This is a genomic window from Croceitalea sp. MTPC5, assembly GCF_036985505.1.
GTDB lineage: Bacteria > Bacteroidota > Bacteroidia > Flavobacteriales > Flavobacteriaceae > Croceitalea.
This window is the reverse complement of record NZ_BTGQ01000003.1, coordinates 517685-575355: the sequence shown is the minus strand read 5'-3', so window position 1 is coordinate 575355 and position 57671 is coordinate 517685. Positions and strand designations below refer to the sequence as shown.

The 57671-nt window shown below is 41.3% G+C and carries 42 protein-coding genes and 1 tRNA gene (2 of these 43 running past the window's edge); 19 read left to right on the top strand and 24 right to left on the bottom strand.

The genetic code is table 11. The features are described 5' to 3' along the window. Positions 1 to 272, bottom strand: the 5' portion of a protein-coding gene (locus AACM45_RS12455; RefSeq protein WP_339143065.1) for an Lrp/AsnC family transcriptional regulator. 196 nt of this gene lie to the left of the window's left edge; only the first 272 of its 468 coding nucleotides appear in the window; the start codon lies at positions 270 to 272; its stop codon lies beyond the left edge, outside the window. Positions 273 to 418: 146 nt separating this feature from the next. Between AACM45_RS12455 and AACM45_RS12450 the strand changes: the two genes are divergently transcribed. Together AACM45_RS12450 and AACM45_RS12445 are read left to right on the top strand one after the other, a co-directional pair. Further along, the gene (locus AACM45_RS12450) at positions 419 to 886 is read left to right on the top strand and encodes a DUF3291 domain-containing protein (protein ID WP_339143064.1); all 468 of its coding nucleotides are present in this window, start codon (positions 419 to 421) and stop codon (positions 884 to 886) included. 2 nt (positions 887 to 888) lie between these two features. Next, the gene (locus AACM45_RS12445) at positions 889 to 2655 is read left to right on the top strand and encodes an aromatic amino acid hydroxylase (protein WP_339143063.1); all 1767 of its coding nucleotides are present in this window, start codon (positions 889 to 891) and stop codon (positions 2653 to 2655) included. Here the strand turns inward: AACM45_RS12445 and AACM45_RS12440 are convergent. The 4 genes from AACM45_RS12440 to alaS form a co-directional block, all read right to left on the bottom strand. Beyond that, positions 2623 to 3246: a DUF4230 domain-containing protein gene (locus AACM45_RS12440; RefSeq protein ID WP_339143061.1), complete on the bottom strand. Its 624-nt coding sequence runs from the start codon at positions 3244 to 3246 to the stop codon at positions 2623 to 2625. The genes AACM45_RS12445 and AACM45_RS12440 overlap by 33 nt on opposite strands. A 52-nt stretch (positions 3247 to 3298) precedes the next feature. Continuing rightward, positions 3299 to 6445, bottom strand: a complete 3147-nt coding sequence (locus tag AACM45_RS12435) for a T9SS type B sorting domain-containing protein (protein WP_339143060.1) — start codon at positions 6443 to 6445, stop codon at positions 3299 to 3301. A 466-nt stretch (positions 6446 to 6911) separates the two neighbouring features. After that, a complete protein-coding gene (locus AACM45_RS12430) occupies positions 6912 to 7409 on the bottom strand; it encodes a DUF6252 family protein (RefSeq protein WP_339143059.1) in 498 nt (165 codons plus the stop codon). Positions 7410 to 7552: 143 nt separating this feature from the next. Next, on the bottom strand, positions 7553 to 10171 hold the full coding sequence (gene alaS / locus AACM45_RS12425; RefSeq protein ID WP_339143058.1) for an alanine--tRNA ligase: 2619 nt from the start codon (positions 10169 to 10171) through the stop codon (positions 7553 to 7555). Positions 10172 to 10275: 104 nt separating this feature from the next. On the opposite strand from alaS, the gene AACM45_RS12420 reads away from it, so the two are divergent. The 8 genes from AACM45_RS12420 to pbpC all read left to right on the top strand — a co-directional run bounded on the left by AACM45_RS12420 (position 10276) and on the right by pbpC (position 22253). After that, a complete protein-coding gene (locus AACM45_RS12420) occupies positions 10276 to 11253 on the top strand; it encodes a M23 family metallopeptidase (protein ID WP_339143057.1) in 978 nt (325 codons plus the stop codon). Beyond that, a complete protein-coding gene (locus AACM45_RS12415) occupies positions 11253 to 11582 on the top strand; it encodes a MerR family transcriptional regulator (protein ID WP_339143056.1) in 330 nt (109 codons plus the stop codon). The genes AACM45_RS12420 and AACM45_RS12415 overlap by 1 nt, the downstream gene beginning before the upstream one ends. Before the next feature lie 139 nt (positions 11583 to 11721). Beyond that, positions 11722 to 12321, top strand: a complete 600-nt coding sequence (locus AACM45_RS12410) for a LemA family protein (RefSeq protein ID WP_339143055.1) — start codon at positions 11722 to 11724, stop codon at positions 12319 to 12321. 7 nt (positions 12322 to 12328) lie between these two features. Beyond that, positions 12329 to 12766: a TPM domain-containing protein gene (locus AACM45_RS12405; protein ID WP_339143054.1), complete on the top strand. Its 438-nt coding sequence runs from the start codon at positions 12329 to 12331 to the stop codon at positions 12764 to 12766. A gap of 37 nt (positions 12767 to 12803) precedes the next feature. After that, on the top strand, positions 12804 to 13613 hold the full coding sequence (locus tag AACM45_RS12400) for a TPM domain-containing protein (RefSeq protein WP_339143126.1): 810 nt from the start codon (positions 12804 to 12806) through the stop codon (positions 13611 to 13613). A gap of 51 nt (positions 13614 to 13664) precedes the next feature. Then, positions 13665 to 14114, top strand: coding sequence for a hypothetical protein (locus tag AACM45_RS12395; protein WP_339143052.1), 450 nt, complete (start codon positions 13665 to 13667; stop codon positions 14112 to 14114). Positions 14115 to 14292: 178 nt separating this feature from the next. Next, positions 14293 to 19842 (top strand): alpha-2-macroglobulin family protein, encoded by a 5550-nt coding sequence (locus AACM45_RS12390; RefSeq protein ID WP_339143051.1) that lies wholly within the window; start codon positions 14293 to 14295, stop codon positions 19840 to 19842. Positions 19843 to 19898: 56 nt separating this feature from the next. Beyond that, on the top strand, positions 19899 to 22253 hold the full coding sequence (gene pbpC, locus AACM45_RS12385) for a penicillin-binding protein 1C (RefSeq protein WP_339143050.1): 2355 nt from the start codon (positions 19899 to 19901) through the stop codon (positions 22251 to 22253). 5 nt (positions 22254 to 22258) lie between these two features. Here pbpC and AACM45_RS12380 read toward each other — a convergent pair whose 3' ends face one another. The 4 genes from AACM45_RS12380 to AACM45_RS12365 form a co-directional block, all read right to left on the bottom strand. Continuing rightward, a complete protein-coding gene (locus AACM45_RS12380) occupies positions 22259 to 24550 on the bottom strand; it encodes a hypothetical protein (protein WP_339143049.1) in 2292 nt (763 codons plus the stop codon). A gap of 47 nt (positions 24551 to 24597) precedes the next feature. Continuing rightward, a complete protein-coding gene (gene der / locus AACM45_RS12375; protein WP_339143048.1) occupies positions 24598 to 25899 on the bottom strand; it encodes a ribosome biogenesis GTPase Der in 1302 nt (433 codons plus the stop codon). Between the two features lie 148 nt (positions 25900 to 26047). Further along, on the bottom strand, positions 26048 to 26932 hold the full coding sequence (gene era / locus AACM45_RS12370) for a GTPase Era (protein ID WP_339143047.1): 885 nt from the start codon (positions 26930 to 26932) through the stop codon (positions 26048 to 26050). A 91-nt stretch (positions 26933 to 27023) separates the two neighbouring features. After that, a complete protein-coding gene (locus tag AACM45_RS12365) occupies positions 27024 to 28418 on the bottom strand; it encodes an alanine/glycine:cation symporter family protein (RefSeq protein WP_339143124.1) in 1395 nt (464 codons plus the stop codon). 256 nt (positions 28419 to 28674) lie between these two features. On the opposite strand from AACM45_RS12365, the gene AACM45_RS12360 reads away from it, so the two are divergent. The 7 genes from AACM45_RS12360 (at position 28675) to AACM45_RS12330 (ending at position 36440) form a co-directional block, all read left to right on the top strand. Further along, entirely contained in the window at positions 28675 to 29967 is a 1293-nt protein-coding gene (locus AACM45_RS12360) for a tetratricopeptide repeat protein (RefSeq protein ID WP_339143046.1), read from the top strand. Between the two features lie 5 nt (positions 29968 to 29972). Further along, positions 29973 to 30788, top strand: coding sequence for a LytR/AlgR family response regulator transcription factor (locus AACM45_RS12355; RefSeq protein ID WP_339143045.1), 816 nt, complete (start codon positions 29973 to 29975; stop codon positions 30786 to 30788). A 193-nt stretch (positions 30789 to 30981) separates the two neighbouring features. Then, positions 30982 to 31956, top strand: a complete 975-nt coding sequence (locus tag AACM45_RS12350; protein WP_339143044.1) for a hypothetical protein — start codon at positions 30982 to 30984, stop codon at positions 31954 to 31956. Positions 31957 to 32009: 53 nt separating this feature from the next. Further along, complete coding sequence (locus tag AACM45_RS12345) at positions 32010 to 32459, top strand: T9SS type A sorting domain-containing protein (RefSeq protein ID WP_339143043.1); 450 nt, start codon at positions 32010 to 32012, stop codon at positions 32457 to 32459. Positions 32460 to 32462: 3 nt separating this feature from the next. Further along, entirely contained in the window at positions 32463 to 35822 is a 3360-nt protein-coding gene (locus AACM45_RS12340; protein ID WP_339143042.1) for a hypothetical protein, read from the top strand. Continuing rightward, positions 35822 to 35959, top strand: coding sequence for a hypothetical protein (locus tag AACM45_RS12335; RefSeq protein ID WP_339143041.1), 138 nt, complete (start codon positions 35822 to 35824; stop codon positions 35957 to 35959). Before AACM45_RS12340 ends, AACM45_RS12335 begins: the two co-directional genes overlap by 1 nt. Positions 35960 to 36367: 408 nt before the next feature. After that, positions 36368 to 36440: transfer RNA gene (locus AACM45_RS12330), tRNA-Met, on the top strand. Between the two features lie 411 nt (positions 36441 to 36851). Here the strand turns inward: AACM45_RS12330 and AACM45_RS12325 are convergent. The 12 genes from AACM45_RS12325 to AACM45_RS12270 all read right to left on the bottom strand — a co-directional run bounded on the left by AACM45_RS12325 (position 36852) and on the right by AACM45_RS12270 (position 52872). Then, the gene (locus tag AACM45_RS12325; RefSeq protein WP_339143040.1) at positions 36852 to 38402 is read right to left on the bottom strand and encodes an aryl-sulfate sulfotransferase; all 1551 of its coding nucleotides are present in this window, start codon (positions 38400 to 38402) and stop codon (positions 36852 to 36854) included. 184 nt (positions 38403 to 38586) lie between these two features. After that, positions 38587 to 39411: a DUF4249 family protein gene (locus AACM45_RS12320; RefSeq protein WP_339143039.1), complete on the bottom strand. Its 825-nt coding sequence runs from the start codon at positions 39409 to 39411 to the stop codon at positions 38587 to 38589. Between the two features lie 4 nt (positions 39412 to 39415). Beyond that, the gene (locus tag AACM45_RS12315) at positions 39416 to 41800 is read right to left on the bottom strand and encodes a TonB-dependent receptor (RefSeq protein ID WP_339143038.1); all 2385 of its coding nucleotides are present in this window, start codon (positions 41798 to 41800) and stop codon (positions 39416 to 39418) included. Between the two features lie 267 nt (positions 41801 to 42067). Beyond that, positions 42068 to 43378 carry a TolC family protein gene (locus AACM45_RS12310; protein WP_339143037.1) on the bottom strand — a complete coding sequence of 437 codons (1311 nt, stop codon included), beginning with the start codon at positions 43376 to 43378 and terminating at the stop codon, positions 42068 to 42070. After that, complete coding sequence (locus tag AACM45_RS12305) at positions 43365 to 46511, bottom strand: efflux RND transporter permease subunit (protein ID WP_339143035.1); 3147 nt, start codon at positions 46509 to 46511, stop codon at positions 43365 to 43367. Before AACM45_RS12305 ends, AACM45_RS12310 begins: the two co-directional genes overlap by 14 nt. An 88-nt stretch (positions 46512 to 46599) precedes the next feature. Then, positions 46600 to 47715, bottom strand: coding sequence for an efflux RND transporter periplasmic adaptor subunit (locus AACM45_RS12300; protein ID WP_339143033.1), 1116 nt, complete (start codon positions 47713 to 47715; stop codon positions 46600 to 46602). Positions 47716 to 47718: 3 nt separating this feature from the next. Next, the gene (locus AACM45_RS12295) at positions 47719 to 48087 is read right to left on the bottom strand and encodes a hypothetical protein (RefSeq protein WP_339143031.1); all 369 of its coding nucleotides are present in this window, start codon (positions 48085 to 48087) and stop codon (positions 47719 to 47721) included. Positions 48088 to 48729: 642 nt separating this feature from the next. Further along, positions 48730 to 49461, bottom strand: a complete 732-nt coding sequence (locus AACM45_RS12290) for a LytR/AlgR family response regulator transcription factor (protein ID WP_339143030.1) — start codon at positions 49459 to 49461, stop codon at positions 48730 to 48732. Positions 49462 to 49525: 64 nt separating this feature from the next. Beyond that, entirely contained in the window at positions 49526 to 50539 is a 1014-nt protein-coding gene (locus AACM45_RS12285; RefSeq protein WP_339143028.1) for a sensor histidine kinase, read from the bottom strand. A gap of 46 nt (positions 50540 to 50585) precedes the next feature. After that, the gene (locus AACM45_RS12280) at positions 50586 to 50939 is read right to left on the bottom strand and encodes a DUF4907 domain-containing protein (RefSeq protein ID WP_339143026.1); all 354 of its coding nucleotides are present in this window, start codon (positions 50937 to 50939) and stop codon (positions 50586 to 50588) included. A gap of 18 nt (positions 50940 to 50957) precedes the next feature. Continuing rightward, positions 50958 to 51959, bottom strand: a complete 1002-nt coding sequence (locus tag AACM45_RS12275; protein WP_339143024.1) for a Kelch repeat-containing protein — start codon at positions 51957 to 51959, stop codon at positions 50958 to 50960. Between the two features lie 25 nt (positions 51960 to 51984). Further along, positions 51985 to 52872, bottom strand: coding sequence for a hypothetical protein (locus AACM45_RS12270; protein ID WP_339143023.1), 888 nt, complete (start codon positions 52870 to 52872; stop codon positions 51985 to 51987). Positions 52873 to 53092: 220 nt separating this feature from the next. Here AACM45_RS12270 and AACM45_RS12265 point away from each other — a divergent pair, with 220 nt between their 5' ends. Then, positions 53093 to 54406, top strand: coding sequence for a DUF4270 family protein (locus AACM45_RS12265; protein WP_339143021.1), 1314 nt, complete (start codon positions 53093 to 53095; stop codon positions 54404 to 54406). Next, entirely contained in the window at positions 54396 to 55643 is a 1248-nt protein-coding gene (locus AACM45_RS12260; protein ID WP_339143019.1) for an OmpP1/FadL family transporter, read from the top strand. The genes AACM45_RS12265 and AACM45_RS12260 overlap by 11 nt, the downstream gene beginning before the upstream one ends. 36 nt (positions 55644 to 55679) lie before the next feature. Here the strand turns inward: AACM45_RS12260 and AACM45_RS12255 are convergent, their stop codons facing one another. The 3 genes in view from AACM45_RS12255 to AACM45_RS12245 are tightly spaced (at most 2 nt apart) and all read right to left on the bottom strand, a layout consistent with a single transcriptional unit that may run on beyond the window. Then, entirely contained in the window at positions 55680 to 55862 is a 183-nt protein-coding gene (locus AACM45_RS12255) for a CPXCG motif-containing cysteine-rich protein (RefSeq protein WP_339143017.1), read from the bottom strand. Positions 55863 to 55864: 2 nt separating this feature from the next. Beyond that, positions 55865 to 57259, bottom strand: a complete 1395-nt coding sequence (locus tag AACM45_RS12250) for a TolC family protein (protein WP_339143015.1) — start codon at positions 57257 to 57259, stop codon at positions 55865 to 55867. Next, positions 57259 to 57671 carry the end of an efflux RND transporter permease subunit gene (locus AACM45_RS12245; RefSeq protein ID WP_339143013.1) on the bottom strand. Its footprint extends 2875 nt past the window's final position, so only the last 413 of its 3288 coding nucleotides appear in the window; the start codon falls outside the window, past its right edge — the gene reads right to left on this strand; it ends in the stop codon at positions 57259 to 57261. Before AACM45_RS12245 ends, AACM45_RS12250 begins: the two co-directional genes overlap by 1 nt.

Below are 57671 nucleotides of genomic sequence, written 5' to 3'. Positions count from 1 at the left end.
TTTACCAGTGCCAAAAAATCATCCATCAAATGCCCTTTTTGTGCCTCAAGGGAAACAAAGCTGAAAACGGTTATGCTGCTTTCTATTTGCTCTTTATTGACTACAGCCGAATAATGCTTAATAAACCCTTCTTTCTCCAATCTTTTAATGCGCTCATAAACCGGGGTCTTGGTCAAGTTCAATTGTTCTGCAATGTTCTTGGCGACCGTTTTGGCATCCTTTTCCAAAATTTTGAGAATGGCCCTATCTATGGCATCCAATTTTAGTTCCATAATATTTTCCTTTTCGAAGTAGCTAGAATCCCTTTTAAATTATCTAATTCCTAAATTAATTAAATATATTAGGAAAAAACACCTATTAAGTATAAAAAATAGATTAATAATTCGTTATTGCATACTTTTATAAGAAAAATAGTCTAGTGGAATACCACCTTGCCCAAGCCAATATTTCAAAGTTCAAGGCGCCGTTGGAAAATGCTTCCATGAAAGAATTCGTTGACTTTTTAGAACCGGTAAATCGATTTGCCGAAGAGAGCCCGGGTTTTATCTGGCGATTGAAAGATGGGCAGGGTCGATCGGCTTCGTACATTGAAACCCCTTTTAAAGAAGAGCTATTGGCCATTAACATTAGCGTTTGGGAAGATATCCCCTCTTTTAAGGATTTTGTCTACGGTACGGTACACAGCTATTTTTTGAGAAACAAAAAGAAATGGTTTGATCTAAAGGGGCCATCGGCCTTTGTCATGTGGTGGATACCGCAAGGCGAATTGCCAACTTTAGCCATGGCAAAGGATAAGATCGACCTTTTAGAAAAACAAGGGGAAACCCCTGAAGCCTTCAGCATGAAATCACTTTATGATGCCTCAGGAAAGCGTATAAAACTATAAGTATGGCAAATTTGGAATACGAGAGCAATCCTATTTTAGAAAAGCTTCCCAAACACTTGAAGCAATATATCAAACCTCAAAATTATGAGGATTATACCGTTATCGACCAAGCGGTCTGGCGTTATGTGATGCGCAAAAATGTGGATTATCTCAGTAAGGTGGCGCATCAATCGTATTTGGAAGGCCTACAAAAAACAGGGATTTCCATTGATAATATTCCGAATATGTATGGCATGAACCGAATTTTAAAAGAGATTGGATGGGCAGCCGTTGCGGTCGATGGTTTCATCCCTCCTTCGGCCTTTATGGAGTTTCAGGCCTATAACGTTTTGGTCATCGCATCCGATATCAGGCAATTGGAGAATATAGAATATACCCCAGCACCCGATATTATACACGAAGGCGCCGGGCATGCCCCTATCATAGCGAATCCTGAATATGCCGAATATTTGCGACGTTTTGGTGAGATCGGCTGTAAGGCGATCTCAAGCGCAAAAGACTATGAACTCTACGAAGCGGTAAGACATCTCTCTATTATTAAAGAGGCCGAGGGCACCCCAAAGAAGGACATTGAAAAAGCCGAAAAGCATATTGAATACTTGCAAGAGCATATGGGGGAGCCCAGTGAAATGGCCTTGATTCGAAACCTTCACTGGTGGACCGTTGAATACGGTCTTATAGGAACCGTCGATAATCCTAAAATATACGGTGCGGGTCTGCTATCATCCATTGGTGAAAGCGCCTGGTGTATGACCGATGATGTCAAAAAAATAGCATACGGCCTTGAGGCCGCAAAAACGGCTTTTGATATCACAAAGCCCCAACCACAACTTTTTGTAACCCCCAATTTCGCCCATCTAAGCCAAGTTTTGGAAGATTTTGCCAATACGATGGCCCTAAGAACAGGTGGATTGAAAGGAGTACGAAAGTTGGTAAAATCAAAAGCCCTGGGTACCATCGAACTTAGTACTGGATTACAGATATCCGGGGTCTTTGACAATATCATTGCACACGATGGCAAACCACTTTACCTAAGAACCTTTGGCCCCACTGCACTTTCGTACAGAGAAAAAGAATTGGTAGGGCATAGCACTGACCATCATAAAGAGGGGTTTGGTTCTCCCGTAGGCAAGTTGAAAGGCATCAACTTGGCCATTGAGGATATGGGCCCTCGAGACCTGAAAGCCTATAAGATATTTGAAGGGGAACGCGTGGACCTGGAATTTGAGGGCGGCGTCAAGGTATCTGGGGAAATCATTACGGGTACTCGCAATCTTAAGGGGGAAATCGTATTGATAACCCTTAAGGATTGTAGGGTCACCCATGACGATACCATTTTATTTTTACCCGAATGGGGCTTGTATCATATGGCAGTCGGGGAAAAGGTAACTTCCGCATTTAACGGTCCGGCGGACCTCAACAGTTTTGACCTGATTGGCCACGAACTCACTGAAACCACCACAAAATCAAAAAAGAATCAAGAACGAAGGTTGTTGGAACAGTACTATCAACAAGTTCGGGATTATCGAGAAACTACCAACACTACTATTTCAAGAACAAAAGTCTTTCAAGAAATCAGTGAAAAATTTCCTGATGATTGGCTCTTATCCATAGAGCTTTATGAACTGGCAAGGGCAACTAATGAGGCTAATCTATCAGAGGCCATCTTGAAACATTTAGAGGCCGTAAAACAGCGCAAACCAAAACTGGGGCATTTGATTGATGATGGACTGCAACTAGTCAACGATAGTCCTGTTGTCAAGAGTTAAATCTTGAACTTTTTCAATGGGTCTTTCATTGTGGACCAATTTCCAGCCCAAGGTATTGGTAAGCATCAAAATATTTGAAAGTTCGCTGAGCAGACGATTCTGGGCGTTTGATTTGAGTGGGGAGGCTTCTAATTTCTTTCGTAATAAAGCTTTGACATCTTCTTTAATGGTATTGTAATCAGCAGCTTCAAAAGGGTTGAAATAATCGGCGGAAACATCGTAATACTCAAAATCAGGATTGATCTTTATTTCGGGCTCGGGTATTTTTTTAAGGAATACCGTTTTTTGCACCTCATCCAATTCAAACTCCAGCCCCTTTAAATCATAGGCGATGGTCACCTCGGCATTTACAACGACCAAAGCCCGTTTTTCAGCGGCAAGCAGGGAGCCAAATAGTGCTTTGGAATCCTCATAATTGTAGACTTCTGCAAAATGACCTTCGGTGACGATCAATTTTGATACGTTTTTGATTTGCCGTTCAATGAGCATGGAATTGCTTTTAAGCACCGACACTTCGTTATCCTCTAAACACGAACGATAAACAAATACGACCGTTAAGGCTATCAAGGCACCTGCAACTACTCTTTTCATGGTTCTCTAATTCCAATATCCCATCAAAAGTTACGAAACGAAAAAGATTAATCTATCTTTTTAGACTAAAATGTCCTGTAAACATCCGACCGGTATCTTGATTGACGTATTGAAACCAATAGTCTGAAGATGGCATCGGGTTTCCATTGAACAAACCATCCCATGAAGACTCAGAGTTAGGATCCAACTTTTTTAAAAGCCTACCGTACCGGTCAAAAATATATATGGTGGTAGTACCGGTTCCCGCCAAGTTAGAGACATCCCACACATCATTTCTATCATCATTGTTTGGGGTGAAAAATTTTGGAAGGGCAAAAGCATCATCATCTTGACAGCCCATAGAGGTTATAGTAATGGTAAAGCTCGATTCAGCAGTGCATCCACCGGATTGTGAAAAAATATAAAGTGTTTGTGAATCGGTCACCTCATCGCCTGCGTTTAGTAATACACCTGACCCGTCAGGTCCTGTATAATAATTTTCCCCGGCAGGTAGGGATGGCAATGTAAAACCCGTGCATTCCACCACGTCTTCAAGCGCTGTAACAGCCAAATCGATTATGGCGATATCGAAACTACTTTCATCGAAACAATCTGGTTCAGTTGCCCGCGCGACATAAATGTAAAGCGTTTGTGATGTCACTATTTCGTCACCCGCGAGCAATAAATCCCCACCTTGATTCGGTGCCGTATAATAATTGTTTTCCTCACTCAGCAAAGGCAACACATAATTATTACAAGCGGTTATATCCTCAAAAACATCCGCTGTAGGATTCCCTAATACCTCCACCATGAAACTTGATTCATCACTGCACACACCATCTGTATAGATATAGACTAACTGGGTCGTCGTAATCATATCACCGGCATTTAGCAACATACCCCCGCCATTGGGTGCCGTAAAGTATTGATTACTGGCTTCTAAGGTGGGTAATGTATAGGATTCACAAACCTCAACATCTTGCATAACGGCTACCGGTGTCCCAGAAATGGTCACCTCAAAACTACTTTCGTCCGTACAGGAATTTCCTGCTGAACCTGTTTCAGCAAACACATATACCGTTTGGGTAGTGTTCAGAACAGTGCCTGTATTCAATGGCGTTCCCGTTGCATTCGGCCCCGTGTAAAAAGTATTGTTCGCATTTAGTGCAGGTAAGGTGTAACCCTCACTTATGCATGCTTCTACATCTGCAAATACCTCGGCCACCGCAGCGGGCTCTACAATAAGGCTAAAAATGGTTTCATCAAAGCAGTTAGGCGAGGCTTCCACCCTAACCGTTATATCTTGTTGACCGGCGGTTGTATTGGTAAACAGCGGTGTTAAGGTAATGGGGACACCCATGGCATCAAAATAAGAAATTGACAACCCTGTTTGACCGCCCAGCACCTGCATCTCGATTGCGGCCAAATCTAAAGCGAATGCTGCAAAACCATCCATGTTGTCGTCACAGGTTGATATATCTGAAATGGTGTTGGCAACAGGGCCGGTATCGGTCACCGTTAGGGTAATGGGATTTCTTTCTAAAACCAAATCAGTAACAATCGTACTGCTGATCAGACACGTATATATCCCAGAGTCAGCTGGCAAAAGACCGGTAAGCACAAGATTTGGCGTATTTGAAGCAGGAATGGCTACACCATCCTTAAACCATTCATATACATTGGCACTTCCGCTAACGGTAGTCTGCAAGGTGATCGAACCACTCGTGCAAACCGTAAGGCTTTCCACATTATTGACCCTAGCCTGCGGATTATCATCAAAAAAGGGAAATCCTTGATAGTAGTTGAATTCATCTTCAAAATCGCCGAACTGAAAGCGGTTATCGTTAAAATTGAATATCGAGGTACCGCTTGCGCTAAAAATAAAACTGGGGATATCGCCCTCTAAATTATTATTTGAGATATTTAAATTCGAAATATTGGTCCATGCGATCAAACCCGGTGGTAAAACTCCCTCTATGGTGTTATTCGCAATGGTAAAACTTGCAAGGTTGACCAAATTGCCAAAAGAATCGGGAATGACACCCGTAAAAAGATTGTCTGCCAGACCAAGGTTAAAAACCATGGTCAAGTTGCCCAATTCAACAGGTAGGTTACCCGATAGTTGATTATCGGACAATAGTAGGATTTCCAAAGATGTTAAATCCCCTATCCTAGCAGAAACCGCACCTTCCAATTGATTATTGTTCAAAAACAATCTTGTCAAGTTGACCAAATCATATAAAGTATCTGGAATAGGACCTGTAAATTGGTTCGAGTTCAGTAATAAAACCTGCAAATCTGCCATCAAGCCCATTTCTTCGGGAATCCCTCCTGATAATTGGTTTCTGCTGAGCCATAGGGTCATCAAATTGTTAAGATTTCCAAATTCCGTCGGAATAGTGCCCGTCAATTGATTATCTGAAAGCAATAAAGACTCTAGATCAGTCAAGTTTCCCAGTGAAACCGGAATGGTGCCCACCAACATATTTTGGGACAACCATAATGTGGTGAGATTACCCAAACCACCCAGTACATCTGGTATGGCCCCTGAAAGCTGATTATCGTTAAGCAATAATACCTCTAAATTCACAAGCGAGCCAAAGCTATCTGGTATGGTGCCTGAAAGGCCTCCTTGATCGGACAGATCTAAATCTATCAGTTCGGTTAAATTACCAAGTTCAGCGGGTATCGTGCCCACTAAATTATTTCCGGTATTAGTAGGAGTATCCAATATGAGCTGTGTAACACATCCATTGGCGTCAGTGGTCACTCCATGCCATTGGTCAATGGGCAATGCAGAGCCCCAATTTGTGTTTACCGTCCAATTTGGACCATTGGTGGCATCATACAAAGCCATCAACGCAGCCCTGTTGGTCACATCACAATTGGCCACAACCTTCAAAGTAATCGGGTTTCTTTCAATAACAGGTCTTGCGGTATTGGGGCCACTAACCTTACAAGTGTACACACCGGTATCGGTATTGTTCAATAAAGATATCGTTAAAGAAGCGCTTTGCGACCCCAATATCCTGCCATCGTCAAATAAGGCAGCCCCATCTTTAAACCATTGATAGGTATTTTGTGTTCTACCCACATTAACCATCATGGTAGTGGACTGGCCTGTACTTAAATCTCTTTTTTCAACCGTACCAAGATCTGTTTGTGAAAAAGAAATAAAGCAAAAAGCAACCAATACAACTAAAAGTACACCTCTTTTCATAAGGGAATGGCACTACAACACCGCGCCAAAATACTAAAAATAGTATGGTGACTTTTTAATCACGTTCACCAATTCGACGAAATACCCCAATACCGATGATAGTACATCTTAATTTGCGGGTATTCTTCTCGTCGCGCATTATTTTTAAGCTTCTTTCGAGTCGCGTACGGGAACCTTTAAGGACCAAACTTGTATTTCTTATACCAAATAAATGGTTGGAAAATAATCGTTTAAAGTACAGGAAATAATCAGCAATCATCTGCGACTTCACGAATTTTCTGAATCAGTGATACGGGAACCTACATTACCAATCTTACATACGCAGCATAATTTTTCGATGTTTTTGTTGATGCCCTAACGTTATGCTTTGCAAAGCTGCTAAAATCACAACCCGAAGTAACCATGCTCGTTTCGACCCAGTTGATTGTTGACATAACGACCCAAGTGCTCTAAATTCAAGAACAGCCTACTCGAACTTTGCCCTGAAGGTACCGTTGGTCACGGTTCGGGTCGACGTTCCACCATCCCCCTCAATACCAACGAATTCAAATGTACCTGAAGTTTCTTGATCGTCATCAACCTGAACCGTAATCGTACCCGAACCACCATCGCCAGATGAAAACCAAGCGGTTTCTTGGGTAACATACGCTGCCGCAGTACCCGTCGGTTCATTTTCAATAAATAAATCGTAAGTACCCACTCCGCTATATTCGACAATGGAAAGTATCATAGCATTACCTGACCCATCAACACCTTGAACCAAAAAAGTAGTAAAATCACTGCCCTCTATTTTTGCGGCAGTCACGGCACTAGGGTCCGCCAAGGTTTCAAATGAAATCGTTTCAACATTCGCCCTTATAAATTCATCAACATTTGGGCCTGAGGCATCATCAGAACCACAGCCAACAAAAAGCAAGGCGATCACAAATAGAATGCATCCACTACCAAGGTTTATTTTTTTCATATTGTTTTGGATTATAGTCTAAGTTAAATTAGCTGATTACAATTTTTATCCTATGCCAACACGATAGTTGCCATTCACTGGTTTTTACCATGATACTTACAAACCTACCATGTGTGCCAGACATTTGAAAGGTTTAAAACCACTTATTTGTCGAGAAACTCCTTGGCCTTTTCCAATGCTTCGTCTATACCTTTAGGATTTCTACCCCCAGCGGTCGCGTAGAAGGGTTGGCCACCACCACCACCTTGAATATACTTACCCAGCTCACGAACGATGGCACCTGCGTTCCATTGTTTTTCCGCTACCAGTTCTTTGGAAATATAGCATGAAATGACTGCCTTGCCTTCTTTCTCAGAAGCCAGCAACAAGAATAGGTTTGTATTGTTTTGCCCCAATTCAAAGGACAGATCCTTAATTCCACCAGCATCCAAATCAACCTTCTTGGCCAAAAATTGAATCCCATTGATTTCAGTAAGTTCTTTCCGCAAGGTCTCCTTAAGGTTTTTAGCTTTGTCTTTCAAAAGCATATCCAACTGCTTTCGCAATTTGGCGTTTTCCTCTTGTAATGCTGCTACGGCCTTTACAGGCTCTTTCGTGTTGTTAAGCAGATCCTTGATTTCAAAAAGGGCCCTATTATTCTTAAAATAAAAGTTTTTAACGGCGTCACAGGTAATAGCCTCAATTCTACGAATGCCCGCAGCGACCGTACTTTCAGAAGTAATTTTAAAATGCCAAAGATCGGCGGTATTCTTTACGTGGGTACCACCACACAATTCAATGGACTGCCCAAACCGGACCGTTCTTACCGTATCTCCATATTTTTCGCCAAAAAGTGCCATAGCGCCTTGGGCCATGGCCTCTTTTAGAGGGATACTCCGATTTTCCTCAAAAGGCAAATGCCCTTCTATTCTGGCATTAACGAAATTCTCTACACTTCGCAATTCCTCAATGGTCAGCTTTGAAAAGTGTGAGAAATCGAATCGCAGGTATTTAGAATGCACTGCAGAGCCTTTTTGCTCTACATGGGTCCCTAAAACTTCACGAAGCGCTTGATGTAACAAGTGGGTAGCGGTATGGTTGCTGGCCGTACGCTGACGTTGTTTTTTATCGACAGAGGCCTTGAAGGTACCTTTGCTGTTTTTTGGAAAGGTCTCTGAAAAATGAACGATTTCATTGTTCTCCCTTTTGGTATCTATGATATAAGTGATATCGCCATTTGATGCCTCTAGGTATCCCTTATCCCCTACTTGGCCACCACCTTCGGCATAGAAGGGGGTATGATTAAAAACCAACTGATATTGCTCGCCATTTTTTTTACTGGTTACTTTTCGATACTTCACCAATTTCACATCAGCCTCTAAGCTATCATAACCTATGAACTCTTGTTCCTTATCATCTAAAAGAATGGTCCAATCTTCTTTTGAGGTTTCTGAAGCTGCACGAGACCGCTCTTTCTGGGCTTTCAATGCTTTTTCAAATCCATCGACATCAAGGGTATATCCTTTTTCCTCAAGTATCAGCGCGGTCAAGTCTATGGGAAAACCAAAGGTGTCATATAGTTCAAAAGCCTTTTCCCCAGCAATGATTTTATTCTTGGATGCTGTCATGACAGCATCTAAGAGTACCAAACCTTGTTCTAAGGTACTTAAGAAAGAATTTTCTTCTTCCTTAACCACATTTTCAATCAATTGATACTGTTGTTTTAGTTCAGGAAAGGCTTTCCCCATATGTTCGCCCAATACCTTGACCAATCGATAAATAAAGGGTTTTCTAATATTTAGAAAAGTAAATCCGTAGCGCACGGCCCTTCTTAATATCCTTCTAATCACATAACCCGCCCCAGTATTGCTTGGTAACTGACCATCGGCAATTGAGAAGGCAACGGCCCTTATATGATCGGCAATGACCCGAATGGCAATATCCGTTGCCCCGTCCTTACCATATTTTTGATGGGTAATGGCTTCGATCTCACGGATCAAAGGCGTAAAGACATCGGTATCATAATTTGATTTTACCCCTTGCAAGACCATGCATAGGCGTTCAAACCCCATTCCGGTGTCTACATGTTTTTCGGGTAGGTTTTCGAGTGCCCCGTTGGCCTTACGATTATATTGCATAAAGACCAGGTTCCATATCTCAACGACTTGGGGGTGATCTTGATTGACCAATGTCGCCCCGGGTATTTTCGCCTTTTCCTCAGACGACCGAATATCCACATGTATTTCTGAACAAGGCCCGCAAGGCCCTTGCTCACCCATTTCCCAGAAGTTATCTTTTTTATCGCCCATGATAATACGATCCTCGGGCAGAATCATACGCCATAAATCGAAGGCTTCCTTATCCATTTCCAAACTATCAGGCCCTTCGCAGCCCTCGAAAACGGAAACGTACAAATCGTTCTTGGCAATACCATAAACCTCGGTAAGCAATTCCCAAGCCCATTCAATGGCCTCTTTTTTAAAGTAGTCACCAAAACTCCAATTACCGAGCATTTCGAACATGGTATGGTGATAGGTGTCTTTGCCCACTTCTTCCAAATCATTGTGCTTACCGCTGACCCGAAGGCATTTTTGGGTATCTGAGACCCTAACCGAGCTAGGAATGGAATTCCCTAAAAAATACTCTTTAAACTGGTTCATACCAGCATTGGTAAACATTAAAGTGGGGTCATCTTTGATGACCATCGGTGCCGAGGGAACGATTTTGTGCCCTTTAGATTCAAAAAAGTTTAAAAACTGTTCTCTAACCTTTTGCGATGTCATCTTGGGAGTTAAGCTTTAATTAATTTTAACAGAATAAACGAAACAATTTCTATATTTGTTTGTTACCATAAAATGAATGACCAAAAATAGGATAATTTCACTTCATGTCTAAAGTAAAATACTATTACGATCCCGATACGCTTTCGTATCGAAAGATCGAACCTAAAAAATCAAAAAGATACCGAAACGTTTTCCTTTTCTTATTGGGTTCGGCCCTTTTTGGTTTCATTACCCTCATCCTATTACTGAATACCAACCTTGTCAATACCCCTCGGGAACTTTCTTTACAACGCGAAGTTCAAAATTATGAGCTCCAGTTTGAAATCTTGGATAAGAAAATGGAACAGATGGAGCAGGTATTGGCGAATATTGAAGACCGTGACAATAATATCTATAGACTTTATTTCGAGGCAAACCCTATTCCAGAAGAACAAAGGAGGGCTGGTTTCGGAGGGGTAAACCGTTACAAGTCTTTGGAAGGCTTCAACAATTCAGAGATTATTATCGACGCTACCAAACGATTGGATATCATTCAAAAACAGATGGTCATCCAATCCAAGTCCTTAGATGAGATTGCCAAACTTGCCGGGGAAAAGGAAAAACTACTGGCGGCCATTCCTGCCATACAACCTGTTCGAAATAAAGATTTGAAACGTATGGCATCAGGTTTTGGTTGGCGAACCGACCCTTTTACAAAAGCCCGTAAAAAACATTGGGGAATGGATTTTACCGCTCCAAGAGGGACACCGATTTTTGCTTCTGGTGACGGCAAGGTCATACGGGCCGACAACAATTCATCCGGTTTCGGAAAACACATCCGCATTGATCATGGGTACGGATATGTGAGCCTATATGCACATTTAAGTAAATACAACGTGACCAAAGGACAAAAAGTGAAACGTGGTGATTTGATAGGCTTTGTAGGTAATACGGGCAGGTCAGAAGCACCGCACCTTCACTATGAGGTCAGAAAGGATAAGGAACGTATCAATCCCATTAATTTCTATTACGGCAGTTTGTCACCTCAAGAATTTGAGAACATGCTCAAATATGCCACACAAGAAAACCAATCACTGGATTAATGCATATAGACCTTCCTGAAAAACGATATTATGGTATTGGCGAAGTAGCGAAAGCCTTTGGGGTGAACACCTCGCTCATACGCTTTTGGGAAAAAGAGTTCGACGCCCTTAAACCAAAAAAAAATGCCAAGGGAAACCGAAAATTCACTCCTGAGGATATTAAAAACCTCAAACTCATCTATCATTTGGTCAAAGAACGAGGCTTTACCCTAGAGGGTGCCAAAATTCACTTAAAGGAAGAAAAACACAAAACGCTCAACAACTTTGACATCATAGAAAAATTACAAAAGGTAAAAGCGGAACTGATTAAGATCAAAGAACAGCTTTAGTCATAGCATAGTCACAATATCTTTATTGAAATTCATGTTAGTTCAAGGTTCTTTCAAATAAGTCGAATTGTAACAAAAATCGATTTCAGCACACTAATTCGTATAACTATAGCAAAGGATAAACACTAAAATCTCAAAAATGAAAAAACTATTAATACCCTTGGTAATCTTAGGTGTCCTTATTTTTATTTTGGGCAGCTGGTATGTGAACACCAATAACACTTTGGTCGATATGAAAGGCCAAGCCACAAAGCAATGGGCCAATGTTGAAAGCTCTTATCAAAGAAGAAGTGATTTAATCGGCAACTTGGTGAAAACCGTTCAAGGTGCTGCCGATTTTGAAAGGGGCACCCTTAAAGATGTGATAGAGGCGAGATCAAAGGCAACTTCTACAACAGTGGATATCAATAATCTCACACCTGAAAAGCTTGCCGCTTTTCAACAAGCGCAAACTGGTTTATCATCAGCCCTGTCACGTCTTTTGGTGACCGTCGAACGTTATCCTGACCTCAAGGCCAATCAAAACTTTTTAGAACTACAGTCACAGTTGGAAGGTACTGAAAACCGTATCAATGTAGAACGTAATCGCTTCAATGACCTAGCTGGGGAGTATAATATCAAAATTGAAAAAATACCTACTAATATCATCGCCAACATTGCAGGTTTTGATGCCATGGCATTGTTTAGTTCGAATACCGGTGCCGAGAATGCCCCTGATGTCAATTTTGATTTTGAATAGCAAAACCATGTCCAAAGTCGAAGAATTTCTTACTACCGATGAGGAACAAGAGATTGTAGATGCCATTTTGATGGCTGAACGGCATACCTCAGGCGAAATTCGGGTTCATATCGAAGCCACCGCCCAAATAGACCATTTTAGTCGAGCCCAACAAGTGTTCCATTTTTTAAAGATGGATAATACCAAAGACGAAAATGGCGTGTTGCTCTATGTTGCGGTAGCCGATAAAAAATTTGTCATTTATGGGGATCGGGGTATCGACAAAGCGGTGCCTAGGGGTTTTTGGGAAACCACAAAGGAAGTAATCGCCCTCCATTTCAAAAAAGGCCAATTCAAACAAGGTATTATTGAAGGCGTTTTGAAAGCAGGCAAAGAGTTGGAAAAACATTTTCCATGGCACCATAATGATACAAATGAACTGGACGATGCAATTTCAAAAGGATAAGCCCCTCCCAACCTTTCTAAAGGGGAAGAATAACCCTATGCAATACCCAACAAAGGAGGGGAGTCTTAAATGTACCTTACTGATTGCATTTGCATTTTTAATTTCCAATTTAGGTTGGGGTCAGTTCACGATACCGGGGATTCCGAAAGAACAGACCAGCGTATATGACTACATCGACTTGCTGTCAGCTCCGCAAAAAACAGCATTGGAGCAGAAGTTAGTACGATATGCGGATAGCACCTCGACCCAAATCGTTATTGCCATCATAAGTTCCACCAAAGGGGAAGACATCAATTACCTAGGGGCCAAATGGGGTCAAAAATGGGGAATAGGTCAAGCTGATGAAGATAATGGTATACTGATCTTGCTGGCAAAAGACGATCGCAAAATAGCTATTAGTACCGGATATGGCGTAGAAGAATACCTTACCGACCTCATGAGTAAGCGTATCATTGAATCCGTCATCATTCCTGAATTTAAATCGGGCAACTATTATCAAGGACTCCAGAAAGGTTCTGAGGCAGTATTTCAAGTATTGACCGGCCAGTTTAAAGAAGACCGGGATTTCAATAGGGATGCTGTTGGATTTGAGCGATTTTTACCTTTTATCATCTTTTTGGTCATTTGGATCATTTTAGCCAGCAGAAAAAGAAGGGGCGGTGGCAAAAACAATCGAGGTGGCCGCGGTAGAAGCGGTATGGACATTTGGGATATGATCATTTTAAGCAACATGGGCCGAGGTGGCTATGGGGGGCGTTCTTCTGGCGGTGGCTTTGGCGGTGGAGGTTTTGGTGGCGGCTTCGGCGGCGGCGGCTTTGGGGGCGGTGGTGCTTCCGGAGGATGGTAAGCTTGAAGTTTTACGCAACCTTTGCTAACCTCAACCTCTTAAAAGAAAACAATGATTCTAAAACATGGTATCGCAAGCCTACTGGTTTTATGTGCAACCTGCTGCCCTGAAGATGATTGTGCGACCGTTTTATGTGAAGGACCGCCAACCCTGGCTTTTGATTTGGAATTGGATAATGCCAATGTCTTTCAGAACGAAATTTATGCCCTTGAAGATATAAGGATTAGTGGGGACAACGCCGACGATTTTACGCTTGAACTAGCAACTTTCGACGCAGAAAAACCTGAATCAATCCTGGTATTGCAAAATTTTGATTGGTCCATCGGCACCTCTGAAAATAGTCTCATCATAGCAGACACTATTGTAATACCACTTACCATTGAAATAGTGCTTTCAGAATCGGATGGGTGCTGTGGCGGAATTGCAAGATTGAAAAGTCTTGTAATTCATGGTGCCACCCAAGAAGACCTTAATGGCTTTTACACCATTAGCCTAGACTAGGTCAAAACCCTTTTACCGCATATCACAAATTATTCTTAATAGAAAATCCGCCCTGAAATTACTTGCGTAACTAAATAGAGTTCAATACTCGAAAACCCCATTTTCAGTGAACCTCTTGCTTTCTTTTTAGGCTATCTTGCAAGCGCAGAAAAAAGTTTCATCTTAAATTACCGCACTAATGGGTCGTTTTCTTAAAGTATTCCTGGCAGTTTCCATACTTATCATTTCATGCAAAAATAAAGGGGAAGACGTTGCCACGGACAACCTTTTTAAGTTCAAGGATTATATCAGTTCACATACCAGCGGACAACAAAGTATTGCAAATCCCATTAAAATACTTTTGGCCGAACAAGCAACCCAATTCGAACTCAATCAAGAACTGTCGAACGAGTATCTTAAAATCAACCCTAAAGTCGACGGAAAACTGGTCATTGAAAACGGCAGGGAGCTTGTTTTTGTGCCCTTGGAATTTCTAAAGCCAAATACCGAGTATTCGGTCACCCTACAGCTGGGAAAACTGCTGGAGGCAGTTCCACCTGAATTCAAAAAATATAGTTTTTCATTCAAGACCCTCGCACCTAACTTTAAAATCGATCTTGGTGATTTACAATCTTATAGCAAAGACTGGCAGTACCTCGAAGGTACCGTAGAAACCTCCGATCTGGTCGAAATGGAAAAGGTAAAGCGTATTTTATCGGCCAAAAAGCAAGGGAGGGAACTTTCCATCAAATGGCAAGATACCGAGGCAAATTCTACCTATTTCAACTTTAAGATCGATAGCATTCGAAGAACGGTTGATGATGGTGTGTTGGATATCAGTTGGTCTGGAAAAGCATTGGGGCTAACCCATCAAGGTTCTGAAAGCTATACCATACCTGGTTTGAACAAATTTATCGTACTGAATGCCAGAACCGCGGTTGCCCCAAATGCCTCCCTGACCATCAACTTTTCTGAACCATTAAAGGCTGATCAAGAGCTCAATGGCCTGGTTTCCATTGAAAATGCGGAAAACCTACGCTATGAAATTGATGGTAACGTGCTAAAAGTATACCCAACCAACCGTATTCTTGGCCAGGTACGCGTGACTATTTTTGAGGGTATCAAAAGTGTCTACGGATTTTCATTAAAATCCAATTTTTCTGAACTGGTCTCCTTTGAACAATTAAAACCCAGTGTACGACTCATTTCAAAAGGAACGGTTTTGCCCAACGCCGCGGCCACACCCCTTTATTTTGAGACCGTCAACCTTGCCGCCGTTGAAGTTAGGGTCATTCAGGTTTTTGAGGACAATATGCTTCAATTTCTTCAAAACAACGAACTCACCCAAACCTACAATTCAGACCTTCGCCCTGTTGGCAGAAGGGTGGCGTATAAGGTGATTCCCTTAACCGAAAACAATCCGGGAAACAGCAGTTATTGGAAAGCCCATGCCCTTGATTTGTCCGAGCTTATAAAAGTAAACCCAGGCTCCCTCTACCGCGTGGAGCTAAGCTTTAAAAAAGAACATATTATGTACGACTGTGGGGATTCGGTTGATGAAACCGAAGGCACCAATGCCATTGCGTTCGAACAAAGTGAGGGTGAGAACGATCTAGAGGAACGGTACTGGGATAACCAAATCTACTATTGGAGAAATTACAATTACGATTGGGAAGAGCAGGATAACCCCTGCCATGAGGCCTATTACAATCCTGATCGGGTGGTCTTTACCAATCTTCTGGGTAGTGACCTTGGGCTTATTGTAAAAAAAGGGAACAACCGTAGTTACCATTTCGCAGCGACGAACCTGCTCACTTCCAATCCGGAACCCGGAGCCCGAATAAAGCTCTATAACTACCAACAACAACTATTGGGCGAGGTGGTAACCGATGCTTCAGGATTTGCCATTTATGATGGCGATGCGACCATTACCTTTGCCGTGGCTCAAAAGGAAAATAATTTTGCCTACACAAAATTGGCCGATGGCAATGCACTTTCACTAAGTAAGTTCGATGTTGCGGGGGAACAACTCCAAAGTGGTCTACAGGGCTTTCTTTATACGGAAAGAGGGGTTCATCGACCTGGGGATACCGCCCACTTGACCTTTGTTCTTGATGACAAGGCCAACCCACTACCCCAAAACCACCCCGTTACGCTAGAGGTATCCGATGCCAGGGGAAAACTCGTTCAACGAACGGTTCTCAAAAATGGCAGTGTTAAGGTCGATGAAGGTGTTTTTGCGAGAAAAGAGAATGGCTTCTACTACTTTCCAATCCCCACAAAGACCACTGCCCCAACAGGCACGTGGAATGTAAAAGTGCTTGTTGGCGGTGCACAGTTCAACAAAAGCTTAAAAATAGCCACGGTCAAACCCAATCGATTAAAGGTGGATTTTACATTTGATGAAGCCGTGCTTAGTGCCAAAGAAAGTAATCGTGGTAAAATTAATGTCAAATGGCTACACGGGGCACCGGCAAGAAATCTAAAAATAGACATCAACACCAAACTGCAAGCTACCGCCACTGCTTTTCCGAAGTACGCAGCGTATGTATTTCAAGATCCCGTAAGGACATTTAACGAGACAGAACTCCAGTTTTTGAATTCGACCCTCAATGAAGAAGGGGAACTTGGCATCAACAAAAAAATACCCGTTACCAATAATGCACCAGGTATGCTACAGGCTACTTTTACTACAAAGGTTTTTGAAGGTGGCGGCGACTTTTCAATAGATGTCTTCTCTAAAAAAATTGCTCCTTTTTCCCACTTTGTAGGTTTAAAATCTCCAAAAGCGCGCCAATATGGTTCTTATCTGACTGACGAAAACACTGCTTTTGACGTGATTTCCGTGGATGAAAAAGGAGACCCCGCCCCGAACCGAAAACTCGATATCCAAATTTTTAAAATTGAATGGCGTTGGTGGTGGAACCGGGGTTACGACAACCTATCGCGTTATGAAAATGCCACCGTACACCGTCCTTTCAAAACATTGAAGGTTACCACTGGAGCCGATGGCAAGGGCAATTTCAAAATCAATATTCCCGATAATGAAGGAGGGCGATTTTTAATTCGGGTATTGGACAAGGCCAGTGGTCACGCCACTGGACGAACGGCTTACTTCTATAGAAATTGGTGGAAAAGACCTGCCAGCGGTGATGCCGAAAGTTCTAAGATTTTGATTTTCGCCGCGAACAAAGAAAGCTATACTATCGGGGAAGAAGCCTTGGTGACCTTTCCTTCTGATATAGGCGGTCGTGCCTTACTAAGTATTGAAAATGGCTCGGAAGTGCTTTCACAACAGTGGGTGGAGACCACGGCCAAGGAAACAAAAGCCGTTATACCCATAACGGCGGAAATGGCCCCCAATGTTTATGTCAACATTTCGTTGCTGCAACCCCACGGTCAGGCAAGCAATGACCTTCCTATTCGGTTATATGGGGTCGTACCACTTTTGGTGACCAATAAGGCCACTATCCTAGAACCGCTATTGGATATGCCGAAGATATTGGAACCCGAACGATCATTTACGGTCAAGGTATCGGAAGCCAATAGAAAGCCCATGACCTATTCCCTTGCCGTAGTTGATGAAGGCTTACTCGATTTGACCCGCTATAAAACCCCTGATATTCATGGTTCTTTCTATGCCAGACAGGCGCTCGGGGTCAAAACCTTCGATATTTTCGACGATGTGATGGGGGCTTATTCCGTAAGTGTTGATAATATTTACGCCATAGGTGGTGGTGGAATCGCAGAAGGGGCAAAGAACCGCAAGGCACAACGTTTCAAACCTGTGGTCACCTATCTAGGGCCTTTTACCTTAGAAGCCGGTGAAAAAGCCACTCACGAGATTCAAATGCCCAATTATGTGGGTTCGGTTCGCACCATGTTAATAGCCGGTAACCAAAAAAGTGCTTATGGGAAAAACGAAAAAACCACTCCCGTACGAAAACCATTGATGGTCTTAACCTCACTACCCCGTAAACTATCACCCGGTGAAACCGTGACCGTTCCCGTAACCATATTTGCCATGGATAAAAAAGTAAAAAACGTGAAGGTCTCCATCGAGACGGAAAAAGCTCTGGAACCTATTGGACCTACTTCTAAAAATATCTCTTTTGATGCCGTTGGCGAACAAATTGTAAATTTTGATTTTAAGGTCAATCCTACGACCCGTTTTCAAACCATTAAGGTCGTTGCTACGGGGTCTGGGGAAAAAGCGAGCAATACCTTGGAAATTGACGTTGAAAATCCCAATCCCATTACAACTCAAAGCAGTTTGTATACCTTGACGGAAAACCAATCGCAAACCATTTCTTTTGAACCTTTTGGCACTTCGGGCACCAATAGTGCTTTTATAGAGTTCTCTACCCTACCACCCATGGATTTCTCTAAGCGAATGGACTACCTTTTACAATACCCCCATGGTTGCGTAGAACAAACCACTTCAGCTGCTTTTCCCCAGCTCTACCTAGACGATGTATTGGATATCACCTTTGACAAAAAACAAGATATTGAGACCAATGTAAAGGCGGCAATCAAAAAACTAGCCGATTTTCAAACTCCCAATGGTGGGTTGAGCTACTGGCCGGGTTATGGCAATGCGGACGACTGGGGCACCTCATACGCGGGTCATTTCATGCTTGAGGCCAAACAAAAAGGGTATCAGTTGCCATTGACCTTTTTAAGCGATTGGCTTCGCTACCAAAAGAATGCGGCACGACAGTGGAGTAATACTACCACGGCGTACAACAATGATTTGACACAGGCCTATCGCTTATATACCTTGGCATTGGCCCAGCAACCTGAACTAGCGTCAATGAACCGCCTACGTGAAAGTAAAAACCTAAGCAATGAGGCAAAATGGCGATTGGCGGCCACGTACGCCCTTGTAGGTAAAAAAGAGGTAGCCCAAGACATTGCCAAGCGTGCGAATAGTAACGTAAAACCAAATAAGCATGATTACCACACCTATGGCTCCGTATTTCGAAATAGGGCCATGGCCTTGGAAACCTTGGTCTTATTGAAAGATGAACGACAACGTGAACTTGCCATCTCATTAGCCAAAAACCTTTCTTCACAGCAATGGTACAGCACCCAAGAAACGGCATATGCCCTATTGGCTATGGCAAAAATGGTTTCAGAAAATGGAGGGAAATCGGTTGACATTGAATTCGTGCAGAATGGCAAGACCACTACCATAAAAACGGATAGGGCCATTGCACAACGAAATATACCGGTAAATGCTTCAAAAGAACGTTTAACGATTACGAACAAACAATCGAATATCATCTACACCACCCTGACACAGCGTGGAAAATTACCGGTCGGCCAAGAACTGGCCCAGCAAAAAAAACTCAACTTAACTGTGGATTATCTCGATGGTGCAGGTACTGTAATTGCTGTGGATGAATTACGTCAAGGAACGGAGCTCAAAGCGCGATTGACGGTTTTCAACACCACCAATGACAACTATGAAAACCTTGCACTTACCCAAATCGTTCCCAGTGGTTGGGAGATAGTCGACACCTCGTACGTTGGGAATGGAAATAGCAACGCGGATTATACGGACGTTCGCGATGATCGCACCCATTTTTATTTTGACTTGGGTGCTAAGAAGACCAAAACATTTACCGTGCAATTGAATGCATCCTATTTAGGTCAATATTATCTGCCAGGCAGCCAGGTAGAGGCCATGTATGACCAAAACAGCTACGCGAGAAACAAGGGCAAATGGATAAAAATCATACCGTAACCGTTTCTTGACCATTTTATACATTGAAATCAGGGTACATGACTATTTAGGCATTTATGGGAATCAAAAAAATAAATAAATATCGCATACCACTGCTATTGCTGGCAGTGATAGGACTGTTCTGGGTTTTTTGTTTACCACGGCAATTGTTCAAAGCGCCGACTTCAACAGTAGTTACAAGCTCAGAAAATATCTTGATTGGTGCACGTATCGCCGATGACGGACAATGGCGTTTTCCAAAGATGGATTCCATTCCCTATCGGTTTAAAAAGTGTGTGCTTCTTTTTGAGGATGAATATTTTTACGAACATCCGGGCATCAATCCTATTTCCATATTCCATGCCATAAGACACAACCTGACCAAGAAGACCCGTCGCGGTGGCAGCACCATCACGCAACAGGTCATACGATTAAGTAGAAAACAAAAGCGAAGGACTTACTTCGAAAAACTTATCGAGGTCTTTATGGCCACCCGATTGGAATTTCGGTTTTCTAAAGAGGATATCTTAAAATTTTATGCCACGCATACCCCTTATGGGGGCAACGTAGTGGGGCTCGAAACCGCCTCTTGGCGCTATTTTGGCATTCCGGCCCATGAATTGAGCTGGGCACAATCGGCGGCCCTTGCCGTTTTACCCAATGCGCCATCATTGATTTTTCCAGGGCGTAATGACGGTATGCTGCTTCAAAAACGCAACCGTCTTTTAAAAAAACTGCTAGAAAAAAAAGTCATTGATTCCATTACCTATGAGTTGGCACTAGCAGAACCGCTACCCCAAAAACCACTGCCCCTGCCCGATATAGCCCCGCATTTGACCGAACGTATCAAAAAAGAGCATCCTGGTGAACGTATAACCAGTGCTATCAACAAAAACCTACAACAACAATTAAATTGGATCGCAGGGCAGCATTACCAACAATTAAAAAACAATGAGATCCATAACCTTGCTATTGTAGTACTGGATGTGGATTCCCGAAAAATATTGGGGTATGTCGGCAACGCACCCACCACCAAGGCACACGGCCGTTATGTAGATATTTTGACCAAAAAACGAAGTACGGGCAGTACTTTGAAACCTTTTTTATTTACAGCCCTGCTACAAGAAGGCCTGATATTACCCGATGCACTGGTCAAAGACATTCCTACCGTTATCAACGGGTACCACCCCAAGAACTTCAATAAACGGCACTCAGGGGTAGTACCCGCCAGCATGGCCTTATCACGTTCGTTAAACGTGCCTGCTGTGCGACTTCTGCAACAGTATGGACTTCAAAAATTTTACAATAGGCTGAAAGCGATAAACATGGACTTGTTAGATAAACCCCCTTCGCACTACGGGTTACCATTAATTTTAGGAGGTGCCGAAAGTTCACTGCTGCAAGTGACGGAATCATATGCATCATTAGCCTCCACACTTAACTATTTTAACCAAAATTCAAGTACGTATCGAACAAAGGAATTTGCAAATGCCTCTTACTTGAAATCCGCTATCCTTGATTTTGGTGTTCCAAAATTTGAGACAAAAAATTTTACCGCTGGTGCCATTTACCATACCTTCAAATCATTGCGTGAGGTAAATCGACCTAGTGGGGAGGAAAACTGGCAATTCTTCGATGACGCACAACCGATTGCTTGGAAAACGGGCACCAGTTTTGGTTTTAAGGATGCTTGGGCAGTGGGAACAACCCCGAAATACGCTATCGGTATCTGGGTCGGGAACGCCGACGGGGAGGGTCGACCAGGCCTGACGGGAATAACCGCTGCCGCCCCGATTCTTTTCGATGTCTTGAATGTTTTACCGTATAGCGGATGGTTTGAGACGCCCTATGACGATCTTGTAAATTTGGAAACCTGTGCCAAAAGTGGTTTTCGAAAATCGTTGTTTTGCGAAGAAACCATTACGGGTGTCCTTCCTAAAGAAGGTACAAGAAGCAAAACATGCCCTTATCACCAACAACTTGCCTTAGATAGCAGCGAGGCTTTTCAGGTCAATGCGGATTGCTATCCTTTGGCTGAAATTAGGTTTAAAAATTGGTTCAATGTACCCCCGATGGTGGAATATTACTACAAAACCTCGAATCCAAATTATCAAAAGTTGCCTCCTTTTTTGAGTGGATGTTCGTCTGGGCTTCAAGACCGTATGGCGTTGTTATACCCAAAAAAAAATGAAGTCGTTTTACTACCAAAGGATTTAGGAAACAAAAAATCGGAAGTCATCTTTAAACTGGCCCACCAACAACATGACAGTCAGGTTTTTTGGTATTTGGATGACACGTATATCGGGGAAACGACCAGTTTTCATGAGCTCATAGTACCCATAGAACCTGGCACGTATCAATTGACCGCAACGGATAATAAAGGTTCTCAAATCAGACAGCGATTACATATACAAATGGCATCGACCAATTGATTGGGTCATCGAACTTCCAAACGCTGTTCTTGGGTAATCAAATGGCCATCCATGGTCATACCTTCCATAAATAATTCCATGGCCCCTTGTCCTTTTATTGGAACATTGATGGTGGTAGGAATCTCAGCATTTACAACGACGTCCGCTTTCCAATATAAAGCCCCAAAACTTTGAAAGATCTGTTGATTATCATTAGGATAGTTTGGACTAAAATACTCTTGGGGTCGTGCATAACCATTGGTAATGGCGAACTTAACGAATTTATTGCGTTGATTCGGCGGAACATAGTTTGGATTCAAGCTCATCGAAATAAAGGGCCCATTTCTGTCTTTGCTAAAGGTAAAGAACCTGACACTTGATAAGGGCATCCCGATCAGCTCCCCTGGTTGGGCCAACATGCCGTCGATGCTCACAGGTACCCTGGCAAAACCAGGTGGCTTGCGCACATAAATACCGAGTTCCCCACCATTTCCGAAAATCAAAAACCCAAGCTTAAGGATATATGAGCTTACTGCAGGCGTTTTCCTTATTTCATCGTCATCGATCAATCGGCCTTCTACCAGTGCCGAAATCTGAAACTTTTTTTGGGCGGTTACCTTTTCGGTCACGGTTACCTCATCCAATGCGATGATTCGCTCGCCAATATTCAAAGGCCCCTCCATAACAACGGGGCTTTCGAGCAGGGCAAGTTGTCTTTTTAATGTTTTCGTGGCCAAATAGTTCAAAGCGGGGCCGTCACTATCTTGAAACCAAAGTTCTGCCTTAGGCTTTCTTAACCTGCCTTTTTTACCAATCAGGCTAACCTTCAACGAATCGCCTTCAAAAAGCACCATATTGCCTTTGAAGGATTTATCATTTTGAAGTTCCTCAAAACGGAATGCCCCTGATAATTCAGCTACTAGGGAGACTTGTTGTTCTTCATTTAGGTCGGCATCAATCACCCTTCCTTCGAAAGGTATTCCGGTTTCCATGGTAAACTTTTGTCGTACTTCCTCCAGCTTTCTAGAATCCCAGTCGTACTTGCCCCAACCCTCAATAAGTAAACGCTTATCAAGTTCATAGCGTTTTCTTCTATCCTGCCCCTGAAAAAAGTAATGATCTTGAAAATAGGATTTGATATAGGGTCGAACCAAAAATGACGAAACGATTGAATTGTCTGGGTCGTACGATTCACTTTGGTTTGGCAATACTGATAGGCTCAGATTGATTTCATTGTTGACGCGCTTTGGTAAAATCAAATCGATTTGAAGCGAATCGCCAAACTCGGTCAAGCAATGGTCAATTTCCAAATTCGGGCCAATACGGCCGGTATTTCGATGGTTAAAGAACATACGATAGGCTATTGGGCGAAGTTCCGTATCAAAGAGCACTACGGTTAAAATACCATGAGGTAGTTCTTTTCGGTCAATGGATAGCACGGCCGCCGTTTCATTGACCTCCATGTCTTCGAAACGAATGAAATCATCTTGATAAAAAGCAATGGTATGGGTGTCACCATCCTTTTCTAAAAATGTTTCTTGTGAAGCTATCAGTGTAAGCAGCACCTTATCCTTTCCATTATTTTCAATATTCATCCCCAATTGGCCCCGAGAGGCTTCTGGAAGTTCTTGTCGTATCGTCGGTAATCGTCGGCCTTGACGTCTTAGAAAGTATTTTTTATCGGCATCGACCACAAACCCGGTCTTGCCCATACCAAAATCATTCGTGGCAATGTTACCCTGAATGATGCGCCCCGTTTCATCGATCAGCTCGAGATTGTCTACGGCCACTCCCTGCCGAAGGCCATTACTAAGCAAAATGCCGATATTGTTGTAGGCACCTGCTATCAATTGCCCCCCTTCTGGAAAAACGGAAATCTGCATATTGATTTTAGCGGAATCTTGGTCTACGGTATCTTTCACTATTTTTATACGCTGTTCAAAGGGCTTATATCCTTCAAAATTTCGCATGAAGTTGGTCCAAGCCCTTATGGTATATTCCGTATTCACCAAGGTTGAATCAATCGAAAAATCACCTCGGGCCATGCCACTTTCAACATAGTATAGTTTTCGTTTGAGCTCTTCACCACCAGCATCAAAAATACCTACATACAGGTTAGTGGTCTCGAAAGACGGCAATTTGGTAGCTTCATCTTGAATATAAGCTTTGAACCACAAACGTTCGCCTTGAATGAAAGTGGTTTTATTAAGGTGCAGGTGAATGCCCTCTTTGGGCCCGATAGTACCAAAATCGTTTTGGGCCGTAACCAAAAAAGGTGCTTGAATTGCCCAAAATAACACGTAAAAGCAGATTCGCATTTGGATTGAAATTTGCTCTAAATTAAAGCAAAAAAAGATGCAATCCCTTACTTTTTCCGCATAAATACGGTCATAGGTACCCCGGTAAAATCAAATTGTTCACGGAGTTTATTCTCTAAAAACCGTTTATAGGGTTCGCGCACATACTGCGGCAGGTTGCAGAAAAAAGCAAACTGTGGATAAGGCGTGGGCAATTGGGTACAAAATTTGATCTTTACGAATTTCCCTTTATAAGCTGGTGGCGGCCGGTTCTCAATGATCGGCAGCATGATATCGTTAAGTTTTCTAGTAACGATTTTCTTTGAACGGTTTTTATAGACTTCGACGGCCATTTCAATCGCCTTAAAGATGCGTTGTTTGTTCAGTACCGAAATAAACAGAATAGGTACGTCAACAAAAGGTTCCATGGCCTCACGAATACGTTTTTCATAGTCACGTACCGTGTTGGTCTCCTTTTCGACCAAATCCCACTTGTTTACCAAGATCACAATACCCTTATGGTTGCGCTGGGCCAGCCAAAAGATGTTCTGTACTTGTCCGTCAAACCCACGAGTGGCATCCAACAATAAGATACAGACATCGCAATGTTCGATGGCTCGAACCGACCGCATGACGGAATAAAATTCCAAATCTTCCTTCACCTTGGCTTTCCGTCGAATTCCGGCAGTGTCGACCAGATTGAATTCAAACCCGAAGCGATTGTATTTGGTATCGATACTATCCCTAGTCGTGCCTGCGATATCAGTTACGATATAGCGATCTTCACCTATCAAGGCATTGATGAAGGATGATTTTCCGGCATTGGGCCTTCCAACCACAGCGAAGCGTGGTAGCTCATCATCGGGCATCACGTTCTCTGGCAGCACTTCGACCAAGGCATCCAACAATTCCCCTGTTCCACTACCATTGATACTTGATAAGCTAAAGTATTCGCCAAGTCCCAAAGCATAAAACTCGACCGCATCGGCTTCCCTTTGTCCGTTGTCGACCTTATTGACGGCTAAAAATATAGGCTTGTCCACTCGGCGTAACAATTTAGCGACATCTTCATCCATTCCAGTTACTCCAGACTCCACATCCACCATAAAAATTATGGCATCGGCTTCATCGATGGCCAATTCTACTTGCTTGTCGATTTCTTTTTCAAAAATATCATCACTGCCCACAACATAACCACCAGTATCTATTATGGAAAATTCCTTTCCATTCCAATCCGTCTTACCATAATGACGGTCGCGGGTTACCCCGCTTACTGCATCAACAATGGCTTCACGCCTTTGGATCAGTCGATTAAAAAAGGTTGATTTGCCAACATTAGGTCTTCCTACAATGGCTACAATTGCGCCCATCTCCGATATTTTTGGCAAAAGTACGGCTTATTTCCAAAGGAAATAGGCCTTTTGGCGCATGGATAAGTCTAAAGGAAAACCTCAAATGGAAGTCCTTAAAAAATATCCCAAAACTTTGATAGCAGGTTTTGAAAGAGCCTGAAGGCTGCTACTGATTGTATCCAAAGCGCTTTAATTGCCGGGTATTACTGCGCCAGTTTTTGTTCACCTTAACGTACAACTCAATATGCACCTGCTTATCAAAAAATTGCTCTAAATCTTTTCGGGCCTCAATCCCGACCCTTTTTAAAGCGGCACCCTTATGCCCAATGATGATTCCTTTTTGGGTATCTCGTTCGACCATAATCACCGACCTAATCCTTATAATGGTTTCTTCTTCGAAAAACTCTTCCGTTTCGACTTCGACGGCATAGGGAATCTCTTTTTTGTAGTGCAAAAGGATTTTCTCTCGAATGGTCTCATTGACAAAAAACCGCTCGGGCTTATCGGTCAATTGGTCTTTTGGATAGTACGGCGGGGCCTCGGGAAGCAGCTCTAAAATTCGTTCAAAAACTTTTTTGACGTTAAAATTCTCCAACGCTGATATCGGATGGATTTCAGCCCTTGGCAGTAGTTGTTGCCAGTGTTGTATCTGCGCTTCCAAAATAGCTTGCTCAGAGGTGTCGATTTTGTTCAGTAAGAGTAGTACGGGTATTTTACTCTGTTTGATTTTCTTAAAAAAGGCCTCGTCTTTCAAGCCTTTTTCACCGATCTCAACCATATAGAGCAATACATCGGCATCTTCAAAGGCTGACTTCACAAAATCCATCATGGCATTCTGCATCTCGTAGGCAGGTTTGATAATACCTGGTGTATCGGAAAGAATGACTTGAAAATCAGCACCGTTCACTATACCCAAAATACGATGCCGAGTCGTCTGTGCCTTAGACGTGATAATGGACAGCTTTTCACCAACAAAGGCATTCATTAACGTGGATTTGCCTACATTGGGGTTACCGATAATATTTACGAAACCTGCTTTATGCTTTTTCATCTATTTATTTTGATTGTCTTTAATAGGTCATTCTTCGACTTCGCTAAATACAAAAATGTAATTCGCTAATACTTATTTATCTTCATGTTCATCAAGAATTGCTACGACCCATTTCATCTTTTAGTTTTTGAAAATACTTTTTTGCCTCTTTATTGACTTTTGGGGCCAATAGCAGTACGGCGATCATGTTCGGAATCACCATAAGGGCATAAGAAAGGTCAATTAGGTTTTTCACTAATTCCAATGACGCTACGGCCGCAAAAACGATCATAATCACAAAGTAAACATTGTACAACTTCCCTATTTTAGCGTTGGTCAGATATGATAGACTTTTTACCCCGTAATACGAATAGGTGAATAGGGTGGATAATGCAAAGGCCGCAACGATGACCATCAGCAGCTCATCACCAAAACCGAACAGGGTGGTTCTAAAGGCTTGTAAGGTCATTACGATTCCGCTGGAATCTTCCAAATAAGCACCGCTTAAAATAATGACCACCGCTGTAAACGTACAGACCAAGATCGTATCGATGAACGGACCGAGCATGGCCACTAAACCTTCGCGAATGGGTTCGTCATTTTTTGATTGTCCGTGGTACATTGGCGCCGAGCCCAAACCTGCTTCATTAGAGAACATGGCCCTACGCACACCAATAATGACCAGACCCCAAAATCCACCGGTAACGATGGTCTTAAAATTCCATGCCTCTGTAATGATCAATTTTAAGGATGGTAATACTTGGGAAGCATTCAATACCATTACGACCACAACCGCTACCAAATAGACCATGACCATAAACGGTACGATGGCGGTGGCCACCCTGGCAATATTCTTCAATCCCCCGAAAATGACCAATGAGGAAACAATGGCCAGCACAAAACCAATCAGTAGTTTCCAATTGAACGAAGAAGCCTCGGAAGTATCGCCCAAGGCCATAATCGTTTCTTCAGGAACGATTACACTCATAAAGGTCTCTGTAAACTGGTTTGCCGTAAAGACCCCAAGAAACCCGAATAGCCCGGCAAGACTAAAAAAAATAGCCAGCGGTTTTGCCTTTTTACCCAAGCCTTGGGTGATATAGTACATCGGCCCTCCCTGTAGATTACCATCGGAATCATGACCACGGTACATAATCGAAAGGCTGCAGGAATAAAACTTGATGCACATGCCGATAAGAGCTGTCATCCAAATCCAAAAAACGACACCTGGTCCGCCATCGTGAATGGCAATGGCCACACCCGAAATATTACCTAAACCAACGGTAGCCGCAACGGCAGCGGACAGTGCTTGAAGTGAACTCACATCCCCTTTGGCAGTTGCATCATCATATTTACCCCTGGTAATGGCAATGGCATGGCCAAAGAATCGATAAGGCAAGAATTTCGAGTATAAGACCAAAAAGACCCCCCCGCCAATCAATAAGATAAACATGGGCCACTCGGTACCCGAAATGGCCTTTACCAAAAAGTCGTTAAGTTGTTCCATGGTTTCGAAGGTAGCCATTTCGTTGAAAAGTTTTTAGTTAGGGACCATATCATTATCCTATTTCAACTATCTAAAATTTTATATCATTTGCCATGGGTTTTGAGACTGTTCCACTTAACACCTATATGACTGACCATAAAATACCTTAACCGCACAGCAATTCAACATGATCGGGAAAAGCCCTACGTCTCTATATTTTTTTGGTTATCTTGCTTTCCGACGATTAATCATAGTCCTTATTTGGTAATTCCAAAAAATGAAATGTAAAATTGCTCTTTATTTATTGGTACTTATCACGTTAAGCGGAGCCACAATTCCTAAAAAAATGGAGACCGGTAAAGGCACGGATCAGAAGAATACCATTAAAGAAGTGGATTCTTTACTTCAACTTCATGAAAAATTTTACAAAAATAATATTGATCGTGCTTTTGAGGCTGTTCAGAAGGCTTTACATTTGGCAGACAATGAAGGGTATGTTTTGGGTCGGGTAAGTGCACGAAACCGATTGGGTACCTCTTTTAGGTACCAAGGAAACATTGACAAAGCCTTGACCAACTTCTTTGAAGCACAAAAAATCCTTAAAATTGAATTGGCACAAGACCCATCCCCAGAAAAGCTTAAAGTGTATGAATTAAAACTGGGGAAAACGAATAGGCATATTGGTACCGTTTATGCTGTAATGGGACATTACCCGTTAGCACTAAAATATTATAATAAGGCAAAATCAATTTTTGAAAAAAACAACATTTCGGAGGAACTGGTGTATATCAATATCTCAAAAGCGAATGTCTATGCCAGTAATTCCGACTTTGAATATGGAAAATCCGAATATCTGAAATCGATACCTACAATAAAACAGTTAGAAAAGAAGAACACTTTAGGTATATTGTACTTTAACATCGCTCTAATGAATTTCGAATTGGAGGAATATTCCCTGGCCACAAAATACGCTGATAGTGCCCTAAACATCAGTATTGGTTCAAAAGATTTTCGCAGACTTGGTAAAGCGCTAACCTTGAAAGCCGATATTTCATATGAACAAAAACAATTTGAACGATCACTGTCATTGCTCGACAGCGCGTTAATCTATCTAAATAAATCCAAAGATAAACCTGCCCAAAGTACCAATGAAATCATCCGTGCGGAAATATATGTCAGCACTGGAAAACACGATTTAGCCGAGAAAATTCTATTAGCTACTCTTGTAGAAGCCGAATTGTCTTTTTTTCATGAAGAAGCCATTGAAGCTTGTAAAATTCTTGTAGACATATATTCTTATAACAAAGACACCCCAAATATTTTAAAGTTCAAGAGCAAATTACTTGACCTCAAAATACAACAAGAGAAGGTTCAAGATGATGACATGATTCTAGAAGAAAAATATGCCGAACAATTTGATGAACAGGCCGATCTTTTTGATTTTAAGGAAAGGTTATACAAAAAATCGAATGGCGTACTACTTTTACTATTTTCATTGCTAGCCGGCCAACTTGTTTTGTTAGTCATTCTGTTTCAAAAAAAGAAATCTATTGACCTCAACTATAGCTAATCGTTTTGCAACATAACATTTTCACTTTTCCACTTTTAAAAAAGACCTATTTCACTATCACGGTCTTACTATTTACCATTGTGGCAGGTGTGCTTTCTGGAACTTTCAAATGGATTCCAATTGACCCTAGTATTTATTACGTTCAATTGGCTATTTTCACGTTAACGTCATTGTCGGTTATTCTGCTAATGGTATTTATTCTTCCAGAAATGGTTCCTACACTTTTTAAAATCGAATGGAAAACCAATAGTGTATTCTTATTACTTGCATTGACATGTTGTTTGACCATAGCGAAATTTGGGGTGTATGCACTACAATATGAATTGTCATTTTTCAATCCACTACTTATCAAATTTTTTGCTATTGAAATTATTTTGGTTTTAACATCATTACTGATTTTCAGGGCTAAGGTTCAAAATGTTGACGAAATCATGTCTGTATCTTTAAAGGAAGAGCCTACAAGCTTTGAAGAACAGTTGAATATAAAGGGGGAATTGCTTAATGAAAACCTGATCATACCCGTCGACGAACTTCTCTACATCAAGTCTAGTGAAAATTATTCTGAATTTTATTTTATTACTCCTCAAGGCATATCGCATAAGCTTATGCGTATGACCTTAAAAAGCGTTGAGGCCCAAATTCCGTATGACTATATGATTCGTAGCCACAAATCGTATGTTGTGAATATGTCACAAGTAAAATCAATTACGGGAAATGCGAACAATGCTAAACTACATTTTAAAAACCAAGATTTGAGTTTACCCGTTTCTAGAAGTAGACGTGATATCGTAATCAAGGTTTTAGCGTCCCTCCCTAATTAATCACAAAGATTATTTACTTTCTTTAAGAATAGTGTTGCTTTTGGGATGAATTACAAGAAGATTGTAATTCATCCCAAAAGCTTGTCATTCGCAACAGCTTTCTGTACTTGCCCACAAATTGTTGATTACAACTTTTTTTTAGCGCAATCTTTACGGAACTAAAAATCCAACGATTATTCTAAAATTAAAAGTTATGAAAACAACAGTACTTCCTATTCAACGCTATGGAACAGCACAAAAACTACTCTTGATTTTTTTTATTCTAATGATATTGTCCATTGAAAGTGCCTATGGCCAACCCTATAAGGCCGACTTACCCTCGGGCAGCTTAGGATTACGGTTAAATGCAACCCAAGGCGGTGGAAACAGTCCTTATATTTTGTTTGACGCCAGAAATGCCGATTCTGGGGCAAGTTCGGTTTTCTTGCAACGTCAAGAAGGAAATAGTTTGGTATTTAGAAGATACAACAATACCAATCCCTTAAGTGACCAACGTCTGTTGATGAAGATGGTCAATAATGGTAATATCGGTGTTCTGACCAATAGCCCCCAAGAGCGCTTTCACGTAAATGGTAACGTTAGATCAGATAGGGAATTCATTGCACGCGGCAAAAACGGCCAGGCCAATTTCCATTCCCGTTTTGGCAGTGATGGTGTTAACCATAGGATAGAATTGCGTACCGGGAACACCCCGTATATTGATTTTTCGAACAATGTAGCCAATACTGCTGATGCTGACTTTGATGCCCGAATCATCCTGGAAAATGAAAATGTGTTAGGTATCAGGGGAGCCCGTCTCGCCATAGGGGATGTTAATGCCCCTATCGGATTTCCATTGGCGGTCGACGGTAGGGTTTTGGCTACTGGCATGAAGATACAGACCGTGGACAATTGGCCTGATTATGTGTTTGAAGCCGATTATCAGCTCCGCCCCCTAAGCGAAGTGGAGGCTTTTATCAAGACCAACAAGCACTTGCCCGAAATACCATCTGCCGAACAGATAGCCGCGCAAAACGGTTTTGATGTGGCCGCTATCAACAAGGCCCTTTTGGAGAAGGTGGAGGAACTTACGCTGTATACCATAGCCCAAGAAAAACAATTAGCCATACAACAAGAGCGTTTAACGGCACTAGCGGCAAAAGTAGACCAACTCATCTCCAAGAAATAGCCTAACCCTTGCGCTGTTCCAAGAAACTGGAACAGCCTTTAAAAACAAATGATATGAAACAACGAGATATGGGCCGCCATGCTATGGTATACCGTATGGCAGCACTACTGTTACTATGGAGTATTGCCATGGCCCAAGCACAAGAAAGTAGTCCAGGATACCAAGTACGGCCAGGGGAACCCATTTCAGCAGAATTGAAAACTTTAGAGATTATTTATGTCTTGGAAGCCGATGTAAATCCAAAAGAAGCGACCTCGGCGTTGACATTGTCCGCCTATCCCAATCCGACCACTGCCCAAATCAATATTACCATTGGGACGCAAGAGGCCATTAAGCAGGTCGTTTTCTACACTATGGCTGGAACCCGAACCAATGTGCCACAACTTCGTGCCGCGGCAAATAGTAGCACCTACGATGTAGCTCTTTTACCCAACGGAATGTACCTCGTGGTCGTGGAACTCGAAGGTGGAAGACGGATAACCAAGAAAATTATAAAAAATTAAATCATGAAGACTAAAACAAACAATTGTCTGTATTTTTTTGGTATGCTCATATGCCTCTTTTTAAATACAATTCTTGGTTATGGTCAAAACCAAACCCCAATAACTGAAATATTGTCTCGAAATCAATTTCAGATAAGCCAAACAAATTTCAATGTTACGACTTCCAATGGCAGTAAAGGTATTCTTTGGACCAATCGAGACAATTCTACCCAAATTGTTCTTTTTGATGATGGAAAACAAGGTTTTACAGTTGGAGGGGATATCAACAATGATGGAATAAGAAATTTTTTGAATACTGTCAATAATGCAATCAATCACATTCCAGAGACTATTGCACTGTGGAAACTTGCGGTTGAAACCTTGGTCCCTAATGAAGGTTTTTTTGATGCCCGAAATACAGATAGCATCATACCTAGGGTCATTATTACTGAAGATGATGTGCAAATTATCAATAGACAGTCCCGTGTTGCGCGACCGGCTAGACTTGCATTTGCAAAAGCTCAAAACTATGTTTTTGGAACCAATGGAATTCAAAGTCTATCCCTATCAGGAGAAACAAGAGGTATTTTAAGATCGGATATTATGGTCGATTTCAATATTCCTCCTGATGTCGCTAGAGCAGCATTGTTGAATTGGGAGCCAAAAAGAACAATCGAAATTCCAAAAATTCAAACCCTCGATGAAGATGCATTGGATCTTTCCCCAATTGAGGACTTTATAAAAAATGCTTTGACAGATGCTCTCCTAAAACAGATAGGAGCTGAAGGACTAGGTTCTGCCATCTCAACAGCAGAGGAAATACTAGGGGAAGAGGCAGAAGATATTTCTCCGAGGGAATTCATAGACAGATTGACACTTGCTTATGGTAATGCAGGACGATCTGTAGGTATTTCGAGAGAATTAGTTAATTTCTGTGCGGTCAATGCTGCCATCGCCAATAATTTTCTTAATGGTTTAGGATTTCAACTTGGCAGAATTGGTATTGTCGGTCCAGATGAAAATAGAATTCTCCCTAGCGTTACAGGGTTATTCACTTCCATATCCGAAAGAGTAGATAAAGCTAATTTGATCACAAAAAAGCAAAACAAGTCCTTGAAATCCTGTGGCAACCCAAAGGGCTTTCCCAGGGACGCGGTAAATAGTGAGATCAACAATTTTAAGTTCTGCGGGGTACTGGTAACACAGCGGGGGGAGAACGAATGGGAATTTTTAGGTAACGTTTTTAAAGATAACGGCCTGTTTAAAGAAGAACTGGATGATAGGGCGGAACTTGCCGGTAAAAGGCACTCCAACTTTCTAAAAATTGATAACGACGCCATAGAGAAAGAGGTCAACTCGCTGAACGAACGTTTGTTTAATGGAGAGGGCAATCTTCCTATTGGTTTGGTAGTATCTTCTGACATTACCACAAAATTCAGCAGCCTGTCCACGGAGTATATTAGAAATTTTGCAGAGGTGACCAACCGGGATCTTGAAAGGCTGAGTAAGGATATCAACAATCGGGATATTCCCGGAGGGCCAAACGCCATCAACGATACTGAAAAAGAGGACAATGACGATGTACAGGATTTTTTGGATTTTCTTGATGGCCTTGATGATGACGATGATGATTCCAATGGAAGAAACAATCGGAATTCCATACAAAACACAGGAGCTACCCAAGATATAGCGATTACCCCACAAGATCTTGCAAACCCTAATTTTTTTAAGAAGTTGTTGGCACCCCATCAACCAAGTGAAAATAAAATTTTGGAAAAGGTGTTTCTGCAGGCCCTGATGGTGCCCAATACCAACCAAGGGTTAGCTATTGGAGAAGGAATTTACGACGCTGAGCAGGCAGAACTATTTCAATATACCTATTTGGCGGCAACCGGTGCCAAATCATATTTGGAAGCCTATATGAACCATGACGTAAAGGCATTGAACACTTCTGATGTTTGGATGGATATGCTTCAACAAAAAGATCAAGGAATGTACTCGACCATATTGGAAAAACTGAGCGAATTTTATCAATCCGATCGCGGATTGAAAGACGAATCGGTGTTTATCGCTCCCCAATTCACGTTCGGACTTGAAATTACACCTACTATTGCCATATCCAACACCAATGATGTTACCAATTTAAGGGTAAACAATATTTCTTATGACATTGATGTGGTATTGACCGCCGCCCGGTTAGTATTGGCCACCGATACCGATAAAGACCTCAAGGCAGATTTAGGTATTGTGCTCAATAAAGAAGAATTACGATTCTTATTGGATACTTGGGCAAAAGACACCAATGGTGACGGGCTTATTGATGAGGGCTATCTCATTTGGTTACAGCACAAACTGCAAAAAACCAAACAAAAGCTTTCTAAGGTTATTGACGACGGGCAACATGAGGTATTCGGTAGCTTTAATCAAATTCTTTTCCCCTTGGCGATAGCGGAATTTTACAAGCAGCAACTTACAATAGACCCCTCTTTAAGAGCGTTATCGCCCGAATTAGCAACCTTGGTCGACCAAGACAATTTGAAAGCCAAAGATTTGCTTGCCAAAAAGGCCATCTCTTACGACCAGCATACCTCTTTTCAAAGTAAGTATGTTTTTGAAAGCGAATCGAAAAAAGGACCTTCGATTCCTTTTATACCTTCCAAAGCGCAAGTACAGTGGAACCCGATTGCTTTTGAGCATACAACCACGTTACCTAAGAAGGGAACTGATGTTAACCATACACATAGCAGGCCAACTACTGCGGCATTGGCGCCTACCTTGAGTTTTTCCAACCCAGATGTTCAATTAAAACCCGAAACCCTTATTCTAGGGATTACCAGCGAAGGGATATTAACGCTTAACAATACCACAAACAGTGTTATACCTGCAAACACCTATATCTTGACCACCAGTACTTCAGAAGACATCATGTATTTTAATGTATTGAAGTTTGATGCCCCTGAAATTCCCGTTGGTGGTACGTATGAAGTATTTTTTGATTATACGCCCATTGCTGCGGATAGCGAATCAGGAAATAGGGAAGAGTTCAGACTACATGCCGCAAGTGCGTTTTATGACATTCTTTTTCAAAGGGATTTTCTTATCGCTGAAAATAGTATAGAGGCCATTGATTTAAGTTTCTTTTGCGAACAGTCCCTATTCTTTTCCGATGTGATTTCCAGTGGGGAAGATGTTTCAATCGCGGCGAATAATGTAGGCACCAATAATTTAGTAGCGTCAAACTCAAAACTGACCATCAAGGCCATAGAAGGCATAGACCTAGAGATTGGCTTTGACGCAAAACCAGGAGCTATCGTAGAATTGGCCATTACCGATTGTAATGAGGTTCAGAATATTATGGCAAGTGCCTTGCAAAATAATATGTAATGGCATTCGAAGTTTTAGGGTGCAATCTTCCAATACCCAATAAGGAAATACCAAGATGCGTTATTGCGGGTCTTGGTATTCCCTTTATGTTGAAGGGCAACGGCCGAATACTACAAAAATCGGATTTTAAGGAATAAATCATTGTGTAGCCAGAAGTTATGATACTTACAAAAGTCTTAAAAACCAAAGAAATACTATTAGAACTTATACTTATAGTACTTATACTTTTGATTGTCATACTAGTAATCAATCTTATTAAGAAATTTAAAAAATGAGTATATACGAGTCTTTTTTCGATAAATTTAAACAGGCGCGCCAATGTGCTTATCAACATTTGCAACAAAAAGATCAGTTCAACCAGCAAATCCCTTAGTACGGTGTTTTTAAAATCCCACAATATTTGGATTTAATAAAGAAACCGTTGTATATTTGTCGTCCACATCGCGGGATAGAGCAGTATCCTTCGACTATGCTCAGGACAGGGTACCTACCCAACTGGGTTTAAAAATAAATTTAAGTACCAACATGGTGCTTCGAAAATACATCGCGGGATAGAGCAGTAGGTAGCTCGTCGGGCTCATAACCCGAAGGTCACAGGTTCGAGTCCTGTTCCCGCTACTAGATAAATCAAGCCCTTACAAAAACGTAGGGGCTTTTTTTATGTCTTGGGTACAACGTAGGTAAAACAAATGAAGGTTTAGCAAAACCTTCTTCAGAAAATCAAATCATTGATTTGCACACTTTAAAAGAGAAGGTAATCCACTCATTCATATCGTGCTTTATCATTCAAAAATAGTATTAGAGTATTGTTTATTGTAAAAACACCCAGAAAGCCAAATCAAAAATATATTTAGCTGTTTCCCCAAGGTTTCTTTATCGGGTTCACTTTTCATATGATTCTAAAAACCAAACATCCTAAAGTATGGATATCAATACTGTCTTTTTACACGATATTGACATAAAAACCAATACACCAATTTGTTTAATTTAACCAATGTATGAAAGGGGTTAAGTCGTCAAAAACAAAACTTAATCATAGAGCGGCATTCGTAACACGTTATGAAAACTTATATTGAACACACTATTAGGTGGTTGTATTGTGGCCTCGAAAACCACCTGTTTACTATTATAATCCACCTCAACTACCTTACCTGACGGAAGTCCGTTATTGACCGATGAACCTGGCGTAAATAAAACAGTGTTTTTGTCACCCAGATAACTCACCTTCGATACTATTCTGGCATAGGTTTCTTCTCCCCTTTCTTTGCCATATGACCATACTTGCCGTATCGTTTTATTGACCTCATCAATCTCATACTCGACAGCACGACTATAAGGGCCTGCGTTCGTGTAATTTCTGTTATCGCCATTATCAAAGACCATTAGATTTCCATTGGGCATTAAAATAGGGGAATGCTGGTACCATGACCATTCAAAATCTGGATGATTGCTGTTGCCCAACAGAACATCCATATCGGTAATCACCTGTCCCTGGGCATCTAAAGGGGTTAGCAAAAACTGCGATAGGGCTACACCATCACCCGAGGTATTCCAGTCTTTATGCGGTGCCAAAATATAGCTCACCTCGTTTTGGGAATTTAATTTCACGATACCCTGCGTTCTTCCCGAAACAATGATTTCATCGTCAGTTTCACTGTACTCAATGGAATTCGCATGAAACCAATCGAAATTCAAATCGGCCAAATCGGTAGGCCATGCCCGTCTTGTATTATCCAATGAGTTATTTAAATCCCAAACCGTGTCAAATTCCCCAGTACTTCGGTTCAGCTCAACGATAACATCTTCTACAGTCGCCTTGCTACTATCGTTTATGGTGACCAATAAGTTTCCATCTGGTTTTTCTATGACATGGTGATGAAATCCATTGCCCTGCAAGCTCCAGGTGTTTACGAGATTGCCCATCATATCGACCTCATGGATGTTTCCGGTAAAACCATCACCAAACAACAAGTTCCCATTTTGTAGTCGCGTCATTCCGTTATCGTAGAACAGGTTGTTCAGTTGGGGATGTGATGAGAAATTTAAATACCATCGTATTTCACCGAACTGATCGAATATAAATGGGCGTTGGGGCCGAAAGGCCTGGCTAAATCCAAAATAGTTGACGAAGTTGAACTCAGGAATATTTGAATTGGAAGGCACATCTATCGTAATTTGTGGCATATCAGCTATCAAACTGCCAGTTTGCACCGTAAACTCTTGGGTTTCCAAAATATTACCAGAAACATCCAAAGCTTTTATCTCCACTTTATTGGCATAATCCGCATACAGTCCTAATATTCCAAACTGGAAATTGTCACCACGTTGCCCCAATCTTTGGGTAATCGATGAGGCACTGCCGTTTTTACCGACCACCGTAAATTCCAATCCAACATCTTCTAGCGTAGTTAGATTGACCATTGCGGTCAAGGGAGCATATCCCGTAGGATTTAATTGGATATCAACGGTCGCAAAGATATCGGAGACAGAGGGCTGTTCGACAATGTTATCGTCTTCAGAACAGGCAACAAAGAATAGTAAAAAGAGTAGTACGAGATTTTGACCCAGGTTCTTTTTCATAGCGGCAGGTAATTTAAATTTTACCTTAAAGATACCCAACACCTGGCGTTTACAAAAACGTCAACTCCCCCCAAATAAAACAGGGATATGATTTTTAACATTCAGAAATTCAATACTGTGGGGCTACCGTACCAAATATCGTCTAAGTTGAAGGTATACCATTTTCACTATGAATCAAACGACTTTAGCGTTCTTGAATGGTAAAGGTCAGCGCACTGGCCCCTGAAATTCGAAAATACCCTAAGGCATAATTAGCATTGTCGACGGTATTTATAAAATTACCCCTAACAGTGGCAGGGGCAGTCGCGAAGGGCCCGCCACCTTGCGTTTGTTCTAACAGTAATTCGATATAATCATAAAATTGTTTGTCAACCCCATCATTGGTAATGGTAACCACATCACCGGGTTGCAGGTCGACTTCATCATCTTCGGTGTACAAAAACGAAAACTCAAAAGTGTTTCCATCAAAAAAACGATCATCAATGGGTTCGTAAAGGTCAAAGCCAAAATCAAACAGGTAATAATTTACCTCGTTCGGAGTATCTGTAATGAACACGATAAGTTCTAAATCCTCATCGCTAAAAACCTGTAAATCACCCTGTGCTATACGGTCAATGGGAACTGTTGGAATCAAATTGGCCTCAGCGACATGGCTGTCTTCATTATTTACAACGGTCAACTCGAAGGTCGTTTCAAAGTCATTCAAAAAACCTAGGTCTTGCGCTTCATAAACACCCGTACCGAAACCCGTTTCCAAAAATTCATAAACATCCCCTGTGGTCTTGTCAGTAACGAATACCGTCGCCCCCGAAACCTTGGGGATTTCTTCTTCAAAGAAATTAGCGGTCTCCGTTAGAATGACCTTTCCGGTAATCCGCTCTTCTGAAAAGACCCTGAAATGGGCATCGATGTTTAAGCGTACCTCACCCGTAGGTGTCTCTACCTCAATAACATCTTGACATGAGACCAGGGCTAAAAACAAAACGTATAGATATATATATTTTCTCAAAGGTTTAGAATTTGAAGTTATAACTGATAGATGGAACAATACCGAAAATTGAAGTGCGAAGCGCCTCATTTTGACCGGTCTCTCGATTCTCTTCAAAAGTGATACTGGCGGCATTCATACGGTTATAAAGATTATAAAACCCGAAATTCCATTCTGTCTTCAATTTTCGGCCTTTATTCTTGCGCGGTGTCAACGTCGCCGAAATATCCAATCTGTGATAATCGGGCAAACGTTCGGTATTACGGTCACCGTAAATTGGTACGGTCAACCCTAGCTGTTCTACCTGACCAATTGGGTAATTGGTGGGCTGCCCCGTTTGAAAAATAAAGTTGGCATTGAACGACCATTTGTCATTGAGTTCATAAGATGCATTGACCGAGAAGTCATGGGTTTTATCAAAGGGCGTAAAATACCATTCGCCGTTATTGATACCGGGTTCACTTTCGTTTCGCCCGGGGGTACGTTGTTCAGAACGTGACCAGGTATATGCAAGCCAACCCCTTAAACGACCTGTATTTTTTCGAAACAACAACTCGAGACCGTACGCCCTTGCCTCACCAGGTAAAATAACTTGTTCTATCGCATCATTTGCAATAAGGTCAGCGCCATCGATGTAGTCGATTCGATTATCAATGTCTTTATAAAACACTTCCGATTCCAAAGAAAACCTTCCGTCAAAAAGTTCGCGATAATACCCTAAGGCATATTGATCCAGAAGTTGGGGTTCGATAAAAGGTCCACTGGGTGCCCAAACATCCAACGGGGTGGGTGAGTTCGTATTCGAAAGTAAATGTAAGTATTGCGCCATGCGGTTATAGCTGACCTTTACCGAGCTTTTATCGTTCAATACGTACGAAAGGGCCATTCTAGGTTCAAAATTGTTAAAGGTGGCCAAAGTTTCACTACGATCAAAATTTGCAACACCTAAGGGCTCCGCTTCTTGATATATTTGAAAGTCTTGGTTAAAAACCACTGGACTATCGTTTTCATAAATATTGAGCTCATCTTGTCCGAAACGCGTAAAATGACTCCATCGCAGACCATACCGCAGCGTCAGGTTTTTTGATAATTTATGTTCTGCATCGATATAGGCAGCAAATTCATTTGCATATTTATTGGTCAGTTCTTCAGCAATAATTCCTGAATCTTCACTATTGGGTTGTATCTCACCCGGTTTAAAATTGTAATAGATATTGTTGAGGCCGTAGTCTAGCTTTAAATTATTGGTGATGTAATGTTTAAAATCATACTTTAGGTTGAAGTTGACAATATGGGATTCCCACTCAAACCCCCTGACATCCAACTCCAATCCATAAAAATAATCTGAGTAGATCAATGAGAGATTCGAGAACAATTTTTCAGAGAACAGGTGGTTCCATCTGAAATTTGCCACTGTGTTTCCATACGTATTCAGAAAGCTATCGCCAATGCCAAAGTTGTCCCTTCCAAAATACCCTGATAGAAAAATATTGTTGTTATCGTTGAGCCCATAACTCAATTTGGTGTTCAAATCGTAAAAGGAGGCCGTATTGTCATTGTCAGCCAAAGCCAAGAATAAATGCACGTAAGAAGCCCTACCTGCAAACAAAAAAGAGCCCCTACCTTGATCAATCGGGCCTTCTACCAACAATCTACTCGATATGGCGCCGATACCGCCATTCATTTTGAATGCATTCTTATTTCCCTCACGCTGGTAAATATCAAGAACGGATGAAAGTCGACCTCCATAGCGCGCGGGAATACCTCCTTTATATAACTTAACGTCCTTTATGGCATCTGTATTGAATACGGAAAAGAAACCAAACAGATGTGATGAATTAAATACTATGGCCTCATCGAGAAGGATAAGGTTTTGATCGGCGGCACCCCCACGCACGTTAAAGCCTGAGGCGCCCTCACCTGCATTACTTACACCCGGCAACAAAAGAATGGATTTAATGACATCGGGCTCGCCCAGAACGGCCGGTATTCTTTTAATACTAGCCGCTGTTAGGGTATTTACACTCATTTGGGGCTTTCGAATGTTGGTTTTTTCCACATCTTGCGAAACGACCACTTCATCCAATTGGCTTGCCTCTTCCACCATGGTAAAATCCAGTTTTATATTTTCAACAAGCGATACTTCTTTTATGATGGACTTGAAACCCATATAACTCAGGGTAAGTTTATGGTTTCCTTCAGGAAGTGTAATGGAATAAAACCCATATTCATTGGTCACCACACCAGAACCAAGTTCTGGAAGTGCGACGGTCACCCCGATTAAGGTCTCGCCGCCAATACTTTCCGATATCGTTCCGCTAATGGTATATTTTTGTTGGGCAAATGATACGGTATGCACCAAAAGGAATACGGTCAAGAACATTCGGCAAAAAACCTTACTATTTGGCATGTAGTCCATTTTTTCCATCAAAATAAAGTGGTATTCAGCATACTTGCCAGTATTATATACTAGGGTCTTAGTTGTGTATACCAAACAATAAAATTTTACTACTAAACCTATTTCGCTTTACCAACCTGAACAAACCGACTTCTAGATAAAGCCTGATGGAAGAATTAATGCGTTGAGGGATTTACTTAAAAAATGTTCTAACCAGAAATAACCATCACTATCAAAACAGTCAGGTTTGGCGTATATCTTTTTTGACGGACACTTGGTTCAATCAACCAGTTTACCTGCCAACTGCAGTAAGTTTATTTCTGCAATCTTTAGGTCGTATTTGGCCTTGGCAGCGTTATTAAGTGCATTGAATAAGTTGATCTGTGCTTGCCTATATTCAACAGCAGCGATCTGGCCCAAGCCAAATTGCTTTTTGGTACGGTTAAAGTTAAGTTGGTTGGTCAATACATTATTAGCCTCGGCCTTTATGGCAAACTGTTTGTTTTGATAGTCTTCATAGGCATTGTATACTTCGGTCTTCAATTCTTCCCCAGCTTTGTATAGTTCTATCTGCCGGTTCGCTTTTGTGATTTTCGAGGTCTTTATGCGGGTTTTCGTCGCTCCGCCATCAAAAAGGTTCCATGTGAGGCCCAAACCCAAATTTATTCCATATGTTTCATTTTCGAGTGCAAAAGAGGTTATTGGGTTTTGGCTTTCATTCCAATTATAACTGGCACTGCCATTTATTTTCGGTAGGTACTTCGCTTTATTGATCTTAATATCCAATTCGCTCAGCAGTACATTTTTTCGGTTCAATAAAGCACTTATATTGTTCTCGTTTGCACTTGACAGCACTTCACCTTGATCCAATAGGGCCGAAAATGTAACGATCGTGTCTATTTCAAAAGGCACCGTCACCTCACGCCCCAACAGCAGGTTCAGATTGCGTTTGGCATTTTTAAGATCCTTATAGGCAGAAGCATAAGAAATGCTATCATTGTTCAAATCAACTTGGGCATTCAATTGATCAAGCTTTGTGGCTTGACCATATTTTAGTTTTTTCTTACTACGCTCCAGACGATCTTTTGAATTGGTCATGGTCAATGCCAAATTTTGGACCACTTGTGCTTGATATGCTACATTGTAATAGGTCTCATAAATGCTGACAACCGTGTTTTCAATCAGCTGACGTTCTTGCAACTTGGTATAATTTAAATTTTCTGCGTTTTTTCTGACGTTGAATTTTCGTTCTAAACCATCAAAAATGGTATACTCCGTGGTTACTGAGGCATTATATGACTCGGTAACGGCATCATCGACTTCGGTCAAAGAGCCATCAGAGAAAACAACATTTTGGGTTTCATCTGAGTAGCTGATATTTCCAGATGCAGATACACTTGGTAGATAGCCGCTATTCAACAGGCTATTCTCTACAGCTGCTATCTCGGTATCATTTTTGGCAATACGCACGTCATAGTTGCTTTCGATGGCGATTTTTATGGCATCGGCAACGGTCAGCATACTTTGCGATGAACCCTCAGTGGCCAGTAACCCGATTACTAGCAGCCCTAATTTCTTAAAATTCTTCATGCTCGACTTTTTGCTCAATAATAGCACGTTCAACTTGTTCCCTGGTTGGTTTTTTTCCGGTTGTCAAATAGCTTAGATAGACTTTAACGGTGTTCGAAAAAGAAAGGAATATGGGTAATAGAAATAGGGTCAATAACGTGGCTATGGCAATTCCGTAAGAAATAGCTATGGCCATTGGTATCAAAAATTGCGCTTGTAGACTACGCTCTAACATCAATGGGGCCAGCCCTGCAATCGTTGTGATCGAGGTTAAAAAAATCGCCCTGAAACGCGCGCGCCCGGTCTCATAAAGTGCTTGATCAAAGGGCAGGCCTTCTTTTAAGAACGAATTGAACTTATTGGTAAAGACAAGACCGTCATTGACCACAATACCGATAAGCCCAACTATTCCCAAATACGAAAGTATGCTCATAGAGAATCCGTGAAGGTAATGGCCCCAAGCGACCCCTATAATCGTGAAGGGAATTAGTGCCAATAAAATGAAGGGCTGGCTAAAAGAGCGAAAGGTAAAAACGATTACCACATAGATTAAAAATATAATGGCAGGAAAAACCGCGGCCGCGGAATCCGCTATTTTGCCTGCCTCACGGTTTTGTCCTTCTGCTGAAACCGTAACCCCAGGATACTTGGCTTCAATCATATCAGCGACCCTAGTACCCATATCTTGCATGATCTCAGCAGAACTTACCTTAGGGTTCGCAATATCGGCTTCTACGGTGACCTCTCGAATTCCGTCTAAGTGGTTAATGGCCACCTCACCCCGTTCTATGGTATACGAAGCTACTTGAGACAGTGGCACACGTCCGTTTTGGGTCTGAATCTCAATGGTATTGATGTCATTGATAGTGGCCCTATTTTCTTTCTCGTAGCGCACCCATATTTTCACCTCGTCTTGCCCGCGTTGTACCCGTTGTACCTCATTACCAAAAAATGCACTTCGCACCTGTTGCATTAAACTGCTATAGGTAAGGCCAAGAAGCGTCGCGTTTTCCTTTAATGTCAACTTGATCTCTTTGATTCCCTTTGGACTGGAATCGGTGATATCCTTAACATCAGGGTTTTGTTTCAACTCGGCGAAAACCATTTCTTTTGCTGCATTTATTCGGGTTATGTCCTTTCCTTGTAAGGATACTGAAATAGGTGCGCCCCCAACATTGGCCCCTGAATTGAAGGACAGTTTTTCAAGCAAGGGAATCAGCCCTACGGTAGACCTTATCCTATCTGTAATTTCGACTGAGGATATAGCCCTTGTCTCACTTGGTGAGAGGTTCACCGTAATACTACTTGATGAACTGGTCGGGCCTATGCTTTTGACGGTTCCAATGATATGTGGCCCATTTAATTCATTGGGCCCCAACGCTTCATTGACCCTCCATATAGCACTTTCAACATGCGAAGCAATGGAATCCGTAATACGTTCACTAGTCCCCTGGGGAGTATTGATGGTCGCTACGATCTGATCGCTTGCCGTTGTCGGAAAAAACGATAGTTTAATAAGGCCACTGGTGAAGGCACCTATGGTGATGATAAATAAAAAGAGTACTACCGAAAATGACAAGAACTTATGTTGTAGACACTTTTTATATACCGGACTGTACACTTTATCCCGTAAGAAGTCCATGAATTTTTCACCATATTGATTGAACTTACTGACCTTCTTGATATTCTTTATATCCTTCGAGTGTGCTAGGTGGGCAGGCAAAATCAATAGTGCCTCAATAAGGGATACTAATAGTGTGAGGGTAACGACAATAGCGATATCACCAAAGAACTCGCCCACCTGTCCGCCTAAAAAGAAGAATACCGAGAATGCCAATATGGTAGTTGCAATTGCTGAAAGTATAGGCTTCAATACTTCTAAAGTACCGTTGACGGCCGCCTTTATCGGTGATTCCCCTTGTTCGCGCCTACTATAAATATTCTCGGCGATCACGATACCATCATCCACCAAAATTCCGATGACCAAAATCATTCCAAACATTGACAACATGTTCAACGTAACCCCATACTGTGGTAATAGGATAAACATGCCAAAGAATGAAATAGGCAACCCAAAAGCCACCCAAAATGCAACGCTTGGCCTTAAGAAAAAAGATAATAAGACCAATACGAGAACCATTCCGATTATGGCATTTTCAAGCAACAAAGAAATTCTATCTTGAATGGCATCCGCGGTATTAAAGATAGCCTTCAACTCGATATTATCGTGAGAGGCATTAAAAACCTCGATATAGTTTTTAACACTATCAACACTACCTATTAGGTCTTCCGTATTGGTGTTGTTCAAATCAATTTGAACGGCCTGTTTACCGTTATAAAAGAGTCTATTGGGACTTTCGTTAAAGGCATCGCGAAGTGTGGCAATATTCCTTAAATATACTTTTGAACCATCAGCAGATGATTTCACCACGATATCATCAAGTTTACCAGCATAATAACCTTTGTTATTGGCCCGAATCAAAAACTCTTCGTCTTTCGTTCTTATAGAACCTGCTGAAATAATGATATTCGCATCAGCAATGGATTTGGCCACATCTTCAAAAGTCAACTGATAACTTCTCAATTTGGATTCTGAGATGGCTATCTCAATTTCCTCTTCAGGAAATCCCTTTAGCGCGATTTGCGAAATACCGTCAATACGCAATAAATCATTCTCGATCTCTTGTGCATGCCCTTTTAAGATACGAAGTGGAATGCCATCACCAGTGACTATAAATGAAATAGCAGGCCGTGTGGGTTTTATCGTTTCTATTACAGGGGGTTCGATATCGGTGGGGAAAGAGGGTATTCTATCCACTTCATTCTTCACTTCATCCAATATCAGGTTGACATCAAAGCCAGACAGTGTTTCAATGGTCACGGTGCCCCTATTTTCTTGGGATACCGAACTTACCCGATCAATGCCAGTAACACCTTTTAGGTTTCGTTCGATCTTCTCGATTATGCCTTCTTCCACTTCTTCTGGGGAAGCACCGGGATAGGTGACCGAAATTTGAATTGTTTTGGCATTTGCCAAAGGAAAAAAAGAGGAGTTCATTTTTTGATAACCCAAGAAACCAAAAATCAAAAATCCAACGATGAAAATGTTCACCGCGACCGGATACTTGATAAAATATGCTAGAAATTTCTTCATAAATAGGCGTCGATAAAGTGAGATGCGCTTTTCAATACTGCGGATATGGGAAGCTTATTCGTTTCAGTTTAAGTGGAAACAAATCATATCAACCCTCAACGGGCTTAACTGGCATTCCTGGATAGGCATTAGCGATTTTTTCACCTACTAACAGCATACCGTTCTTCAAGCCCTTGACGATAACCATATCGCCCTGATAATTAAGGATCTCTACTGGCACCAATTGCAGCTTTTCGTTCTCAATTGCATATACATGATTGTTTTCTAGGATTAATGAATTGTCCAAGCTAAAGACATCGACCAATTCATCGCCTTCAATTTTAGCCAGAAGATATTCACCATCTTTCAAATCATTATGATCCACCTCAACAACAATAGCGATACTTTGGGTGTCTTGGTTTATCTTTCCATTGATCCTGGTAATGTTTCCGCTAAAAGATGTCAACCCATCAACGGTATTCAAATCGACGGCAATACCCCTTTTCAAATACCGGTTTTCCGATGCCGGTACTGAAAGTTGCAATTCAAACCTCGAATCATCGACAAACTCGCCGATTTTTTGGCCACTGCGTATCAAGGTACCCACCCGTACATTTGATTCGGTAACAATACCGTCAAAGGGGGCCCTCAGTGTATATTTGTTTAGGCGTTCCTCGCCGTTTTTGATATTGAAATACGTATTGTAAATATTCTTGCCCGATACGAACAACTTCTCTTCATTTGAACTAAACACTGGTAATGTTGGCGTACGTTGGTTTACGTTCAAACCTTCTAAATACACTTCCCATTTTCGAAAACCATTGGGATAGTCCATCTCCATATCAGGTAACATTGCGGCAATCTGGTTCATAAGATCACTTCTACTTGACTTTATTTGGGCTTCATGTTCCTTACTATCCAATGCAATTAAAACTTGTCCTTTTTTAAACTTGTTGCCCATTTTAAATGGGGTGGCTGTTTTTTCAAGAATTCCCTGTACTTCACTGAACAATTCAATTTTTTCGGCGGCTTGCAAGGTCCCTGTCGCTTCAATACGGTAGGGAATATCGATTAACTCTACAAGCTGGGTCTTTACCTCAAGATCGACCGGTTCGGATTCCGCCTCCGTTGTAGCGGGATCCTCTTTCCTATTTAAAAACGTGAAGGCTAAAATGCCCGAGGTTATAAATAAGACGCCCAAAAGGATACTATACTTTCCCTTCATCGTTTAGCTTCTCATATTTGCCTTCATATAGCTTTTGATCTTTGGGGCTATATCATCTTCATACTTCTCAAATTGGGCAGCCGTCAATACCGCTTCAAGCTCAGCGTTCTTCGCTTTCTTGATTCTTTTTATATCGCCTATCTTGCCAAACATCGAACCGGGTTCATCCATAAGTGCCTTCTGCTTTTTTGAATATTTCAAATTTATTCTTGAAACGCCGGCTTGCTGCTCTTCTGTTAAATCAAGTGCTTCGAACATCAATTTATCTTGATATGCTGCCATTTGTGCTGCGGACAGATCCGTTTGGGATAAAGCGGATTGCGCTAACGTCAAACTAAGGATCGCTAGAAAAAAATTAGTATGTATTGCCATGCTATTATTACGTTTTGACTTTTGCACCCTACCTTACACTCAGTAATTTGGATTTTACTTCAAAGACGGTATATAAGTCTATTTTTAGCCAAAACTATTGGATAACAGCCTGAACATCAACTAAAATCGACCAACCCTTGAAATGTCTATACGAACATGTTTTTTGGATTCCTTTTGTGAAGCGGTAGGGTACCGTCGCTGTAACAATACCCTAAAAAAGTGGTGCGGGTCATACAATTTTAGCGTTAAAAACAGGTCGCTCAAAGTACTTGTAGATTGGTTCACTGGTTTCGAAGATAAAATTTGGCATTTGATATATCTTTTTTTTTCCTTTTAGTAAAACCACATAATTTCAACTATCATAATTGCCGATTGATTTCTTACGGAATTTCAATTTTTCAAGGGATGTTAGAGTATTGAGAGGGACTTTAAATCGGTTTAACGGAATGGTAGAAATCATTACTCCGTTTCTCAAATAGAAAATGCTTGAAGAAAGTGTTTATTTTTTCATAGTTTTTAATTGTTGTCTTAGTTAGGCTAAGGTGAAATAAAAGACCGTTACTTTTTATCGTAACGGTCTTTTAGCATTTGGTGCCGAAGTATCTACTTGAACATCGTAAAAGCAAAATCGAAGCCCGGTCCTTAAAGGCCTACCCTTTTTAGAAATTCACTTTTGTAGCTTTCACCGATAGGAATTCGAATATCGTCAATCACGATTTTACTTCTTTGAATGGAATCAATATAATTCAGGTTTACAATAAAAGAACGATGCACCCTTAAAAATTGATTTTGCGGAATCTTCGTTTCCATCTCCTTAAAACTCATTAAGGTTAAAATGGGCTTATTGGAAGGACCTTTGATGTGAATCTTCAAATAGTCCTTTAGCCCCTGCACATATTTGATGTTCTCAAATTCAATCTTTATGTTTCCATATTCTGATTTAACGAACATAAAATCATCTTTGGCAGCATTATCACCCCCAGCGGAAACGACGTTGTTACTTTCGTCTTTTCTATTCTTTAATTCATAGGTTTCTTTTGCCCTATTCACGGCTTTCACAAAACGCACAAATGGAATTGGTTTGACCAAGTAATCGACGGCGTTTAGTTCGAAACCATCAATAGCGTATTTCTGATATGCCGTGGTAAATACGAAAAGAGGTTTGTTCTCTAAGGTTCTTATGAACTCTAGACCGTTTATTTGGGGCATTTCGATATCAGAAAATACCAAATCGATTTGTTGTGTGACCAAAAAGTCCATGGCCTCCAAGGGATTGGTAAACACCCCCATAACCTCTAAAAAAGCGATGTCATCACAATAAGAGTTCAAGACACTTATTGCAAGGGGTTCGTCATCAACTATAATACATTTCATTCATTTCGCTTTAAATTCCTACACGTATCCATACATTTCGAATCACAATGCTCCCCGGCACGACTTAAACCAAGGTGATATGCAAATCGACTATATATTCCCCGTTAAATTCTTGCACATCCAAGGCATGGGCCTTTGGGTAAAGATAATCCAATCGATTCTCAACATTTTTAAGGCCAATCCCTGAATTAGGCTCATCTTTTCTTTGAAGCCCAATTAAATTACATGTCCTAAAATATAGATGATCCCCATTGATCTCTATTTTGATCTCAACCTTGGTCTTACCCTTAAAATCCGTTCCGTATTTGAAGGCATTCTCAATAAAGGTGATGAGCAAAAGAGGGGCGATCATTTTATCGGAATAATCCCCTTTGATCAATAATTTAACGTTCTGACTGTCTGAAATACGGAGTCTTTGCAGACACACATAATTCTTGATATACTCAATTTCCTTTTCTAAGGATACTTTATTTTGGTTTGCCTCATAGAGCATATACCGCATCAATTCCGACAAGGTTATTACCGCTTCCGGGGCTTCTTTTGACTGGTTGCGGACCAAGGAGTATACGCTGTTCAGGGAATTGAATAAAAAATGGGGATTCAATTGTGCCTTTAAAAACTCCAATTCCGTTTCCGCGCGTTGTACCTCAATTTCCTTCTGGGCTTTATCCCTATTATAAAAATCCTTGATTAACTTCATAAGCCCACCCAATAAGAAAAAGGCCAATGAAATAAATGTGGCAGAAAAATACTGAATCGGCCGTAGCTGGTCTTCGCCCAACAAATTTTGAATCTCTCCAAAACCCCTTACAGGGAAAAAGAAATTGACTTGATTCACCAAAAGGATAAAAAACACCAAGAACAATATAGAGGCACCTACATAGGCCACCATCTTTTTCTTCAACAAAAGTTTTGGTACTAGCAAGCTGTAATTCATATAGAACAACAAGGGAGGAAAACTTATCCTTAAAAACATCCCAGGCTCATACTCTTGAAAAAGTGATATGGATACAAATAATGGAAACGTTGCGATACAGACCCATGCAATTATATGAATCCAAAATTCCTTAATTTTCAAAGATTTCTTCATTTTGCTTCTACCCAGCGATACGATATGAAGCCAGTTATTCTTCAAATTTAACACGATAGTTTTGTAAATCGACTATTGTAATCGTTGGCGAACGATTACTTTTTAACTTATCGATTACAAGTTTTCCAACCTTTTCCGCATCTTTCTTTGATGAAAACAACTGTTTTCCGCTTACCGCAGGTATGTATTCTTGTTTTATCAATAATTGCCGACGATAGAATATTTTATATGACCACCCCCCTGAATCTTCTTTTGCCGAAACCAATTCGTAAATAGCAGCGTTTTTTTTAAAATCGGTGGTATCGTTCTCCACCATAAAAAACCCGAGGAAAATAATCAGTAGCACTATGCTAATGCTTATTACAATATATTTGGCTTGGCTCAACATAAAGAAACTGGTTCGTTATTAATCATCTTCTTCCTCTTCTTCAAACGGAAAGAACTCTCGGTTGTCATCAAGAAATAGATTTCCACTATTGCCCAAGGCTACAAAGGCCCGTGCCCCGTTAGAAAAACTAACGGCACCTTGTCTTGAAACCCCCTCATATTCTGTTTTCTCTTCCCAGAGATCCGTACTGGGGTTGTATTCCCAAACCGAGGATACCGTGTTGATTCCGCGTTCACCGCATGCAAAATACCCCAATCCACCAATGGTAAAACCGACTGCGTTACTTCTTGAAATTCGATAATCGTCATCATCATCCAAATCAAGAAGTGCGGTCCACGTTTCCGAAGTAGTATCGAATTCCCAAAAATCCACTTGATCCAAACCATTGGATTCCCCGGTACCGACGTACACTTTGTCACCAATGGCAAAGGTAGTTGCATCCCTTCTTTTGGTGCCACCGAAGCCTATAAGCTCTTCCCAACTGTCGGTTGTTGGATTATACTTCCAAAAATCCTTCCGGTCATTATCACCATCATAACCCGTACCGACATATCCATTGGTTGTCGAGTTAAATGCAATGGCCCCCCTTCGTGGGGCACCTGCGAAATCAGCAATACGAACCCATGTGTTGGATGCAAGGTTATACCTATAGAAATCCCCCAGTTCGTCATCACCGTCAAAACCCAGTCCTATATATCCTGATTCGTTCAAGGCAAAACCAACGGCAGCGCTTCTTCCCACCGCTGGCAAATCTGCCAATTGCCTCCAAAAATTTCCTTCGATATCGTATACCCAAAAATCGTTAAGATAGTCATCGCCATCATATCCCGTACCCATATATCCGTTATTGCCTATCGTAAAAGAAACGGCACTACCCCTAGGGGTACCATCAAGAACGGAGCGGTCTATCCAATTACCCAATTCTTCTTCGTCATCATCACTTGAACAGCTGACGAACAACAGTAAAAATAGCGTTGCGATCATCGGCAATCGCATAAAGGCAGTTTGATTCTTTTTCATGAACTCGTTTTTCATATTCATCGCTCTAATTGTTAAAATTTAGTATTAATCCCATTGAAAAGTATATGGATTCCGAAGTGTTAAATTCATTTAGTTGCTGCTCATTCCCGCTCAGAAGCCTAAGATTGTTATCCATCAAATAGCCCATGCGTAATACCGAGGTAAAATTGGGTTGCAACCTGTATTTATGCGTAACACCAAGATCAATTGCCTCGTATTCCAATTTGCTATCGTTGTAGACTTCTTGACCAATTGGTAAGCCATTTTGGATATTGGCGTACGACCCAAGGTATTCGGCATTTAGACACAAATCATGCCTTGGGGTGATATCATAGGTAATCGAACTCCCCGGAAAGCCCAATTCAAGGGACCATCGATTGAATGTGGTCATAAATGAAAAAACGGGATAAAAGCTCGGTTGCCCCAGCGCAGTGCCATAACCGGCCCCCAGTTTAAGTGCCGTCACTTTACCATCATTGGTATTCCATATTTTGTGTATGTTGGCATTGCCCCCATATTGAAAGTCTGCCCCACTAATACCGCTGTCAAGCGTAGATGAGATTACAGGTGAGAATGTGACTTCAAACCCCCAATTTCTTTGAAGATCATGACGGTAAAAAAAACCTCCGGTTATTAGATGTATTTCTTCAAAGGCTTTGGTTACCGATGGAATCGCCGTTTCAAAAAAATCGTACGTGGTATTCCGGTAACCGGCCACGAATCCTAATTCCTGTCTTTTAAAAGAAAATAAGCTTTTGTTAAAGGCAACCGAATATTGGTTCCAACTGGCTTCACCAACTTCAGGCACCATATCGTAATGAAAAGTTGCAAACCCTGATTTTTCCTTTTTTTGGGCCGTACCTCCTTCCGTTATAAAATAGCACAACAACACGCTTAATACAAGTTTATCCAATTAGTAACTTTTGCCTAAAAATACCAGTGGAAACAAGGCCTTGGAAAAATAATATACCAATGGTGCAACTACCTATACTAGACACAACATTTAATCGACAAGTACGTATGTCATTATTCATAGACAGAATGATTTGTTTGGTCTATATCTAAGGCCTATAGGTATATCATACTTCAATTCAAGTATGCGTTGGCATTAATTTGTCTTCAAATAGTAGAATATGAGAAGCTTTCTGGGTGTGCTATTTGCCCTAATGCTGTATATATCCTGTTCGGTAGAAGATAGGGAACGAGCGGCACTTGAAGTAGGTCAAGAATTTACCGATTCTGATGTAAGGGTGATTACCATTGACACCTTTACGGTTGAATTGTCAACATTCAAATTTGATAGCATCAATAGCTCAAGTTCTGGTCGGTTATTGGTTGGCAGGTACATTGATTCCTTATTTGGAACGGTATCGAGTCAGCCTTATTTTGAATTGTCCACGACCAATTATAGCTTGCCTGATGATGCCGAATTAGACAGTATTGCCCTTATTTTAGGCTATGACCGTTATTTTTACAATGACACTATACGGCTTTCGCAAATCAATGTGCATCAAATTCTGGAAGATTTAGAACCTGAAGAAGGTTTTTTCTATAACACCAGTACATTAAAATTTGACAGCATACCTGTCACCTCGAGAAACTATTTTCCTGAACCTGTTGATGAAGATTCATTACACATTTCAATTCCTACGGCGTTCGGTCAAGAAATATTCGACTTAATACAAGAAAATGAGATCAATGAAGATGATGAGTTAAGGGAACTTTTTAAAGGTTTTACCCTAGTGCCTGGGAAAAACGAAGATGCATCCATTATAGGTTTTTCAAGAAATATGGAGAATAGCTATTTGCGCTTCTTTTATTCCATACCGGAGGAGTTTGATGAAGAAGAAGGCACCTTTGACCTTTTTATAAACCAAAATATTGGTGTACCCAGGGCATTCAACAATATCGAAAGTGATGTTTCAGAAACGGTTCTTTCACAACTCACCGATCAAGAAATCAACCTCAAATCCACCGAGAGCGATAATGTCAGCTATATACAATCGGGTATAGGTTTTGCAACACGAATAGTGTTTCCAACTATTAGGGGAATAGGTGAAATACCCGGTAACGGAACGGTATTGAGTGCCGTGTTGCAGCTCACGCCACCACAAAACTCGTTTGACGATATGTTGCCCATTCGTGATTCTTTAAATGTTACCATCGTTGATAGGAATAACGTTATCACCGAAACACTGGCCAATGGCAACGGCGATGTGTTCGCCGTAACAAACCAAAATGACATTGAATTCAATGAAATCTTTTATGAGATCCAGTTGGGCATCTATGTAGACCGCAAGCTTGCCGAATCACCTATAATTCAAGATGCATTGGTCCTCTTTCCGAACAACTTCAATGATTCTGTAAATCGCATTCTCATAAACGGTGAAAACACCGAGGATTCAGAAGCGAAACTGATAATCACCTATGCGATATATGAAGATTAGAAAATACTGGATTGCACCTATAGCCATGGTTCTAGTGCCATTAGGTATGTTTGCGCAGTTAAACAACCTTACGGGGTCCCCGTATTCCTTATTCGGACTTGGGGTCAGAACCAATTCCAATATAGGAAAAAACAATGCCTTAGGCAAAGGGGGATATGCCCTTGAAGCAACGGATTTTATCAATAACTTCAATCCAGCTGCCTTTGCAGGAATCCCAAAAAAGAATTTTCTATTTGATATTGGCATTTTAACCGAACTTAGTCGTATCGAGAGTGGAAACAATGACGAAAGAAGGCTTGCCGGAAATATTTCAAGTATTGCCATAGCCGCAAGTATTGATAAAAACTCAGGGTTTGGACTTACTTTGGATCCCTTATCAGATGTGGGGTATGCAGTTGTGGGTATTGAGAGTAATATAGAGGGTTCCCTTGATAGCTTTGTCAGTAGTATTTTTGGTTCGGGTGGAATCAGTGATTTGAAGTTAAGTTACGGGTATCGTATCAACGACTACGTCAAAGCAGGTATTGGCCTTTCGTACTTATTTGGTAACATTACGGAAACGGAGCGCATCAATGCGGGTGTAAGTTCGTTGACCGTTGAGGAGACAAACGTCTATAGTGGTGGACGGGTCGAGGTAGGTTTACAAGGCAAGTTCAGCAATACGTTTTCATTTGGCACCCGATGGCAATTGCCTACCGCCCTTAATGGGAAAAGGGATAGAAGTATTCAAAAAATAATAGATTTAGTGCCTGCACCGAGTACTGTTGAAAACACCAATGATGTTGACATCCCTAATTTTGATCTGCCCCTTGAAGTGAGCACAGGAGTCGCATTTAGGCCCTTACCGTATTTAAATTTTAATCTCGATTACACAAAGAGTTATTGGAACGCTACTGGTCAAAGCGATAATATCGGTGATTTTATTGATCAAGATATTGTAGCCATAGGTGCGGAATATATGAAAGACCCCGATAGTTTTAGGTATTGGGAGCGTATTCAATTCAGGGCTGGTTTTAATTATGATAGTGGTTATCTCGAAGTCAACAATGAAGCCATCAACAGTTTTTCCATAACCGGAGGTATCGGTTTCCCCGTTGGCCGATTAAGATTAAATCTAGCATACACCTACCGAGAAAGTGGTTCATCAAATGGTATTTTGGTACAAGAGGCTTTTAATACCATAAATATCAATTTTAGCCTAAGGGATTTTTGGTTTTTGAAGCGTAAGGTAGAGTAATCTTAACCCGTTTGATGTAGGTTATTGCCAAACCAATTACTGCTCTATATTTCTTGCCTCAAAACTTAGCAGTTCATTTGCCTCGAACTGTGGGCTTACCTCAATGGGGTTACAGCATACCTCGCAGTCTTCAACATAAGTTTGATGCGTGATGGAAGTATCCAACAGCATGGATATTTCTTCCCAACAATACGGACATTGAAAAAAATACTCGAACATTGTTAAAGGTCCACGTTGAGCAATTGACCTGTGAGTTGAAGTAATTGTAACTCGGCCAATTTGGCGTTATACTTGGCCAGGCTTTTACTGGTTTTTGCATTCAATAGATTTAGCTGGGCCTGTCTAAGTTCAACGGAACTAATTTGGCCTAATTTGTAACGCTCGCTTGAACGATCGTAATTATTGGTAGCGGTAATTACGTTTTGCTCTTGTAAACGATATATCTGCAAACGGTTGTTATAGTTCCCTTTTGCATTCGCAATATCCCGTTTTACCTCTTGTTTTATCTGTTGCTCCAAGGTCTCTTGGCTCTCTAACAATACCTTGGCATTTTTGATCTGTGTTATTCCGCTACCACCATCAAAAAGGTCCCAGGTTAAGGTAGCCCCTAGGCCAAAGTTTCTTCTATTGTTTACATTGACCCCGGGAAAGAAAGCACTAGGTGCATTTTGATTGAGGTTCCATCCATAAAAACCTGTCAATCCTACGGTTGGTAAGAATACCGATTTGCCCGCCTTTAGGTTGTAATCATTTATCGTAATGTTCTTTTCAGCCTGTAACATTCGAATGTTATTGCTTTCCCCCTGCTCTAAAAAATCCTCTAAAATCAAGGGATTGGCGAATATTACCGTAGTATCGACCGCAAAGGTCACTTGCAGATCCCTATTCAATAATAGATTCAAATCGCGCTGGGTATTTCGAAGTGTTTGCCTTTCATTCATTAGATTGATACTATCGTTGACCAAATCAACCTCGGCATTTAGAACATCCAATTTATTGGTCTGACCATATTCGAAACTATAATCTGCCCGCTGCAGTCTATTTTTCGTATTGGCGAAAGTCTCTTCAAGCACCCCGATATTCTCGGATAGGCGCGCCACTTCAAAATAAACTGTAAAAAGTTGTAGCATCGTGGTTTCAATGGTCTCCCTAGCTTGAAGTTCTGAAAGGTTATACTCTTCTTTTAAGCGTTTGTAGTCATACAGTCTTCCCAACCCGTCAAAAAGGGTGTAATTGGCCGTTACCCTTGCACTATACCGTTGGGCCTCAGCTTTATTCAACTCTGCATCCGGTCTAGGAACGGGGTCACCCGTTTGCTCATCTATAAGTGGATTTCCCTCGGCATCCGATAAAAATTGCCCTGGAAACTCAAAAGTAGAGTCATCACGTTGGTAATTTGCACCGGCGCTACCGATAAGGCTTGGCAAAAAGCCTGAGTTCAAAAAGCTTTTATTATTGGCCGCCACCTTGACGTTGTTTCTTGCTATTATGATTCCGAAGTTATTTTCAAGAGTAAGTTGAACTGCTTTCTCTTTAGATAATATTTGGTCTTGTGCAACGCTGGAATTCACTAAAGCCACAAGGATTGTGGCCGTTAAGAAGTTTTTTACTCGCATTATAAAATTTCCTCTAGTTCTTTTTCACTTTTATCATCGTAAGAAGTACCTGGGTGATGACCATTTAGATTAGTACTTTTGCTTTCGCTCATGTGGGCTTCCTCTTTTTGCTCCTTTATGGCCCGTTCCACTTCTTCTTTACTGATTTGATTACCGGTTTTCAACCATTTGGCACCTACTTTGATATTATTGCTAAATGAAAGAAAGAGCGGTAACATCAATAAAGTCAAAACCGTGGCAAAACCGATACCATAGGCTATTGAGATGGCCATAGGTTTTAAAAATTGGGCTTGCCTACTTTTTTCCAAAAGTAGGGGTGCCAAACCTGCAATTGTAGTGATCGAGGTAAGAAAAATAGCCCTAAAACGTGAACGACCTGCCTCGAAAAGGGCCTTATCAAATTCCATTCCCT

What these genes read in the sequence shown, in the direction of transcription:
- era (WP_339143047.1), bottom strand. Translation starts at nt 26,932, where the DNA reads ATGAAAAAGCATAAAGCAGGTTTCGTAAATATTATCGGTAACCCCAAT.
- AACM45_RS12315 (WP_339143038.1), bottom strand. Translation starts at nt 41,800, where the DNA reads ATGCCAAATAGTAAGGTTTTTTGCCGAATGTTCTTGACCGTATTCCTT.
- AACM45_RS12360 (WP_339143046.1), top strand. Translation starts at nt 28,675, where the DNA reads ATGAAATGTAAAATTGCTCTTTATTTATTGGTACTTATCACGTTAAGC.
- AACM45_RS12250 (WP_339143015.1), bottom strand. Translation starts at nt 57,259, where the DNA reads ATGCGAGTAAAAAACTTCTTAACGGCCACAATCCTTGTGGCTTTAGTG.
- AACM45_RS12380 (WP_339143049.1), bottom strand. Translation starts at nt 24,550, where the DNA reads ATGCGAATCTGCTTTTACGTGTTATTTTGGGCAATTCAAGCACCTTTT.
- pbpC (WP_339143050.1), top strand. Translation starts at nt 19,899, where the DNA reads ATGGGAATCAAAAAAATAAATAAATATCGCATACCACTGCTATTGCTG.
- AACM45_RS12350 (WP_339143044.1), top strand. Translation starts at nt 30,982, where the DNA reads ATGAAAACAACAGTACTTCCTATTCAACGCTATGGAACAGCACAAAAA.
- AACM45_RS12410 (WP_339143055.1), top strand. Translation starts at nt 11,722, where the DNA reads ATGAAAAAACTATTAATACCCTTGGTAATCTTAGGTGTCCTTATTTTT.
- AACM45_RS12290 (WP_339143030.1), bottom strand. Translation starts at nt 49,461, where the DNA reads ATGAAATGTATTATAGTTGATGACGAACCCCTTGCAATAAGTGTCTTG.
- AACM45_RS12335 (WP_339143041.1), top strand. Translation starts at nt 35,822, where the DNA reads ATGGCATTCGAAGTTTTAGGGTGCAATCTTCCAATACCCAATAAGGAA.
- AACM45_RS12445 (WP_339143063.1), top strand. Translation starts at nt 889, where the DNA reads ATGGCAAATTTGGAATACGAGAGCAATCCTATTTTAGAAAAGCTTCCC.
- AACM45_RS12420 (WP_339143057.1), top strand. Translation starts at nt 10,276, where the DNA reads ATGTCTAAAGTAAAATACTATTACGATCCCGATACGCTTTCGTATCGA.
- AACM45_RS12325 (WP_339143040.1), bottom strand. Translation starts at nt 38,402, where the DNA reads ATGAAAAAGAACCTGGGTCAAAATCTCGTACTACTCTTTTTACTATTC.
- AACM45_RS12400 (WP_339143126.1), top strand. Translation starts at nt 12,804, where the DNA reads ATGCAATACCCAACAAAGGAGGGGAGTCTTAAATGTACCTTACTGATT.
- AACM45_RS12340 (WP_339143042.1), top strand. Translation starts at nt 32,463, where the DNA reads ATGAAGACTAAAACAAACAATTGTCTGTATTTTTTTGGTATGCTCATA.
- AACM45_RS12390 (WP_339143051.1), top strand. Translation starts at nt 14,293, where the DNA reads ATGGGTCGTTTTCTTAAAGTATTCCTGGCAGTTTCCATACTTATCATT.
- AACM45_RS12310 (WP_339143037.1), bottom strand. Translation starts at nt 43,378, where the DNA reads ATGAAGAATTTTAAGAAATTAGGGCTGCTAGTAATCGGGTTACTGGCC.
- AACM45_RS12345 (WP_339143043.1), top strand. Translation starts at nt 32,010, where the DNA reads ATGAAACAACGAGATATGGGCCGCCATGCTATGGTATACCGTATGGCA.
- AACM45_RS12275 (WP_339143024.1), bottom strand. Translation starts at nt 51,959, where the DNA reads ATGAAAAAGAATCAAACTGCCTTTATGCGATTGCCGATGATCGCAACG.
- AACM45_RS12260 (WP_339143019.1), top strand. Translation starts at nt 54,396, where the DNA reads ATGAAGATTAGAAAATACTGGATTGCACCTATAGCCATGGTTCTAGTG.
- AACM45_RS12300 (WP_339143033.1), bottom strand. Translation starts at nt 47,715, where the DNA reads ATGAAGGGAAAGTATAGTATCCTTTTGGGCGTCTTATTTATAACCTCG.
- AACM45_RS12430 (WP_339143059.1), bottom strand. Translation starts at nt 7,409, where the DNA reads ATGAAAAAAATAAACCTTGGTAGTGGATGCATTCTATTTGTGATCGCC.
- AACM45_RS12280 (WP_339143026.1), bottom strand. Translation starts at nt 50,939, where the DNA reads ATGTTGAGCCAAGCCAAATATATTGTAATAAGCATTAGCATAGTGCTA.
- AACM45_RS12435 (WP_339143060.1), bottom strand. Translation starts at nt 6,445, where the DNA reads ATGAAAAGAGGTGTACTTTTAGTTGTATTGGTTGCTTTTTGCTTTATT.
- AACM45_RS12305 (WP_339143035.1), bottom strand. Translation starts at nt 46,511, where the DNA reads ATGAAGAAATTTCTAGCATATTTTATCAAGTATCCGGTCGCGGTGAAC.
- AACM45_RS12255 (WP_339143017.1), bottom strand. Translation starts at nt 55,862, where the DNA reads ATGTTCGAGTATTTTTTTCAATGTCCGTATTGTTGGGAAGAAATATCC.
- der (WP_339143048.1), bottom strand. Translation starts at nt 25,899, where the DNA reads ATGGGCGCAATTGTAGCCATTGTAGGAAGACCTAATGTTGGCAAATCA.
- AACM45_RS12265 (WP_339143021.1), top strand. Translation starts at nt 53,093, where the DNA reads ATGAGAAGCTTTCTGGGTGTGCTATTTGCCCTAATGCTGTATATATCC.
- AACM45_RS12395 (WP_339143052.1), top strand. Translation starts at nt 13,665, where the DNA reads ATGATTCTAAAACATGGTATCGCAAGCCTACTGGTTTTATGTGCAACC.
- alaS (WP_339143058.1), bottom strand. Translation starts at nt 10,171, where the DNA reads ATGACATCGCAAAAGGTTAGAGAACAGTTTTTAAACTTTTTTGAATCT.
- AACM45_RS12415 (WP_339143056.1), top strand. Translation starts at nt 11,253, where the DNA reads ATGCATATAGACCTTCCTGAAAAACGATATTATGGTATTGGCGAAGTA.
- AACM45_RS12440 (WP_339143061.1), bottom strand. Translation starts at nt 3,246, where the DNA reads ATGAAAAGAGTAGTTGCAGGTGCCTTGATAGCCTTAACGGTCGTATTT.
- AACM45_RS12295 (WP_339143031.1), bottom strand. Translation starts at nt 48,087, where the DNA reads ATGGCAATACATACTAATTTTTTTCTAGCGATCCTTAGTTTGACGTTA.
- AACM45_RS12405 (WP_339143054.1), top strand. Translation starts at nt 12,329, where the DNA reads ATGTCCAAAGTCGAAGAATTTCTTACTACCGATGAGGAACAAGAGATT.
- AACM45_RS12365 (WP_339143124.1), bottom strand. Translation starts at nt 28,418, where the DNA reads ATGGAACAACTTAACGACTTTTTGGTAAAGGCCATTTCGGGTACCGAG.